We start from the raw sequence: 57,671 nt of genomic DNA on the forward strand, positions 1-57,671 counted from the left end.
CTGGAGCAGATCGAGCATGATCTTAAGGGCTTGCTTGATGATGAAAATCGCCATACGGCCAACCATGCCGTTTTCGTTTCAAAAAGCCGCTAACGGCACAGGCGCTTAAGAGTTGGTAATCGCCTGTGCCGTAATGAGGACGTTTAAGGGATGATAGTGCTCAATGTTATCTGACGATGCCCCGTGGATGATCGCGTTCCAGTCAGTAAACCGTCATCTCAACGCTGCGCGGGGCATGACGAATATTGATCACCTTTTGCGCCACCATCTGAGGCGTCATGCAGTATAACCGCCCCGGATACAGAGACAGGCTGATATCCGGGGCGTTATTAATTACCGTCAGGCGCTGTGCTAAGCATCGGTGTTCTCCCTACGGACTCATTTAGGGGAAAGCCGTTAGGCCGAAAAGCGACAAGGACGATCAAGCTCGTCCAGTTTCTTTTCCACCAGCCACTGAAACGCTTTGCCATCCGGGCGGGAATAAAGCGCTTTTCTCACCGGCACCAGCGCCACCCACTTCTGGGCAATCGTCATTTTTTTAACGTCGGACAGCGGCAGCCCATGACTTTCGCTAATCGCCCGATTAACGGCCTGTTCGGCAGTGATGCCCTTCCAGTTACGGTTACGCTTCAGCGCCTCGCCAAACCACAGCAGGCGAAAACTCTGGTGACGTTCGATAAGCCCTTTCATCGCACTGACGCGCTGCCAGAACGTTTTACTGAGGGTATCAATGACATCCTCAGGAAAGAAAGAATCCATGGTGGTTCTCCTTTGCAGATGAATGTTCAGGTCAGTATGTGCACCGCTCTCTGTTATATCGGCATATGACCGTCAGAGTGACAGTGACGCATAGCAGGAATGATAAGCGTGTCACAGGTAAAAAACGCGCCTGTTTACAGCCTTTTACGTCCTTTACACTACTCCACAACGCTGTATTGCTGGGGATAAGACAAAGAGGAAAAGCGATAAGGTGGAGTCCGAAAAAAAGCAGACTTTATCCGGAACACTAAGCCCGGTGGCGAGATCAAAGGCTGATGAAGGAAGAAATCTAAACGGATTTGCGCCGCGATCTTCGATCATCAATGCGCCCTGTCACGGTCAGGTGCTCAGGATCGTGGCTGTCGGTGTGCAGAAACGCCGAAAGCAGGACGTTAAAAGTAACCCTGCGCTGTCGTTGGGAAGATTACGACTGAACGCAACGTCTCAGAATCAGCCATATCAAGGCTATGTCACCGCATCCAGTTCGGTGAGTTGCTGCCGCGCAAACGTTAAAAATACCTCCAGCGCGGCACTACGCGGCCGGCCGGAAGGCACCTGCAACTGCAGATTGCGCTGGCTTAATTGATCGATGCCGACGGATCGCAAAACCAGTCCGTGCGCTTCGGCTTCCTGTATCACGCTGAACGCACTGCAAATGGTGACGGCTAATGGCGTATGCAGCAGGAACTGGAACAGGGTTGAGAAATTGTCGCAGGTCACGACCGGTTCAATCAGATTGCCGCTCATATGGCTTGCCAGCTCGAACAGCTGTCGTACCGTGGTGTTTTGCTGCGGCAGTGCCAGTGGATAGTGGCTGATATCGCTGAGCGTTACCTGCGGCGCGCTGGCCAGTGGATGACCCTGATGCATGACTAACAGCACCGGTGCAGGCCAGGAACCGAGGATCTCAACCCCGTGCTCAGCGTGCAGGCTGAACTGCAGCGCCAGGTCGCAGTCGCCATTACGTATCAGTTCTGATACGCCCTGTGGGCTGGCGACCTTGATCTCAAAAAGGATGCCGGGATTATTCTCCCGAAATGCGGCGATCATGCGGGGCAGCAACGTGAAGGCCAGGCCATCGGTACAGACCAGCCGAATCAGGGTGCGGCGTACTGCTTTCAGCCCTTTGATTTCCGCCAGCGCGTATTCCATATCCAGCATATTTTTGCGCACGTGATGGGCAAAAATTTCCCCGGCTTCATTCAGCACCATGCCGCGCGCGTGGCGATCAAACAGCGGCACGCCCACCTGCGCCTCCAGCCGCTGAATTTGACGACTGATCGCCGATACCGCAATAAACAGCTGCTCGCTTGCCGCACTGAGCGATCCGGCATTGGCGACGGCAAGAAAATAGCGGATTTCATTACTGATCATGCGAACGCCTTTTGCTGGTGCATGCCTCGAAAACGGGCAGGAAGCTTTGCTTTAAAAGCAAATCTTACTCGATAAATTGATAATTGTGGCAAAGCAGCGTTTCGGAAATGATGGGAAAACCATAATACGAATAAAAGACGAGCAAACATGACAGCCCAACAAGCGGTAGACCAGGCCACCGCCTGGTTCGACAGTGGGGAATTTCAGCGGGTTCTGGCGCGCCGCGTTTCGCAGCGAACCGAGAGCCAGCGCCAGGATCGCGACAGTGAATTACACCACTATTTACACGACGAAATCGGCCCACAGCTAAGTGTGTTGGGTTTCACCCTCCACTTCATCGAAAACGCCGAAGCGGCCCATCGTCCTTTTCTGGTGGCGGTGCGCATCGAAGATCCTGCGCTCCCTACGCTGCTGAGTTACGGCCATGGCGATGTGGTGTTCGGCGATGATGAAAACTGGCGTGAAGGATTAATGCCCTGGCAGCTTGTTGAAGAGGGCGATCGCTGGTACGCCCGTGGCAGCGCAGATAACAAAGGTCAGCACTGCGTAAATCTGGCCGCGCTGGAACAGGTGTTTCTCGCACGCGGCGGACGTCTGGGCTTCAACTGTAAGCTGCTGTTTGAGATGGGCGAAGAGATCAGCTCACCCGGCCTGGCGCAGCTGTGCCGGCAGCACGGCGATCTGCTGAAAGCCGATCTGTTTATCGCCTCGGATGGCCCGCGCCTGAATGCGGTGCAACCTACCCTGTTTCTGGGATCGCGCGGTGCCGTGAATTTCCGCCTGACGGTGACGGCCCGTGACAACGCCTATCACTCTGGCAACTGGGGCGGTTTGCTGAGCAATCCCGGCACGCAGCTGGCCAACGCCATTGCCGCGCTGGTTAACGCACAGGGTGTACTTCAGGTGGAAGCACTGAAGCCTGACTCACTGACGCCGCAGGTACGTGACATTCTCAGCCAGATCAACGTTGGCGGGATGCCGGGCGATCCCGAGATCGATCCGAACTGGGGCGAACCCGCATTAACGCCAACGGAACGCCTGTACGGCTGGAATACGCTTGAAGTGCTGGCCTTCCTGACCGGCAATCCTGCGCGCCCGATGAACGCCATTCCAGGTGAGGCAACGGCCGTCTGTCAGTTGCGCTTTGTGGTGGGCACCGACTGGGAAAAGCTGGCGCAGCACGTCAGCGAACATCTGACGCAGCACGGCTTTGGCTATGTGAAGGTCGAGTTCCTGCGCGGATCGCCGGCAACCCGCCTTGATCCCACCGATCCGCTGGTCGACTGGGTGCTGGCCAGCATCGCCGAAACCAGCGGTAAGAAACCGGCTCTGCTGCCCAACCTGGGCGGTTCGCTGCCCAACGAGGTGTTTTCCGACATCCTCGGCTTGCCCACATTGTGGGTGCCGCACTCCTATCCCGCCTGCGGCCAACACGGGGTGAACGAACATATGCTGAAGTCGATTGCGCGTGAAGGTCTGCAAATCATGACCCGACTGTTATGGGACTTAGGCGAGCAAGGCCGCGAACTGGTGGCGAAGCATCGTCAACATGCCGGAGGTGCCGCATGAGCACGCTCAACACCGCTGCACCGCTGCACGCGAATAAACCCAGCCTGCATAAAACCCTTTTCGCCACCTGCATCGGTAACGCGCTGGAGTGGTTTGATATTGCGGTTTACGGCTTTTTTGCCAGCTATATTGCCCATGCGTTTTTCCCGACCAGCGATCCGTCCGTTTCTATGCTGCTGACCTTCGGCAGTTTCGGTGTCTCCTTCCTGATCCGGCCATTGGGCGCGATTGTGTTGGGTAACTATGCCGATCGCCACGGGCGTAAAAAAGCGCTACTGCTCTCCATCAATCTGATGATGCTGGGCGGTGCCATCATTACGTTTATGCCGGGCTACGAACACATTGGTCTGGCTGCGCCCTTATTGATTCTGCTGGCGCGTCTGATACAAGGCTTCTCTGCCGGTGGCGAATTTGGTAGCTCGACGGCGTTTCTGGTCGAGCATTTTCCCGAGCGCAAAGCCTTTATCGCCAGCTGGCAGTTCGCCACGCAAGGGGCAAGTACCCTGATGGCATCGGCCTTTGGTCTGGGATTAACGAAAATCCTGACGGAAAGCGAGATCCAGGACTGGGGCTGGCGCATTCCTTTTGCCTTTGGTCTGCTGATCGGCCCGCTGGGGATCTATATTCGCCGCCACGTACATGAACCTGCCAGCTTCGCCACCCGGCAGCCTGAAGTCGCCCCGCTTAAGCGCCTGTTTGGTCGTCAGAAAGAGCTGATGCTGCTGGCGATTGGCCTGATGGTGATCTCTACGGCGGTTAACTACATGCTCAACTATGTGCCGACCTACGCCACCCACAATCTCCACCTGCCCGGCTCTGTGGCCTTTACCGCCACCTTGCTGGCGGGGGTGATCCTGACCGTGGTGACGCCGATTATGGGCCTGTGGGCAGAGCGCGTGGGCCGGGTTCCGCTGATGTGGGGATCGCTGATTTTACTGATTGTCACCATCTACCCTGCCTTTAAGCTGGTGGTGAATCACACCACGCCCACCACGCTGATCGTGCTGGTCTGCTGGATGGCGTTGCTCAAGTCGATTTACTTCTCCACGGTACCCTCGGTCATGGCCGATCTGTTTCCTATGGGCACGCGCGCCAGCGGCATGGCGATCAGCTATAACGTGGCGGTGACGGTATTTGGCGGATTTGCGCCGCTGATCTGCACGCTGTTGATCACCGCCACCGGCACCAGCCTGGCTCCCGGCTATTACCTGATGGCGATGTCGGTGCTGAGCGGCCTGGCGCTGCTGCGAAGCCAGAAGCGGGTGACCTGAGAGCACAGGTGCACAGGGTTGTGCACCTGACGGATTTTATCATCGTGATGAACAGACAGCATGTTTTTGGAAAGAGATTCCCATTTTTGTCATCCATGTCAGATTTCCGCTGTTCGTCATGGCAACCTTAATCATTTACACGTTATGGCGCATGGTTCATCTTTACGGTGTGGTCAGCAACTCGGTTCGATTTCAGCATGACCGGGCTTCACTCTTTTTGTTGCATCATGCCCAGTCATTGAAGTGTGTACCTCTCTCATAACAAGGATGATGGGATGACAATCTCTAAGGAAAAGACCAAAACAAATCAGTACCAAATCCGACTTTCTCACGAGTTTCGGACGCAGCTCGAAGAACAGGCGTGTGAGGATGGTGACGTCAACCTGGCGACGTGGATAAAGCGGGTACTGCGGAAAGAGCTTAAGGTAAGGGGCATTGAGCCGAAGGGGGGAATTTAGGTTGGAGTTATTTCGCTTTAACGGCATTATTATTGTTGTCTCAACAACCAGCCAATGTTTCAGCTGCCAGAGATAAATGCTTATGCGGTTGCCAGTTTTAGTTGACTACTACAGTGCTGACGAATAATGGATACGTAGAGTAAAATTACCCCAAAGTGATCTCGAAGCAGTAGTTAATAAAGAGGGTATGGTTAAAAGTAAAGATTACATAGCTAAATGGCTTTAGACAGGTGAGGATTTATAATGAGTGCAGTAAAAGTTGCAATTAATCCATAGGACTTCACTCTTTATAAATTTGATGACTCTACTTATATAATGAAAGTCATATTTAGTGAAGGCGAGTATAAAGTTGATGTGGAGAGGTTTTTTATTTTAACTGATTATTTTTCTGGGTTTGAATATAACATCTAAAAATTAAAAAAAATCTCTCAAGAGATAAGAAGTGACTATAATAAGCACAAGCATAGAGAAATTAATAAGATTCACTTTAATATTCTTTTAAAGTTTTTTTAACAAGTTTACCACTATGAATCGCCACGGATAATCCAGACACTTCTGAGCCGTTGATAATACTAGTTTTCATATTCTGTCGGTGACATCTGATCGCTCGAACCATGCCGACGCTTACTGTTATAGAACATTTCGATGTAATCAAAAAAATCGCTACGGGCTTCCTCCCTTGTAAGTACACCTTTTTAGTTCCACGCACTTTTTGAGATTTCCGGGTTTTCAGTTATCAGCCGGTATTCTTCCGGCGTCAGGTTATTCAGGGATTCATGAGGGCGCTCGCTTTTATATTCCATCAGCCAGCGCTCTAGAATTTCCTGTGCTTCATTCAGGGTTCTGAACAGATAAAAACCCAGTATTTCTGTCCAGTACGTCCCGCAGAATCGCTCGACAAAGGCATTATGCGTTAGCTTGCCAGGCCTGATAAACTCTGGCATCACACCATGCTCTTCTGCCCATTGTGCCAGCTCAGCGAGACCCGCTCCAGGCAATTAACCATATCCGCACCCTCAGCGGATATCCGCGGTTCGCCACTATCCTGTCCAGTCCCCTGATGACACGTTGGGCTGTGATATTCAGGTCAATTCGAACGCCAGTACTTCGCTGTTAAAATCACCCAACCCATTTTAGGTCCGGAAGCGTCTTCCGCATACCAGCGCATCGTGCATAAAATAGATGGACCCGCTCTGGTTCATTGCCTCTGGCGTAGGCAGCGAGCCTGGATTACTCACCGGCAAAGCGCTGTTTTCCCTTATGGCGAAAATTCAGGTTCAGCAGGCAATAAATCCGGTAAACGCGCTTATGGTTCCAGCTATTGCCCTGCATGCGCAGCACCTGAAAAAGCTTTTAAAGCCTTATCGCGGATAGCGTTCAGCCGTCACGGTCAGTGCCATAATGGCCGGCTCATCACGTCGCGTATCCGGCTGATATCGAAATACCGTCCTGCTCAGCGAAAATATCCTGCAGGCATGACGTCATCTCATAGCAAACTGCGCGGTCAGACAGCTGACTACCTGACGCTTTATCGCTGGTTTTAACATTTATTTTAAATAACGTCTTTCAATGCCGACACTCGAGACTCAGGTCCGCAAACATCGGTTTTAGCCGGCGGTTTACATTTTCGAGGTCTTTCATGTTTTTGATATCACAGGCCTCTGAAATTCCGACTTCGCGGCAGACATCTTTCACGGACTTCAGAACGGCAAAGATCTGGTGTTCGATGAATCGGGCTTTGCGCATGACAATCTCCTCCGGTAAAATAATTATTATGCCGAAAGATCTCTAAAGTTGAATGGTCCGCTTTGACGTGATGCTGACAGCTAAATATGATACTATCTATTATTAAATCTTAAATGAATTTTTAAAAAGTGCTTGCTGCAGAAGAATTGATGGTTAAGAGCTAAGTCTAACTTATTAATGGCAAGAAGCATTTAATTTTGATAACATCACAAACATTGTTCTTTTAAACTCTTTTTATACCAACTGCATTTGTGGGAGGCAAAATGAACAATTATTGGCATCAATTCGTAGACACATGATATTTATCAATGCGAAGTAACATTGAGGCAGATTACAACTCCCCTCTGAACATCGAAACTCCCATTAACTCAGAACATCTAAATATCTACAGACCTTCAAAAACATTGCCTACGAGTTAAATAAATATAATACCACGTATAGTCTCACCATAGCTAACCAATAATATAGATCATTTTTTGAAAAAATTAATTCCACACCAGGGAGGGCAACCATCTTTAAATTAATCAATTACTACCCCACTCTGTTTACTATAATAATTAATCATCATACTTATCAATTAATTCTAATTTTTTTGACAACCTCAAAATAATACAGTTAATTATTTTATTTCCCCAATAAACTTATAGTTTTCTATTTTAAAACTGCATATTACAAATACATGTAAATTTAAATATATTTTTCGAATAACTCCTTACTCTCATTTATGCCATGAATAATTCTTTCTGAGTATATTTCTAATTCAGTATTTTTGATCCTCTCTAATAGTTCACATTGATCTTCACCCCATATTGTGGCCCTTCCTGTGTTGGTTTTTCGAGATTTCATTTTTTGGACGAAACCAAATTCTTTTAAACCTGTTTCAAGTTTCAAATGAATTGGCATCTCAATAACTTCGTTTTCATGATTTAATTGTGAAGAAAATTTATTATAAATTTTACCTTCCAAATCCAATTGATATAAATTTTCATTACAAGCATATCCAGTAGCTCTGATTGTTCCATTATACCTCGCATTAATTTCTATAACTACCAAATCCTGATGTGTTTTTATAAACTCAACCTCTATCCATCCATTAAAGATATTGGTATTACTAATTTTACTTAATATGGCATTTATTTTTTCATTTAAGCTTTTATTTTTTAGCTTGCTAATATACCTGAATTTGTCCATTGCGTGCCCGCTATGAATATCAGTTTCGCCTTTAAACATTATCGGGGAGGCTATATAAAACCCATTTAGCATATAAGCGTTTACAGAAAACTCAAGTCCTTTCAGAAACTGTTCTACATACCAATCAGTTACCTCATGAGGGAGTTTATATATGTCATCAAATCTTTGGCAATAAAATTGATTTACACCACCTGCTCCATTGTTAGCTTTACAGACTATAGTTCCACCATTATATTCAAGGAAATCATGTATTTCTTTTTTTGTGTTACATTGAAGCCCTTTGGGAATACTAACACCCAAAAATGCCATTAACTCTTGCGTGATGCTTTTATAAGCAGCTGTAGAAAAAGCATTTTCATTCATGCCTAGATAGATGTTTCTTAATCCTGCCAACTCAACAGCTTTTAATTCAGCGAACGAGTTGATTTCAGAACCGGAAGTGCTCCATATAAAATCAATTTCATTCCCAAGCTCCATTAATCTTACAGAGTAAGAATCTATCTTATCGTAGTACTCATATTTTAAACCTAAGCTAAGTTCATTTATTTTTGGAGTATAGAAAATTAGTGATCTTTTTAATCCAAACTCATCGCATGCCATAGAGGATAAATCACTATTAAAATGCGACGTAATAATTAAACTTTTCATCATTTTACACCTTTAGTTATGCTACTTTAATTTCATCCATAGAAAAATGAACGTTTATAAAATACTAACTCAATAGCTAAAATGGTTATAAAGAGTAACTAAATGCCAGATTTAAATTTCTAACTCGCACTAAATAAGTATGTAGTTTCGATATCTTAAATATAATAATACATGCACTGTGAGCCTGACGGCAAGCCGTCAATACATGTCCTTTGGCTGGAATCGCCTTTACTAACAAGTGTCTAATATGTAAGCCAAACCTGAATTAATACTACATCAAGACGACCAGAATGACCACAAATCGGCATTAGTTTTATCAAAAAATACGATATCAATGCTAGCTGTTGTCATCATAACAACTGCCTATGTTCCAGTGAATTGAGAGAAACGCCTTGGGGTAACCACATCCAAATGTCATCATTACCTGAGAGATGACGCTATCGGGCGGTAACAAATCCGTTTAACCTTTAAAATAGAGCACCGGTCCTTTTCTACTTCACATCACACTCCCATACACCTGTTTTACTCATCTGGCATTTTGTGCCTGATTCTCACTTCAAAAAAATAATTTTCCTCTGGGAAGGTTCCCTTTTTATTAAGGAATCGTACCTATGCATTACATCAGGATGACTAATCCTCTTATGTTACTGAATTATGATTAGACGGCTTCTGCAAAAATTATAGTGCATTACGTAAAAACTCAGCTTAACCTTCGTCTTAATTACGGACACATAGTTGATGAAGATCCCCTGATTCCTGCTGACGGCCTTCCTGACTTCCTGACCTGGTTCCCGAATCTGATTTAAATTGGGATTCAGGTATAATGGGTTCAGGAAAAAGGAAGCAAAAATTCAGAATTTAAATGAAAGTGAAAATCAAATAAAAAATTAATATTTACACGGAAGGTATAATTTAAACACCTAAAAAAAACACACCTTACAACTCTATTTTAATGTAGAAACAAGAATATTAACACCTGGTGATTATATCTGATGAATATGATGCGGCCTGTTTTTTCTCAGAATATTTATGCCACGAAATAAAGACAGTATTACAGCATTTTAGGCATAGTGCCTTATGATACACGATGATAATTCCGGCAATAATAAACCAGCGCATCTTTCCCCACAAAAGCTTTAGAAGAAAGAACCTGACAAAAGAAGACAGAGTGGGTTCCTGATTCCACAATATTATCTACACGACAATCTAAACAGCAAACGGAATCAACTACAGCAGGAGACCCCGTGACCAGAACGTCTGCGTCGAATAATGCTAAGCGCTCCTCAACTGAAACCTGATGATTAGCACATTGCATTGCAATGTTGCTTTGCTCTCCTGAAAGAATGCTGACACACAAAGAGCCATTATTTCTTATAACACTATTGTTATTGGAGGCACGATTTATACATACGAGTAAAGTGGGTGGGTCGTCGGTGACAGAACACACGGATGAAACTGTACATGCTGCAGCCCCGCAGGAGCCGCTTGATGTTACAATAGTGACTGCAGTAGGAAGATGCGACATTGCGTGGCGAAAAGCACTTTTATCTAGCATAATAGAGCTCCAATGAGTGTTGAGGTGTTATCGCATGATGTTAAATGAGCAATGACATGTAACTTTAAAATATTTTAAACTGGTTCTTATATACAACCTTCAACCCGGTAACCATGTCGCCTTTTCAAAATGAGAGGTTATTTCTAGTTTATGTTTTATTATTCTTTCTTTGAAAAAAGATCATGTTCCTGAATAGCCATGGTAAGACTGTATGGGATGTTATTTTTAATAAGCTGTTCTGCTATATCGCTTGATGGTTTATAAGGGTAAATATACTCTTGAACGGCAGGCATGACCAGATTAGTGGGTAACGCAAACTCAACTTCAGATTGATTTGGTAATGCCATTTTCCATTTTTCAATCACCTGATGCCAGTAGTTATCCATTTTTTCGCCTCCCACAAATGCTGCAGGCTGAAAAAAATTTAACAGCGCAATGTTTGTAAAATTATCAAAGATAAATGCATCGCGCCATTCACTGGTAAAACTCAATTCTTCGCCATTCAGTCTTCTGCATTGTGCCTGGCTTAAAAAAGCTTCTAAAAAATTAAAAGATATAACATCGTTTTTTGCCTGATGAATAATAAAAGCTACAAATGCGTCAAGTGGGAGATAAAGGGTACGGCCTTTATGTGCAAAACCGCTATTGACCTCTTGAACGGCTGTCATATAGATGAAGCTAAGAGAAATACGTTTAAACTTCATACTTGTATCAAAGTCATGACGCAGACGTCGATCTACAGAGGCAGAGTGCATTTCATTTGGTTTTAGCGAGTAAACGATATTATGTTTCTTTTTTTTATTTCGTGTGAAAAAGGTAAGTTTATCTATTTTCCCGCCGTTATTAAACCACCATGCATAAGGGCGCCAGTTCAGATCGCTAAAGTTGGTATGGGTCAAGAAAAACCTTAAATGGAACGCGTTTTTGTTACTATTTTGTAGATCGTAGACATAACGTGAGACCCCCGCTCTTGGAAAAAAAACATTCATACTTGCATGAGGTAAGGTAATATAAATATCTTCTGATGTTATAAACTCATTGATTGCGCTGGGTGTGACGCCAAGCGTTTCAAGCACATGTTCTCTTTCCTGCGTATTTAAATGAGTAAACTGTTTAAGATAAAAACCAGTAATAAATTCAGAAAAATCACTTTTGAAATTTAACATCACCTAAATCCTCATAGTTAAAACTGCGACTCTGATAAACCCATAATACATTGAAAAAAATAAGCAGTATCGCAAGTATTAGATAAGTTGTAGTTATGCTGTAAAAAGTCAAAAAAGCACCAGACGAAATAGAAAAGACAATTTTCACACCAGAAGCGACTGAGTTTCTCATCATTGTGAATTTACCAATATTTTCTATATCAGGCATTTGATTCGTGAGTACCTTAATAGAAATCATATGCCATGAAACAAAAAAAGAAGTGAGAAATAAAAAAAAGTATACGGCATAATAATTTCTCGTTGATAAACACATCAAAATCAGACAGATGCCAGAAATACACAGAGAAAACCGTAATGAAGACTTTAGAGAAAGCATATTGAGTGCTGCTGCTATCCCCGAGATAATGACAGCACATTGTAGAGTCATATTCAGCACTGGATAAATTTTCTCGCTATTACCATATAGAGAAGATAATGAAGGAAGGGATGTGTTTAAAAATTGTAAAGCTCCACTTGATGGAACAGTAAAAATCAAGGGTAACAAAAAGTCCTTACTGCGAAAAAGATATGTAAAGGATTCATTTTTCTTAGTGACAGAGTGAATCTGCACAATAACCTCAGCGTCTTTATTATCAGGATTCCCTTTCTCAAAAAGTGTCGAAATATAAATATTCAAAAGGTAGATGCAGCAGGTCAGCATGAGCGCTTGCATGTAGTAACCCGTACTGATAGCCCATCCTCCTATGGCCGCGCCAAAAACCTGAGCGGCCTGCATGCCAGAGGAGGCAAGCTGAAGTGCTTTTATTGCATCACTATTACTGAATGCTGTTCTGATAATGCGATTTTGGGATGTCTTATTAAACATTTTGACAACAGATAATACGGCCTGTGCCAAATAAAAGATACTGAGCGTGATTAGTTCAAAACCCTCATTTCTCATTAAAATAAAATAGACAATTAGCGATATGGCACTAAGAGAAACATTACTGATAAATAACTGTTTTCCAGGACTGCTCGCATCAGCTTTTTTGAGGAAAAAGAATCCTAATACGGCTGATGGAAGATATGAAGAAACTATAGTCAGACTGACAAGCATCGGACTATGAGTTTCATGATATATAAGCCACAAAAATATAACCGTCTGAATCCCTTCAGCCGAGCATGAAAGAAAATTGTATATCTGGAAGAAAGCGTTTTTTTTGGTTTCATATTTTAACATATCGAATCTTACTCTTGTCTGTCAGAAATATCATGCAAAAAATTCCTTATTTCTTCTAAGGATGATGAAGAAACATAAATCATATGATTAAAAGACGTTGAACTGGGAACTGCGGGTTTAGCAGCATTCTCACGCAAATTTACATATTTATCCACGGATACTTTTGACGTACTTCTGATATCATCGACCGGGAAAGAAGAACATATCCCAATAGCAGCACAATATTTATCGGACTTATGATTTAGGGGTAAAATAAATTCTTTATCAATCTGAGAATAAATAAATGCCTCCCAGAAATCGACGCCTCTATACATATAATACATATCGGTCACACCCGCTCCGGGAGGGCGGATACCAAACTCACCGAGTATAAATCCATCCTGAGTATGATACATTTCAATATGAAAAACGCCATTAGTCATTTCAAAATGACTTTGCAAATTCGTGGCAAGTATTAAGGCATCTTCATGAAGCCGTGTGCCATCGGGTAAGTTGATACTGGCTCTGTTTTTACTTTTTGCCTCGAGTATAGGCCTGTCGTAAATTGACAGTGTTGAAAAGAGGATATTACCGTCTTTGATTATACAATCAAGATGATATTCATCTCTCATTAAAACCTTTTCTTCAATTAACATCAATTTGTTATTTTCATTAAGATATTGGTTTAAGTCTTCCTGTGTGACTGTTTCGACATGTTTTGCAGAACTACCTGTAAGAGGTTTTACGATGTAATCTTTCTGGGATGACAGTAAAAGATTCTCTGAATTGATGATCTCACCTGATAGCCAGAACTTTGGACAGGATAAAAAACCTGAGCAAAAATTACGCATCAGGAATTTATTGGTTGCAATTGTACTTTTATAATATTTTTCACCATAAAGTGAATAACGATTACGCAATAACCCAGCCAAAGCGATAAAATCCTCAGAACTGGCTATAACATAACTGAATGATTTTTTATGCATTAAATCATCTGAAAGATTAATGATATAATCTATACTTTCGTTATCCAGTGTTCCTCTGTCAATAATAATAAATTCTATCTCATTGAGCCCTTTGATGACTCTTTCCATATTACTTTTCAACCCAATAACCAATGCTTTTTTATTCATGGCTTTTCACCGTTTAATTTTAAAATAAATACACTATGCATATTTGTCTGGTATTTATGATAAAAGTAAAATCCTTTACTTTCAAAATAGCGTCGGTTATAGCTTAGCGAATCTCGCAAAACGATCTTCATAAAATCCTTTCTTTTTTCATACGCTATTTTCTTCAGTTTATGAAATAATTCATTCCCTACTCCCATTTTTCTGAATGGTGGTGTGACGCAGAGAAAATGGAAGTCCAGATAAATATCATAAAGTTCATATCTCACTGCCCCCACAATGTCTGACTTGTATTTCGCGACTAGCCACTTCGAGGATTCCTGAGCAATGATATTTTCAGTAAACTGCAAAGCGGTAGGTGAGAAATTCAGTGTATAAGGTTCGTAAACTTTTTCTAAAGCCTTTCTTAACAGCTTCGCATCTTCATACGAAGCTTGTTCAATGCTGATGTCCTGAATCGTCATGCTATGAATCATCACGCTTCTTAGCTATAAATAACTCACTTATATAATCTATGCTAATTTTTCCACCAACTGAGTGTTCGTCAATCAAGATTTCAATCTCCTTCCAGAATCCATTACGATCGTTCTCAATAGCTCTTTGTACCTGGGTTGAGGAAGAAATGAATCCAAAAAAATCTTCTGAAATCATTTCCATAGTCCACCCTGTGACGACTTTCTTAAAGTTAGCAATAGGCAATTTAAAAACATTGGTGATTTCATTTTCATAGTCATAGTCGCGATAATGTCTGCTGTAACCTGGACTAAATTTCTCTAGCAAACCTTCATATTTGTTAAGCATTTCATTATTTCTGTAATCTCGATTGTTTTGCAAAACTGCAAAAACCCCGCCCTTATTTAAAGATTTTATCGAAACTTCTAATGTTTTAGCTCTATCCATCCATTGGAAGGACTGTGCCGCCATAATGACGTCAATACGGCTTTTATCAGAAAGAATATCTTCCGCTTTTCCTTTAACCCAAGTCGTACCAGGCAGTTTTTCCCTTCCTTTTTTTATCATATCTTCAGAAATATCTATCGCCGTGAAATCATAGTGTTTTCCAGTGACACGTGTCATACCTTCAATAGCAATACCTGTGCCTGCGCCAATATCGTATATATTTTTGGCAGACGGCTGCATCCAGTCATGGATTTCCTTGAAAAGGATTGCAGGATAACGGGGACGATATTTATCATAGTTATCAGCCAAACCATCAAACTTTTCACTTTTCATTGCTATAACCTCTTAAAATATCACCTTTTTTTTCCATAATTTTATTTATGGTGTAGGGTATTATGCCACCTGCACTGACAATTGCCGTCATCTGCGAGCTGGGAGGGAAAAAATTTATTTGATTATTTTCTGTATAAATTACCCCTCCAGTCAGTTCTATTTTAATTTCACTTAAATCTGCAAGTTCACTCGTATCGACCTCAATCGCATGTAAACCCAAATTCCAAGAGTTCCTAAAAAAAATCCTCCCGAAAGAAGGGGAAAATACATATTTAACACCACATGCCAACAGAGTTGTTACTGCCTGCTCCCGCGAACTCCCTATACCGAATATTTGATCACATACAAGCACATCATTGATACTGAGCGTTTCCCTAAATCCGGGAAAACGGCTCTCAAAAAGATGCGGTGCCAGCTGGGCCGGCTCGGTATACATATGTTTATAGCGCGCAGGTATAATATCGTCGGTCGAGATGTTCCCTTCCACGCGTCTGACGCGATAATTTTCAGCAGTTTTACTCATATGCGGACTCTCCCTCAAAATGTGGAACAGTGCCGTTCAATGCAACCATCGCTGCAGTTCGTGGAGAACATAAAAAGATGTCTGCCTCAGCATTCCCCATTCTTCCCTTAAAATTGCGGTTCATCGTACTTAATACTTTCTCCCCATCCGCAGGAATGGTTCCTTGGGTACCCACACAAGCTCCACAACCCGGTGGGGTGACAATAATGCCCGAGCGGATAAGCGTATCGATATATCCCGCCTGGAGAGCTTTTAGATAAACACTTTTCGATCCTGGCGTCAGAAGGCAGTGAATATCGGGATGTATTGTTTTACCAGCAACAATTTCGGCCACCTCTTTGATATCTTCAAGTCTGCTGTTAGTACAGCTTCCAATGAAAATATAATCAAATTTCAGACCCTCAAAGTCATTTGCAGGTTTAGCATACAAAGGACTGTGAGGTGGTGCGATATGGGGCATTAATTCTGATACAGAAAAATTGATGACACTGTCTGCCACTGAGGCATCCGCCTTCAATAGCCCCTCAGGCCTGCCTTGCCCATCTGGCATAAATATGCATTTGGCTCCTAACTCAACAGCCATACTTGCAAAACTTGCAGCTTCGTCAAGCGTTAGCTCTTCTGCCCATTCCCCTGAAACTTCGATCGATTTATAAAGAAATGGTGTTTGTCCGTACTTATTTAAAAGTGCCAACATGACATCTTTTGCCCGCACATCTTTTCCCGTTTTACCCTTAATACACAAATGGACTGTTTGAGGGACTTTCAACCACGTTTGTCCTGTTAACATAGCAACCAGAATATCCGAAGCCCCCATTCCCAGCGCTAAAGACTGTACGGCCCCCCCTGTACAAGTATGGGAATCTGCGCCCAGCACTATATTGCCGGGTTTAAATATTTTACTCTCCAGGGCAATGACGTGACTAATTCCCTCCCCTCGTGAATAGATGTTTATTCCAAGTTTTTTTGCAAATTCCATGGCCTCGTTGACACGTTTAGCCATGGTTTTATCAGGTACCAGAACTGAATGGTCGAAGAAGAACCCGATTTTATCGGGTTTTAGCACCTCAGACAGATGATAATCCTGAAACAGTTTTGCCACGGTCGGTGAATTTCCATCCTGAACATAGACGTAGTCAACATCTACCGTGATCAGTTCACCTGCTGAAACCTGACCTCTGCCACTGTGTGACGCAATGATCTGGTTAACAATCGGCTGATTACTTTTCATACCTGTTTACCCCGCGGTATACAGATCAACTAATACATGTGGAGGGATCCCACCGGGGTGGCGCACGGCATGACTTCTCACGCGTTCTAAACAGCGATCAAGAGCCTTATCGTCGGCAGCTTTCACGCCTGATTCTTCGAGAAAATGTTTGATAATGGCGCGACCGGAATGTTTACCCACGACCAGACGTCGTTCTCCTCCCACCGTAGCTGGGTCGAAGGGTTCAAAAGTACTGCTGTCTTTGAGCATACCATTTGCGTGAATGCCCGATTCATGTGCAAAAACGTTATCGCCTACGATCGGCTGCCATGGACTGATTTTTTGATGGCTGTACCTGGCGACCGTTTCACTCAACGCGATTAATTTTGTTAAATCGAGCCCTAAATCAACCCCGTGGAAAAAGTGCAATGCCATAGCAACTTGTGCCAGGTCTGGCATTCCAGCCCTTTCACCAATGCCATTGACGCAGACATGAAAGTAGCGTGCTCCTGCTTCAATGCCTGCCAGCGTGTTAGCAACTGCAAAACCAAAATCATTGTGGCAATGGCACTGCAAATCGATGTTGACGTTCTTATTTAACAAAGAGACTTTTTCTTTGTATTGTGCAGGAGAAAGAATACCAATCGTGTCAGAGAGGCGAAGACGATCGGCTCCAGCCTCAGCAACTACCTGTGCATACTCCTGTAAGAATCCAATATCTGTTCGGCCTATATCTTCTGCGCTGATAGAAACAAACATCCCTTTGTCTTTGGCAAACTTAACTAAATCTGAAGCCGTCTTTACAAGCCAGGACTTATCTTTCTTAACGCTTTTCTCTAAATGGATAGCTGAAGTCGGTAGCCCGATATGCACCGCTTTGAATCCAAGTGAGATACTGTACTCAATGTCTTCAAGCACGCCTCGGTTCCACGCGATGATGTTAATTTCATTTTTTCTCTCTAACATTTCCGACAGAGCCTTTACTTCATCACCCTTCATCGCAGGTATTCCGGCTTCGATCCATTTAACGCCCATATTTGCAAGTAGATAAAAAATTTCTACTTTTTGCTCTGGTGTAAATGCAACACCTGGCGCCTGCTCACCATCACGTAAAGTGGTATCTTCAAGAATCAGATTTTTATTAAGCATTTTATATTTCCTCGCAATACATTATTGATTAAACAATTTATTAGTAGGTCTTTTAAGCCCCAGTTTTTCTCTTAATGTTCCAGTAGAATATGATTTTTTATACCATCCTCTTGCCTGAATAAGTGGAATGACATGATCGAAAAGATTAATAAGAGATTCAGGCATGAGAGGAGGCATAATGTTGAAACCATCACATGCTTCATTTTCAACCCACTTAATCATCTCATCTGCTAAATCTTGATAGGAACCTGTAAATGTATAATGTCCTCTTGAAATGATTATTTTTTCATAAAGTTGCTTGATAGATAGTTTTTCTTTTCGAGCTAAATCGATAATAATTTTTTGTCTACTCTGATTACCATTAGATTTCGGTAAATCTGGTAATGGTCCTTCAGGATCATTGTTTTTTAAATCAACCCCACCCAGTAAATCTGATAACATACTTAAGCCAAATGATTGAGGGATCAGTGCGTTGAGATCATTAAGCTTTTTACGGGCTTTAGATTCGTCACTTGCAATATAAAAGCTTAATCCGGGAAGAATAAGAAGTTCACTCTTTGACCTTCCGTATTTTTCCATTCGCCCTTTAAGATCATCATAGAATTTTTTTGCATCTTCAATATTGTTTTGTGCAGTAAAAACAATATCTGCTGTTTTTGCAGCTAACTCTTTTCCTTCCTCAGAGGAACCCGCCTGGACGATGACGGGATAGCCCTGAGGAGGGCGAGCTATGTTTAATGGGCCTTTTACATTAAAATATTCACCCTCAAAATTTATTTCCCGGTATTTATCCTTAACGAAGAATTGTCCACTGGTTTTATTCCTTACTAAAGCATTGTCTTCCCAGCTGTCCCACAAACCACTGATAACCTGCCATGCTTCCCAGGCCATATCATAACGCTTTGAATGTTCTGGATGAGCGGCAAGGCCAAAGTTTTTAGCCGCATCCGACTTTGAGGATGTCACCAGATTCCACCCTGCCCTTCCTTTGCTAATGTAATCCAGCGAAGCAAATTCCCTCGCAATGTTGTAAGGGTGTTTGTACGTCGTTGAAGCCGTCGCAACCAGCCCAATATTTTGTGTTTGAGATGCTAAATACGATAATAATGATAATGGCTCCAGTACAGATACCCTGCTGCCATAACCGTCCATATTGTCCTGAAATACAGAAGGCGTATCTGCAAGAAAAAGTAAATCAGCTAATCCTTTCTCACATACTCTTGCAAGATTGGCATACGTATCAATATCAAGCGCTGCCGCTGCATTTACGCCACTTTCGCGCCATGAAGCAGGATGATGTCCTGTTCCATACGATATATAGGCACCTATTATCATCTCTTTTTTTTTCATGGTCATTCTCTTTAAGGAATCAGTGAAATAATTTCCTTTACACTCATGCAAGATTTTTCTATCTCTGCCGTCCTGCCATATCTCAATATTTCTTTTGAAACATTTTCCATTGCTTTATAAGCAGCCCTGAGCATATGGTTTGCATAAATGATCACGTTAAAACCCGCTTCACTGAGTTCTCTGTTGCTGGTTGCAGAATAAGTAGTAGGAACACAAATTAATGGTACTGATGGATATTTTTTCCGAAATTTCGTACTGAATAAGAAAACCTCATCCGGAGTCTTCTTACAACTATGAATCATAATTCCGTCTGCCCCGGCTTCGACGTATGCGTCGGCACGTTCGAGTGCATGTTCTACGTCGAACCCTGCAATAAGACTTTCAAGTCTGGCTATGATCATAAAATCATCAATATAAACTGCAGATTTTCCTCTTTTAATCTTCTCTGAAAAATCATTAATATCTGCGAGAGTCTGTTCTACTTCAGTGCCGAACAAAGAATTTTTCTTTAATCCTGTTTTATCTTCGATGATGACGCCATTTACACCGTTGTTAATCATTCTTTTTACGTAATAACTAAAATGTTCTGGTTTTCCCCCCGTATCAGCATCCATGATGATGGGCATGTCTGTCACATTTCGGATATCAGCAATATTTTCTAACCTGCTGCTTAATGCCAGTGTTTCGTTATCGGGAATACCGCGAGATGCTGAGTCCGTTAACGAGCTTGACCATATACCGTCAAATTTGACAATACGGCCTTCTGAATTAGTTTGTTCTGCTTTAGACGCAATTAATGCGGAGAGCGGATTATGGGCCTCAATAAAAATCAGAGTACCCTTTTCTGCAATAAGTTTTTTGATCATATAAACACCTTTGATGCGTAAAGATGAGAAATTAAGACGCTCTTATAGAGTGCCTGCCTAAACGCTTTACATTTCCGTGGTGATAAAATGATCAATAAAAAATTTTTGAAAAAAGTCGTTCGTTTATTCAATACGCCTTTAAATTCTGGCTATCTGGTTTGGAGTATTTCGACACTGAAAATGCTTCAACATTAGTAATGTTAAACACTAACCGTGATTTATCACTGCCGTCACGCTTATGTCTGTGAACTATCTTATAGCTATCGCCCGACAATCTTATCAACTTAATTTATATTTCAATTTGTTAATCAAAGTGTAATCTTTTGTCAATTTTGCAAAAAAACCCTTAAAACCAACACTTTACATTGTTAAACTTTAATTAAAATTAAATTTAATGGCGGCAATTCGATATTAAACATTAGAAAAAAGCAATCTTTTACACTTAGGATAGTCACCACAAAAAACATGTAACAGATGAAACTTATTCATGTTTTTAACTCTATGTATTTTTTGATGTAACTTTTAGTACGAAACAATTTGTTTCTTTTGTTAATAAACTTTGTTTTAATTTGTTTATACTCAAGCGTTCTCCGTGTGCCGCCACTTCCAAGTAAATGAGATTTATCTTATATCCGAGGTTAATTATCTTATCTCAAGCTCCACGATAATGACTTTTGGAAAATTGCTTAAGGCGGGGGATAAATTGATCTTACACGCCTCACTTTGACTGTTACTGAATCCCCTGTTTTCATCTTGGGTGATAAGATCCGCATTTTGGGACAGATAACGTTGGTGGCATTATTCGTTCATGGCATAACCGTTGAAAGCAGCCGAGTGAGTACGATCCTTCCATTCAGTACCGTGATATGTTTCCGGGTTTTTTCTTCGCTCAGCATAAATTCCCTTTCTGACGTTCTTCTTTATAGGTGTTGGGGCCGATATATAATAAATGGCCTGCCAGTTAGGTTTATCTCCCCAAGACTTAATCACCAGTATGTCTCTCTGAATATAAAGTTCATACAGCGGTCACTCAGCCTGGACCAGATTGCGCTCCGCACGCTTTACAGAACGCTCTCGACGTTCTACGGTTTGTATGTCCGTATCTCTCTCTGAATCCAGTAAGTTGATTTTACTATGCAAATTCTTCATAAACACTCCAGAGGCTTACCGGGCATAGTAAATTAGGTCGCGTTAATAAAGGGCTCAACGTAATGAATGTGTGCATGCTCTTCGCAGCACACATTCATAGTCAGCATTCTCCTTCATGGTTCTGAAGCACCGTACAATCCGGTGCCAGCTGACAGCTCTACTCCTCTTCAATGCGTGTCCCCGTATGAATCTGACTGAAAAGACGCTTCGTCCAGGCATCAGTGACTAGCTTAAGATCGGATGTGATATACATCGATTTAATAAAGCTCCTTTCCTTGTGGCGGAGCTACCAGCTATATCAGACGTGCGGCTAACCTCAATCGTCAGCCTGTTATTTCCCGCCCAGTTTCTGGACATGCAGTAATAGTTGCCGGGCTCTGCTGACCAGATGGTGCCCTCTAAAACGGCCGAGGCTGAGCAGTCTGTATTCTTTTGGCCGCTGTTATGCGCGGCCGCTACACCCGCGTCATAGACGAAGCCAAACTTTTCCTTCAGATGCACCACCGTATTGATCGGTACGAAAAGTGGGCCGTAAGCATCGTCGACCTGAAGATGCCACGCGGGTTCCCCCATGGCATCGTTAAATGCTTCAGTCCATAACGCGATATTTCGATCGTTCAAATCGAATACATGTCTGTAATCAGTGTGGACATCCCTTTTATGAATTAACATTCGAAATTATTTTTTCGGTTAAGAAGTTATTTTCAACAGCATTTCCGGCCATCTGGTGCGTAACATGCAATGCCACTGCCGGGAGAAAATTTCCAATTGCATCAGGGCAGGGCGCGGGCAGAATCTCTCAAAGGGACGCCTTTTAGCAGGTTGCGATTAAGTCAGCCCCACACCTTCAGGTAGCCCCTGAGTCTGACCCCAGGTAAGATGCAACCACAACTCGATTTCCCTCCGCTAACGAAACTCGAACACCTTCGACCAGTACTCTCTCACGCGCTGATGTATGAGCTCGACGGTAGGCTGCCAGAGGGGACAGATGAAAGGTGATGCATTTTCTGCGGCTCAGCATACAGAGCTTCTTGAGCAGCGGAGGAGTCCGTCAGTCAAATGATCTGAGCAGAAACAGCGTGGAGGCGGTAAACCGCCAATTAAGCGTGAATGAAGGTAATATGATGGACATTTCGTAAGACTTTGACGAGTCAGTTTCAGCCCTGGCACAATTAAAATTATTTTTGTGCTTTATCTTGTTTCCTACGTAACAAGAGGCTTAGCTTCACTAATCGGTTTTTTCATCAATATAAGAAACAGGAAAAACAGATATAGAACGCACGCACCTCAATAAGCTAACCAAATCTTTCTGGATTAATATTATTATCAGTTTTTTATTGCTTTTAATTTTTCATCGGGTTCATTATTTTAGCTATATGATTAGCCCGTCCTTTGCACAAATAGATAACCCCCTTACCAAATCAAACCACTCCTCAAAATTAACATATAAGCTATAAAAAACAGTGTAGTGATACTCAGATAGCTTAAATAAATATGTATTTTACATGGACTAACAATTAAAAATTGAAATATATTTCAATAAATTAGTCAGCTTAGCAATAGCCTGCTCATTAACTGTAAAACTTCCTTATGCTTTTTGAGCAATTTACACTATTTCTTAGCTTCGTATGCCCGTCTTTTCTCGATCATTCTTATATAGAAATCATGAAATTCTTTATATTGGCTTTCTCTGATTTCTTTAGGAAGCATTTCACGAGATTTTGACCAGGCATCCAATTCCGACTTGCATTTTATGTATGCGTCGTCAACGATTTTTTGGCTGGAATTTTTGTGTTTATGAAAGGAATCGTATTGTCATTGAGGCATTCCACTTCGGGTGTCATAAAACCGGGAGTATCTGAGAATGCCAACGCAGGATATAAGATGCCTAAAAATAATGTACGTTTCATCATACAGCTTCCTGTTGCTGTTTAGCCTGCTTGGTTATCCAGGGAATAATTCGCTTCTGCGGTATCTCATCAGCTCGCACACGGCGAAGCTGCGTGTTGTGCAAGGCAATGACGAAATGCGCCTCTGTGCCATCCCCGCCCATATGCTTTCAGCATCACATAGTGAAAATGCCGACCATCGAAACCGTAAACCAGAACATTACGATCGCGTAAATCAACCTTACCCCAACAACATCACAGCGTTAAAGCCCTCAAACGCAAAAACCCCCGCCGAAGCGAGGGTTTCAAATTTGTGGTGCCCGAACCCGGAATCGAACCAGGGACACGGGGATTTTCAATCCCCTGCTCTACCGACTGAGCTATTCGGGCAACGGGGCGCATTAAACCTTAAGCAGGCCCCAGCGTCAAACGCTTTTCACAAAAATGAAATCAACTGACGGGTTTTCCATCAACCAGAAGGGGAACGGGCGAAAATTTAGCAATCCGCCCAATTAACCGCCGGATTTTCGCGCTGCAGAACGCCCTCTGGCAGGCTATTTTTCGCTGCTATTTTGCTTTAACTGCGATTTATCGGCCCTCTTTTTACCAACCGTTTTTTTGCCATAAATCCGTCATCTGCGCTCATTACTCTAAGATTATTCCTGGACAATCAAGAGCCGCATCATGCAGTTACCCGCCTCTGTGAATACTGTGGTTTCCGCCTCAAGCCGCTATGACGCGCGGGTGTTATGCATTGAGGTCCCTTTTGTCAGTCCGGAGACAGATAACCGTGCCGTCATGGCACTCTTTGCCGAACACAAAGATCTGATCGGGTTGCCCGTGGTGGAAAACGGCAAGCCGTTCGGCATGATCAACCGCCACATCTTTTTGTCGCAGATGGCGCGCCCTTTCTTTCCCGAACTCTATGACCGCAAGAGCTGCATTGCCTTTATGGATAAGTTCCCGCTGGTGATTGACGTGGAAAATACGCTGGAAAGCGTTGCGCAGCAGGTCGTGGCCAACGGGGATAAGTCCGTCGCCGACGGGTTTATCCTGACGGAGAACGGGCACTATATCGGCATTGGCTTGGGGATCGATCTGATTCGCCGCGTCTCCGATTTACAGGCGCGCCAGCATCAGCAAATTTTACAAAGCATTGATTACGCGCGAGTCATTCAGGACGCGATGCTGGATCGTTCCAACCAGCTGATTGCCTCCCTGCTCGACGACTGGTGTTTGTACTGGCAGCCCCGAGACGGCGTGGGCGGCGATTACTACGCTTTTCACCGCCATGACAATGGCTGGCTGGCGGTCATCGCCGACTGCACGGGCCACGGAATTCCAGGCGCTTTTATGACGGTGATTTTGCAGTCTGCGCTGGAAAACGCGCTGCGCGAGGCCGATCTGCAGGCACCTGCCAGCATCCTGCATGCCCTTAATCACCATATTAAACAAACCCTGGGCCAGCTGAACGCCTCCCAGCAAACCTCACTCTCTAACGACGGCTGCGATGCCATCGTGATGTCAGTTGATACCGGGCTGCATCAGCTACGCTGGGCCAGCGCCCGAACCCAGGCATTTATGCTCAGCAACATCAGTAATGAAATTATCTCGCTCAGTCAGGATCGCGTCGGCGTCGGCTATACCGATACGCCGGAAGACTATCACTGGCCTGAACAGAGCCTGGCGTTTAATCCGGGCGACATGCTGTTTGTCCTCACGGATGGCGTCACCGATCAACCGGGTGGCGAACGGAATATCATGTTTGGCAATAAGCGTATTCAGTCTCTGCTGATGCGCTATCAGCATTTGCCTATGGCGGAGTTATCGCTGGCGTTTCAGCAAGACTATTTAAGCTGGCAAGGTAATCAGGCGCGACGCGATGACGTCACCTGGTTTGGCTTTCGCTATTGACTGCACCGGGAAGAAAATGAAAAACGAGTCACTACGGGGTCTGCCCTTTAATACCGAATCGCAGTCCGGCCTTATTGCATTGCAGTATACCGGCTTTTTTTCACCGCAGAACATCACGGCGATGGGCGAAGTGGTCAAGCTGTTTCTGGAGAATCACGAGCAGTCGCAAAAAGTCAGGCGGCGGCTGTTCTCCAGCTTTGTCGAGATTGCGCAAAACATTCTGCGTTACTCGCAGGACAGCCGGGCGCTGAGCCACAACGATCAGCTGTATCGCTTTGGTTCATTGAGCCTGCGTTACGATGACGGTCGCTACTATCTGGAAAGCGCAAACCTGGTCGGCAGCGACGCCACTCATCAACTGCGCGGGGATCTGGATTCGCTGCGGGTGATGAATGCGGATGAAATTAAACAAGCTTACCGAAACCGGTTACGCGCTGAGAGTCCGGTCTGGAGCAAAGGCGCCAATATCGGCTTGCTTACCCTGGCGCGCGACGTCAGTGAACCGCTGGAGTATTGTTTCCAGCCACTGGAGGCCAGCGAGCTCTCTGCCTTTTGGCTTAAGGCCACTATCTGCCATGACTGAAGAGGCCCCTATGCAAATCATTCAACTTACCGCCACTGAATGTACGCCCGCCGTAGAGTTTGACTTTGTGGCCCACCGATTCTCCCTGCGGGGAGAATCCTGGCCAGAGAATGCCGCCGCCTTTTACCGTCCGCTGCAAAGCGCGCTGGAAAGCTGGCAGCCTCAGGCCAGCCAAGCGGCAGAGGTGAATATCGACCTGAGCTATTTCAACAGCTCAAGCACCAAGATGCTGTTTGGGCTGTTTGATCAGTTCAACAGGCTCGCGCAGAGCGGCTGCACGATCGTACTGAACTGGTTTTACGATGCCGAAGATGACGTGTCAGAAGAGTTTGGCGAAGAGCTGTCTCTGGATTTCACCGCGTTAACCGTGAAGCTGCATGCGGAACAGCGCCAATGACGCACCTCAATGAGCTGTTTCTGGAAGAAACCCAGGCACTCAATCAGGCCAGCCATGTCGCGGCGCAGCATAGCCTGCAGGCTGAAGAGTATCGGCAGGCGCTGCTACAGCTCAACGGGCACTACCAGCGGCTGATGCGTGAAACCTATCGGTTAATCTCACGCAGCGATCGGGCAGAGCGTGAGCTGAACCGGGTAAATGAGCAACTGAACGAGCTGGCAACGGAACTGGAGTACAAAGCCACGCACGATCCCCTGACGGATGTCTGGAACCGCAGCGCCATTATTCAACGCATCAGCGATACGCTGGACCAGGCGCCGGCGGCCTTAATCATTCTTGATATCGACTTCTTTAAACGCATCAATGATGAATACGGTCATCCCGTCGGGGATAAGGTGATTTGCGAATTGGTACATCGTATTCAGCGTAATACGCCTGCCATCGCCAGCATCGGTCGAATCGGCGGTGAAGAGTTCACCATCATGCTGCCCAATACCTGGCTGGGCGATGCGGTTATCGTCGCCGGAGCCATTCTCGCCTCGCTGAACGCTTCGCCGTTAAATGCGCTGCCGGAGCGGCTGGTCACGGCCAGCCTCGGCGTCAGCTGGGGCGCAGCAGGCACCCGGTTCGAAACGCTTTACACCCAGGCAGATGCCGCGCTGTACGATGCCAAAAAGCACGGGCGTAACCGGGTATTCTTCCGCTAGCCTGCCTGATGCTGTGCCACCTCAACGGGCGGCGGGGTGGTCGGCGGCAGGAAGATATGGTCAAGCAGCTTGCGCATCACCGGCGCGGCAACCACGCCTTCACTTCCGCCGTTTTCCAGAATCAACGCCACCGCAACTTTGGGGGCGCTGAAGGGCGCGAAGGCGGTATAAAACGTATGATCGCGCAGCCGTACCGGAATCATTTTGGCGTTGTAGGTCTGGTTTTCTTTCAGGCTGAACACCTGAGATGTCCCACTTTTCGCTGCAATGCCGTAAGGCGCGGTATGGAAATATTTATAGCCCGTCCCGTTCGGTGCGTTGGCCATGCCAAACATAGCGTGGCGCACTAATGACCAGTAGGGAGAATTCGGATCGCCAATCTGCGCCTGTGGCAGCTTAGGCTGATAGAGCTGAACCCGGGTGCCGAGCTGGGATTTTTCCAGTAAGTGCGGCGTAATCACCCGGCCATTATTAATCAAGGTTACCAGCGCCTTCACCATCTGAATCGGGGTCGCAATCCAGTAGCCCTGACCGATCCCCACCGACACCGTGTCCCCCTGATACCAGGGCTTTTTATGGACTTTCATTTTCCAGTCGCGGCTGGGTAGCAGGCCGCTGTACTCTTCGTTCAGGTCGATGCCTGTGGAGCGGCCGTAACCAAATTTGCTGAGCATGGTGTGAATGCGATCGATGCCCATCATAAAGGCCACCTGATAGAAGAAGGTATCTGCAGACTCTTCGATCGCTTTGGTGACATCGAGCGTGCCGTGGCCGCTTTTTTTCCAGTCACGGTAGCGACGGTCGGTGCCCGGCAGCGTCCATGTTGGGCCGCCAAAAAAGGTGGTTTGCGGCGTAATCACATGGGTTAACAGGGCAGACATCGCCATATAGGGTTTGACGGTGGAGGCCGGGGGATACAGGCCCTGGGTGACACGGTTAATCAGCGGCAGGTTTTTATCCTGCAGCAGCGTCTTGTAGGCTTTATAGCTAATGCCCTTCACAAAAGGGTTGGGATCGTAGCTGGGGCTGGAAACCATCGCCAGCACGGATCCGTCATGGGGATCTTCCACCAGCAATGCGGCACGCTGTCCGGCCAGCAGGCTTTCCGCATACTGTTGCAGATGCAGGTCCAGCGTCAGGGTGATGTTCTTGCCTGCTACCGGCGGCACTTCTTTCAGCACCCGGACAATGCGGCCATGGTTATCCACTTCCACTTCCTGATAGCCCGGCTTACCGTGCAGCAGGGATTCGTAATAGCCTTCAATCCCCTGCTTACCGATGTTGTGGTCAGCCGCGTAGTTTTCAGCAATGCCTTCGGCATTCAGCCGCTTATAGTCGTTATCATTGATTTTAGAGACGTAGCCGACAACATGCGCCAGATCGGCCCCATAGGGATATTCCCTGTCCTGATAGGTATCAATGCTGACGCCGGTAAACCGGAACTGGTTGACTGAAAAGCGCGCCACCTCTTCGTCGGTAAGTTCCTCTTTGAGGATAACCGGTTTGTAGCGGCTGTTCTGCCGGAGATCGTGCTGAAAACGCGCAATGTCGTCCGGTGTCAAATCGATAAGCGGCGTGAGCTGGCGCAGCACGTCCTTCATATCGTCCACTTTATACGGAGTGATAGTGATGTCGTACCAGGTCACATTGCGCACCAGCGGAATCCCGTTACGGTCGAAAATCAGCCCGCGCGTGGGCGCGATAGGGATCATTTTGATATCGTTTTGGTTTGAGCGCGTCTGGTAATAGCTGTGATCGCGTACCTGCAGGCGATACAGGTTTAAACCCAGGATGGTGAAGCAGATGCAGACCAGCACAAATGCCATAGCGGCACGGCGTACAAACAACTTCTCTTCAGCGTCGAAATTTCGAAAATTCATCAGGCAGGTATTTTCAGTCTGGCATGTTGTTATTTATTGTTCGGCTTCATGATAGTGGCATAAGCGGTCCTTGCCAGTAGCAAGATGCACAAGCCTGATGAAAAGTGTGTCATTTGATGAGAATGTTGCGAAATGAGCGGGAAGCGTAAAGCTTCTGACGCGCTCACCCGGCAACGTCGCGCTGCCGGATGAGCAAGAGCATCAATAAGCGTGGAGATTAATCGCCCAGCAGCACAGATTCCAGCGCAATCTTAATCATGTCATTAAAGGTTGTCTGGCGCTCTGCGGCAGTCGTCTGCTCATGGGTACGGATATGATCGGACACGGTGCAGATCGTCAGCGCTTTCGCCCCAAATTCAGCAGCCACGCCGTAAATGCCGGCGGCTTCCATTTCCACACCGAGAATGCCGTACTTCTCCATTACGTCAAACATCTGCGGATCGGGCGTGTAGAACAGGTCGGCAGAGAAGATATTCCCTACGCGCGCGTCAACACCCAGATTTTTGGCCGCATCGACAGCGTTGCGCACCATATCGAAATCCGCAATCGCGGCAAAATCGTGATCCTTGAAACGCATACGATTCACTTTGGAATCGGTCGATGCGCCCATGCCGATCACGATATCACGCAGTTTCACGTCGGGACGCACGGCACCACAGGAACCCACGCGGATGATTTTCTTCACGCCGAACTCGGTGATCAGCTCTTTGGCGTAAATGGAGCAGGAGGGAATGCCCATGCCGTGGCCCATGACGGAGATTTTGCGGCCTTTATAAGTGCCGGTATAGCCCAGCATGCCGCGCACGTTGTTCACCTCAACGGCATCTTCCAGAAAGGTTTCTGCAATGTGCTTCGCACGCAGCGGATCGCCCGGCATCAGTACGACGTCTGCGAAATCACCCATTTCTGCATTAATGTGAGGAGTTGCCATAATTCTCTATCCTTTTTAAAAATTTCGCTGTTTTTACAGCATGTTCTTGCCGTAGTCCATGGGGGACAGGTCAAAATAGTGCGCGATCGTCTGGCCGATATCGGCAAAGGTGTCGCGATAGCCCAGCGATCCCGGCTCAACCTTCGGTCCGTAAATCAGGATCGGAATATGCTCGCGTGTGTGTTCCGTGCCTTCCCAGCTCGGGTCACAGCCGTGGTCGGCGGTGAGGATCAAAATATCATCCTCTTTGACCAGTTCCATGAGCTCTGGCAAACGGCGGTCAAACAGCTCCAGGCCGCCCGCATAACCCGCAACGTCGCGGCGATGGCCCCAGGTGGAATCGAAGTCGACAAAGTTGGTGAACACAATCGCCTGATCCGGCGCAGTTTTCATTTCCTGAATGGTCGCATCAAACAGCGCGTCCAGACCGGTGGCTTTCACTTTTTTGGTAATGCCCTGCTCGGCATAGATATCGGCAATTTTACCAACAGAAATCACATGACCGCCCTTCTCGTCCACCAGCTTCTTCAGCATGGTCGGCGATGGCGGCTCAACGGCCAGATCGTGACGGTTGCCGGTGCGCTCGAAGCTGCCTGCTTTGTCGCCCACAAACGGCCGGGCAATCACGCGACCAATGTTGTAGCCGCCTTCGGTCAGCTCTTCGCGCGCAATTTCACAGAGTTCATACAGCCGCTCCAGCCCGAAGGTTTCTTCGTGGCAGGCGATCTGGAATACGGAGTCCGCCGAGGTGTAGAAAATCGGCTTGCCAGAGCGCATGTGCTCTTCGCCCAACTGGTCGAGGATCACCGTACCGGATGAGTGGCAGTTGCCGAGATAGCCGGGTAAACCGGCGCGTTCCACCAGTTTGTCCAGCAGCGCCTGCGGGAAGCTGTTCTGCTTATCGCTGAAGTATCCCCAGTCAAACAGAACGGGCACGCCGGCGATTTCCCAGTGGCCAGACGGCGTATCTTTGCCCGATGAAAGCTCACTGGCGTAAGCATAGGCACCCGTGATCTTCGCCTCAGGATCCAGCCCGGCAGGAAAACGACCAGTAGACAGCTCAGCCGCTTTGCCCAGGCCCAGCGCGGTCAGATTGGGTAAGTGTAGCGGCCCTTTACGGCCCTTATCCGCCTGACCGTTAAAGCAGGCTTCTGCGATATGACCTAACGTATCTGAACCTGCATCACCGAATTTATCGGCATCTTTGCTGGCGCCGATTCCAAACGAATCCAGCACCATAATAAAAGCACGTTTCATGCCAGTCTCCTGCGCCAAAAGCGCGCGACAAGTCAAAAAAAAGCGATCAGATCAGTATACCTGAATCCGGGACGGTATAAAGGGGTTCCCTGCGTCAGCCTGCCTCAGTGACGCAGCGATACACGACAGGCGTGGCTGCCGGGGCGCGTTCACCCAGGGTAATCGCGGCTTTTACGGCGGCAGCGGCCTGTTGCCAGTGCGCTTCGCTGCTGGCATGGATGACCGCCAGCGGACGTGAAGCATCCACCTGCTCGCCCAGGGTGATCATGTCGCTCAGGCCCACGCTGTAATCGATGGCATCACTGGCGCGCTGGCGTCCACCGCCCATCGCCACCACCGCCATGCCCAGCGCGCGGGTATCCATATGGGTAACACAGCCTGCCCGGTCGGCATAAACCGCTTTGCTCATCGTTGGCGCAGGTAAATAGCTGTCGTAGCGCTCAACAAAATCGGTCGGGCCCTTCTGCGCCGCCACCATGCGGGCAAACACCTCTGCGGCCTTGCCGTTATCCAGCACCGTCATGAGTTTTTCGCGTGCCTCAGCCTCATTTTCCGCCAGTTTGCCGGAGATCAGCATTTCGCTGCACAGCGCCAAAGTGACTTCCAGCAGGCGCGGGTTACGCTGCGCACCGGTCAGGAAGCGCACTGCTTCGCGCACTTCCAGCGCGTTACCGGCCGTGGAGGCCAGCACCTGGTTCATATCCGTTAACAGCGCCGTGGTGCGACAGCCCGCGCCGTTGGCGACGCCAACAATGGCCTGCGCCAGATTTTCAGAGGCTTCATACGTGGGCATAAATGCCCCGGAGCCGACTTTGACATCCATCACCAGCGCATCCAGCCCTTCGGCCAGCTTTTTCGCCAGAATCGAGGCGGTGATCAGCGGAATCGAATCCACGGTGGCCGTGATGTCGCGCGTGGCGTAAAAGCGTTTGTCCGCCGGAGCCAGGGAGTTGGTTTGGCCAATAATTGCCACGCCAACCTGCTTTATGGTCTGGCGAAAGTGGTCATCACTGGGGAAAATGTCAAACTCGGGAATCGCTTCCAGCTTGTCCAGGGTGCCGCCGGTGTGCCCCAGCCCGCGACCTGAGATCATAGGGATATAGCCGCCACAGGCGGCCACCATTGGCCCCAGCATCAGCGAGGTGACATCGCCGACGCCGCCGGTGGAGTGCTTATCGACCACCGGCCCGTTAAGATTCAGGGATTTCCAGTTCAGCACGGTGCCTGAGTCACGCATCGCCATCGTCAGGGCAACCCGCTCCGGCAGCGACATATCGTGAAAATAAATGGTCATTGCCAGCGCGGCAATTTGTCCTTCCGAAACGCTGTTATCACGCACGCCGTTAATGAAGAAACGAATCTCGTCTTCACTCAGCGCGTGGCCGTCACGTTTTTTTCGAATGATTTCTTGTGCAAGGTACAAAGTCGCCCCCTTACGTCAGGGAAAGAGGAGAAAAGGCGGCAAGATGCCGCCCGGGGATATCAGTAGCCTGACTGACGGGGATCGCTGCTGTGTCCAAGGGTGTTCAGCAGGTTTGCCAGCAGGCTGGAAGCGCCAAAACGGAAGTGGCGTGCGTCAGCCCAGTCGGCACCCAGCGTATCTTCAGCCAGTTGCAGATAGATGGCGGCATCTTCAGCGGTACGCACGCCGCCAGCCGGTTTAAAGCCAACCTGCGCTTTCACACCTTTATCGCGGATCACGCTCATCATGATCTGCGCCACTTCGGGCGTTGCATTCACGGGCACTTTACCGGTTGAGGTTTTGATAAAGTCCGCTCCGGCATCAATGGCAATTTCAGAGGCCTGACGGATCAGCGCTTCCTGCTTCAGCTCACCGGTTTCAATAATCACTTTCAGCAGTACATCCGCTTCCGCACAGGCTGTTTTGCAGGCTTTAACCAGATCAAAGCCCACCTGAGTATTGCCAGCCATCAGCGCGCGATAAGGGAAAACCACGTCCACTTCGTCAGCACCGTAGGCGATAGCGGCACGGGTTTCAGCCAGTGCGATCTCGATGTCGTCATTGCCGTGGGGGAAGTTGGTGACGGTGGCAATACGCACGTCCGGCGTGCCCTGCTCACGCAGCGTTTTGCGAGCAATGGGAATAAAACGCGGATAAATGCAGATGGCGGCGGTATTGCCCACCGGGGATTTCGCCTGGTGACAGAGTGCGATCACTTTCTCATCGGTGTCATCTTCATTCAGGGTGGTTAAATCCATCAGTTTCAGCGCGCGTAGAGCCTGCTGTTTGATATCAGTCATAACAATCTCCAGGACAAGGGGTGAATTATTATCCACCCGTATGTGATAATAATAACAATTCGGAGCCGGTGAATATGTGCCATTCGTCACATCGAAATATGAAACAACTGCAATATTTCAGATAAAAGTTGATTCAGTCTCGAAATCAGGCGAAGCGAAGCCCGTATAAGCCCACGACGGGAATGTTATTATTATAACATTTTGTGAGAAGAAGGGTAAACGGGCGACATCAGGAAAGGCGAAAAAGTCTGTGGCTGTTGTGCCATAGCGCATCGGCAATGACCTCTGGTGCTTCTTCACGCAGCTCACACAGCACCTGCCACACCTGAAAAGCGCGCTCTGGTCGGTTGGGCTGCCCCTGAAAGCCGTTCAGCGGCATATCGGGGGCATCCGTTTCCAGCAACAAGGATGAAAGCGGTAACTGTGCGATGGTCTGTCGGGTTTTACTGGCGCGCGGATAGGTAATGGTGCCGCCTACGCCAATCGCATAGCCAAGTTTGATAAAAGCCTGGGCCTGCTGCAGGCTACCGGCAAAACCATGAACCACGCCACGGCGCGAGAGATCGTGACGGCGCAGATGCAGCGCCAGCTGATCGTGCGTTCGACGCGAGTGCAGGATCACCGGCAGATCGTAACGTTTAGCCAGCTTCAGCTGCGCATCCAGAAAATGTTTCTGCTTGTCGAACTGCGGATCGTCCCGATAAAGATCCAGGCCGATCTCACCTAACGCTACCAGCTTAGCGGGCGACTTTATCAACCGGGCTTCCAGCTCGCTAAGATGCGATTCCTGATGATGTTCAATAACAATCGGGTGCAGCCCCAGCGCAGCATAAAGGGCGGGATGGGCGTGAGCCAGCTGGCAGACCGTTGCAAAGCGTCCCGCGTCTACCGAGGGCACGATAATTTTTTCAACGCCGGACTGGGCGGCCCGGGCAAGACTTTCCGCCGCCTGCCCGACGAAGGGCGGAAAATCAAAGTGGCAATGGGTATCCACAAACCTCATGCCAGCGAGCCTTCATTCCAGGCGTCGTCATTGCCCGCCAGCGGCGTAACGATCGCCCCACTGTTGGGTTCATTCGCCACCGGCGCGGCAGGCGTAACGATATCCAGCCCCGTTTGCGGCTCGGCATCGCTCAGCCACTGGCCCAGCGTCGCCATAAAATAGCGGCCACAGCGGCGTCCCAGGTGGTAATCCTGGTTAAGCGAGGCGATCCGGCTGCCTAACGCGTTACTGGCCAGCACGCGCGGTGGGAAAATTTCAATGATGCGTAAATCCCCTGGCGGTGACTCGATAAACTGCTGCGTTTCCCGATAGGTCTGCTCATGATGATGCAGGATAGTGAGCATCGGCTGCAGCGCACCGCCGCTGAACCAGCGTTCCATACGCGTTATCCAGCGTGGCGTATCGAACATCTGAGAGGGCACGGTACGGATCACCACGATCGTATCTGCGCCACGTTTGGCCGCCTCACGCACGGGTATAGCATCACTGACGCCACCGTCCAGATAGCTGATGCCTTCCAGATCCACCCCCAGGCGATAAAAGCCCGGAATGGCGCTGGATGCCTTAATGATTTCCAGCCAGTTATCACTGGTGGGCGCAAAATAACTGGGCGCATAGTCATCACTGCGACAGGCACACATATAGAATTCGCGCCCGCTGGAAAACAGGGTTTCGGCACTGCTCATCGCCAGGGGGAATTCGCTTCGGGTGATGTCGATTAACCAGTCGAGATCGATAAGATTGCCGCCGCGTAAGAAACGCAGCGGATCGAAAAACTGCTTGCTGGTCGTATAGCGGGTGATCACCCGGCGTGCGTAGCCCGGCTGCGCGCAGACAAAGGCGGACAGGTTCTGTGCCCCGGCAGACGTGCCAAGCAATAGCTGGAAAGGGTTGAATTTAGCCCGCTGAAACTCATCTAATACGCCGGCGGTGAAGATGCCGCGTTGACCGCCACCCTCGCACACTAAGGCGATTTTCCTGGCTTTAAAAGGTGTGAGAGCAAGGGGTTCAATCGCCCCGAGCGTCACGGGAATACGTATACCCAATGTACCGACCTCAGATTGGGTTCCCGATAGGCAAATGTAGGGAATGCAGGGATTAGAATTGTGAAAGGATACTAGCACGGAGAACCAGCTACGTTGTCCATAAATTGTGCTATTGGCGTTGCGCCGTTTAACACATCGTTGCGAATATGAAGCATCCTTTGCCTCACAATAACATTCGCACAAATAACTGGTCTCCGTTTGATGCTGACTACGCCAGCATCAAACAGTCTGGGTCATCGCTATAGCTTTTTACGGCCAGTGAACAAGCTGATGAGGAACAGAATAATACCCACCACGAATACGACTTTAGCTGCCCAGGCTGCGGTACCGGCAAGGCCACCAAAACCTAATGCAGCAGCGATCAGTGCGATCACCAGAAAAATAATGCCCCAACGAAACATAAGCCTCTCCTTAACCATTTTAATATTGAACTGCTTGTTTCATCCCACGATGGGTATTTTTATCAGTGCGGCTTCCGGAAGAAGCCGCACCGGGTCGTGTTAAGACTTGACCTTCAGGTCATTTTTAACACTTTTTACGCCTTCGATAGCTTTAGCGATGCTTTCGGCACGGTCAGACTGTGCCTGATTCGCCACTTCACCTGAAAGCTGAACCACACCGTCGGTGGTTTCCACTTTCACGTTACGTGAAGGAACCATGTCATCTGCTAATAGCTTAGCTTTAATTTCGCTGGTTGTGGCAGCGTCACCGGCATAACCTTTCATTGACTGTTTTTTCGCGTCTTTCACGTGCAGCTTGTCGCTGACTGATTTAACGCCTTCAACTTTTTTCACCACGGCCACGGCTTTCTCAGCCTGATCTTGTGAGGTCACAAAGCCGCTCAGGGTAACAACGCCCTGATGGGTTTTGACAGAAATGTCGGTGCTTTTGATGGAGTCGTCATCAACCAGGGCCGCTTTTGCTTTAGCCGTCACGGCGCTGTCATCCATAAAGCCGCCCACTTTCTTCATTGAGCTGTCAATTTTTGCACCGGCGCTGTCAGCCGTTTGTGAGGCTTTCTGAGACGCGGATTCCTCTGCAAATGCGCTTCCGCTCAGCAGAGCAGTACCGATCATCGCAGCCATCAATGTTTTAGTAATCTTAGTTGTGTGCATCGATATCATCCTTCTATCTGTTAACTCGCCCAAAACTGTGGGCGCAAGAGCAGCAAACAGTGCTGCTGCGGCACTGGACGCGGGGAGAATAAGTCTCTTAAACCGTCCGATGAAGTAATCATAGTCGGGATTTAGAGTTTTGCTCGGGTAACTGGTTGATCGTGCGTCAAAAGAGAGGAAAAGGCGCGTTTTAGGAGGGTTCTGTATCCGTTGAAACAGGGCCATTCCGTGCTGGAATGGCCCTGAAAGCACGAATTAGTGCTCGCGGGTTTTACGGAATGTCACATCAGGATAGCGTTCCTGAGTAATATTCAGATTCACCATGGTGGGAGCGATATAGGTCAGGTTATCACCGCCATCCAGCGCGAGGTTCACCTCATTTTTACGCTGGAAATCTTCGAACTTTTTGGCATCGCTGCACTCGACCCAACGTGCCGTAGAAACGTTAATCGCCTCATAGATGGCTTCAACGTTGTATTCGCTTTTCAGACGCGCGACGACCACGTCAAACTGCAGGACACCAACAGCTCCTACAATCAGGTCGTTATTGTGAACCGGACGGAACACCTGAACCGCGCCCTCTTCCGACAGCTGGACCAGCCCTTTCAGCAGTTGCTTTTGCTTCAGCGGATCGCGCAGGCGAATACGGCGGAACAGTTCTGGCGCGAAGTTCGGAATACCGGTGAACTTCATGTTCTCACCCTGGGTAAAGGTGTCGCCGATCTGAATCGTGCCGTGGTTATGCAAGCCGATGATATCGCCCGGATAGGCTTCTTCTACGTGCGAACGGTCGCCCGCCATAAAGGTTAACGCATCAGAAATCACGACGTCTTTGCCAGTGCGCACCTGGCGTAGCTTCATGCCTTTTTCATAACGGCCTGATACCACGCGCATAAACGCCACGCGGTCACGGTGCTTGGGATCCATGTTAGCCTGAATCTTGAACACGAAACCGGTAAATTTCTCTTCTTTTGCCTCAACCTGGCGGGTATCGGTCTGGCGCGGCATGGGGCGCGGCGCCCACTCCACCAGGCCATCCAGCATATGATCAACGCCAAAGTTACCCAGCGCAGTACCAAAGAACACCGGAGAGAGCTGACCGCTAAGGAAAGCCTCTTTTTCGAATTCGTGCGAGGCGCCCTGCACCAGCTCCAGCTCTTCACGCAGCTGTGCGGCCAGCTCTTCGCCGACGGCCGCGTCGAGGTCTGGGTTGTTCAGGCCTTTAACGATGCGCACTTCCTGGATGGTGTGCCCTTTACCGGTCTGATAGAGATAAGTTTCATCGTTATAAAGGTGATAAACCCCTTTAAACAACTTACCGCAGCCTATTGGCCAAGTGATGGGCGCACAGGCGATCTTTAACTCGCTTTCCACTTCATCCAGCAGTTCCATCGGATCGCGGATGTCACGGTCGAGTTTGTTCATAAAGGTCAGGATCGGCGTATCGCGCAGGCGCGTCACTTCCATCAGCTTACGGGTACGATCTTCAACGCCTTTCGCTGCGTCGATCACCATCAGGCAGCAGTCAACGGCGGTCAGCGTACGATAGGTATCTTCAGAGAAGTCTTCGTGCCCCGGCGTATCCAGCAGGTTTACCAGGCTGTCACGATAGGGAAACTGCATAACTGACGTCGTGATTGAAATACCACGCTGCTTTTCCATCTCCATCCAGTCAGACTTCGCATGCTGGTTGGAGCCGCGGCCTTTTACCGTACCGGCGGTCTGGATCGCCTGCCCGAACAGCAGGACTTTTTCGGTAATTGTGGTTTTACCGGCATCCGGGTGCGAGATAATCGCGAAGGTGCGGCGGCGTGCCACCTCTTCTAAAAAGGGATTAGACATGAGTGAATTCTTCTCAACGTAGCCACGCGCTAACAGGCGCGGCAGATAAATCACGGTGGCCGGCAGAACCTTACCGGCGGATAAACGGTGCCAAATGCGACTTTATGTCGTCGCGGGGTGAGCGCAAAGTTACATTGGCGTGCTTCCGGTTACCTGGTCAACTTTAAGGCGGCATAGCATACAATATTTTGTGCTATTGGCCTACAGCGTACGGAAGAGAAAGTGGCGTCAGTCAGAAACGGCAGGCCGCCGCGCCGGTAGCGCGTCAGGGTGGCCAGGCGTTACCACGAACGAAACCTGCCCCATAAAGCGTATCCGTGGGGGCGGTTACTCCTCAGGCCTCGACTAATCGACGAGTTCGATGCCCAGACTTTCCAGCAAACAAACCGCTTCCAGGCGAGAAAATTTGGCTTTATCGACCGTGTTATGGAAGATATTGATGGCGTAATTCCAGGATTCTGTGAGATCTGCGCCACGTAGTACGGTGTGATTGAATAAACTGCCCGTCAGGTCCGATTCGGTGAGCGTTGCGCCGGTTAAATCGCACTCCCTGAAATCCACCTCTGTCAGTTTGCATGCCTCCATTTTTAAACCCTGCAACCGCAGCCCAAAAAAAGAGCCGCTGGCCAGAATACATTTCTGAAAATGCAGTTCGTGATCCAGATAAAAATCGGGCCAGTAGGCTGTCGTCCAGTCAATGCCGGTCAGCTTGCACTCATTGAAGTGAACGCCAAAGAAGCGGCTATTGGATGGGTTCAGCAGGCTCATATTGCAGTGATTAAACACACAGTTGATGAACTTGCAGGCCGAAAACACCGCAGAGGTAAAGTTGGCGTTATTGAATTCGCAGTCTTCAAAATGCGTTTCAGCGATCGTCAGACCGGTGAAATCTTCTTTTGAAAACTGGACGTCGTAAAATTCAGCATGGCTTTTGACAGATTGCATATTCACCCTGAGGGTTAACGGTGGCATTTCACGAAAAGTTTATGCGATTTCTTCGCGATGAACCCGCATAAGATTCACCTTCACGCCTTGCCTCACAAATCTCTGGTCAGGCATTTCTTGCGCATGCGCTGCAGCCAGTTCATCGCCGGGTCACCCTTGCCTTCCTGCCAGGCCGCATCCAGCCTGACCTGCCGGTAAAGGAAGCCGCACGGAAGCCAGGCGCACCGGCTTAGGGAGTGACAACTGGCGACCCGAAAATCTGACCACAATGATAATCGCTCGCATTCAACAGTTGAAATAATTCTTTTTAAATCAAACAGATAAATTGCAAATTTTTCAATAAAAGGCTTCCCATTCGTTACCAGCCTGTTGCATAATTCACCACTAATTTATTAACACTCAAAGGACGCGGCCATGCTGACTGCTGAAATGACTGGACGTTTAAACGACCAGCTGAACCTCGAATTTTTCTCCGCCAATCTCTATTTACAAATGAGTGCGTGGTGCAGCGATAAAGGCTATGAGGGCGCAGCGTCCTTCCTGAAAATGCATTCGCGTGAAGAGATGGAACACATGCAGCGCCTGTTCGACTATCTGAGCGATACCGGTGCTATGCCGGTGCTGGGCAGCATTGCTGCACCGCCCGTTGCCTACAATTCACTGAACGAAGTGCTGATTCAGGCGCTGGATCACGAGAAGCTGATTACCAGTAAAATCAATGAACTGGCGCACTCAGCGATGACAACGCAGGACTATTCAACCTTCAACTTCCTGCAGTGGTATGTTGCAGAACAGCATGAAGAAGAGAAGCTGTTTAAAACCGTGCTGGATAAACTGGCGATGGTTGGCGATAGCGGTAACGGTCTGTTCCTGGTCGATAAAGACCTTGGACGCATGAGCACCGAAACCCACTCCGCCTAAAATAAACCGGCCCACGCAGGTGGGCCGGTAGTGTGATTTGCGCTCTGGGTTACGCCAGTCGGTAACAGGTTGTCATTTCCCCGTTGACCCACAACGGACGCTTCTCGCCCGGCGGTAAGCTAATCGCCATATCACGCCACGCTGGCTGATAATCTCCCCGCTTTTCAATGATCAGCTCCAACCGTGACGCGCTGCTGGTTAACGTCCAGCTCAGCCAAAGCGCATTGCCCTTCTGCCAGCCATGCGTTTCTCCGTCGTCGTCAAACAGTTCGCCGGAGGTGGTCGCATTGCCCGGCGCAGGCCACAGCTGCAGTTCCCGTACGTTATCACGCTGCGCATCGGTGGTACTTTCACACTCTCCCAGTGGAATTGCGGCACCGGCACGGACCAGTAACGGCAGACGATCCAGCGGCGCATCCAGCATTACCGACTGGCCCCCCGCCAGCCAGCTACCGCTGTGCCAGTCATACCAGCCGTGGGCGTTATCTGGCAGATAGACCTGGCGCTGACGGGCGCCCTGCTCAACCACGCTTGCCACCAGCAAATCGCGCCCCAGCATGAAATCATCGCACTCGTCATAGGTGCGCGGATCGTGCTCGTGATCGAGGAAGGTTGGCCGCAGCATTGGCTCATCCTGCTCGCTGGCCTGCCAGGCCAGCGTATACAGATACGGCATCAGGCGATAACGCAGGCGAATAGCCTCACGAATCATTGATGTGGCTTCCGGATACATCCAGGGCTCGTTGACGGTGTGATCGTCATTCCATGAATGAATAGTAAAACGGGGATGCATCACGCCATTCTGTACCCAGCGCACAAACAGCTCCGCATCCGGTTTATCGCCGGCAAACCCGCCCACATCGTGCCCGACGTTAAACAGGCCCGACAGACTCATTCCCAACCCCATACGGATGTTATAGCGCAGGGTTTGCCAGTTTGTCCGGTTATCCCCGCTCCACGTCTGCACATAGCGCTGCATGCCTGCGCAGCCTGAACGGGAAATCAGGTACGGCCTTTTTTCCGGGGCAAAGCGCTGCTGAGCCTCCATCGAGGCGCGCATCATCAGCAGCGGCATCACCGGTCGGATGTGCTTAATCGCAATGGGCTGGCCAAAGCCATAGCAGCGTGCTTCGCCGTCCCAGACTTCATATTCGTTATTATCGTTCCAGGTCGAATCGATCCCTTTTTTCAGCAACTGCTCAGTGACGTTTTGTTGCCACCACGCCACCGTTTGGGGATGGGTGAAATCCAGATGCGAGCCTTCATCATCCCAGAATACGGAACGCTCAGGCCGATCCTGTTCCGAATCGCGGATAAACAGCCCCTGATCCGCCACTTCTTTATAACGTGGATGATCCTGTAACAGGCAGGGCTTGATGTTGGCCGCCAGCTTCATCCCGGCCTGATGGAAAGCAGCGCACATGGCATTGGGATTCGGCACCTTGTCATAGTTCCAGTTGAACACGTAGCGCTTGTTATTGATGGAGGTGTAGCCCGACGACAGTTGAAACGAATCGCAGGGAATCTCATGCTCGCGGCACAGTTGAATAAAGGACAGGAGCTGTTGCTGCGCATCAGGCGCATCCGTGTAGTGCATGGTGGAGCCGCTGTAGCCCAGGCTCCACTTCGGTTGAAAGAGCGTCCGGCCGGTAAGGCGAACAAATGCCTTGGTCACCTCCAGCAGCGTCGGGCCCAGCATCATGTAGTAATCCAGATCGCCCGCCTCTGCGCGGTAACGGCGATAAGGCAGATGATAATTATCTAACTCATTCCCCAGGTCCAGCCAGCTGCTGGTGAGGTTATCGTAAAACAGCCCGAAGCTGACGCCGTCACGCTGGGTCAGCGTGAAAGGAATATGTTTGTAGAGCGGATCGGTACTGGCAGCGTTATAGCCCATCGCATCCAGATTGCGCATTTCGAAACGGCGATTGACCCGGTTGAGATCGCCGCTCTTTTCACCCAGGCCGTAAACCCGGTCCTGCGGCTGACGACGCTGATAATGTTCCACGCCATCGCCATGCATGTTCAGCAGGTAAGCCCCGGTATGGCGATCGACCGCCAGCGGCTGCCAGTCGGTGCCGTCAAAATGTTCCCAACTGAGGCAAAGGGGATAATGCACGGTAACCCGCAGTCGATCCGTGGCCAGACGGATTTGTTGCGCCTCCTGTTGCAGGGTAAAGGCGGGCAGCGTAAAACCTTCCAGCGATTCGCGGTCGCGCCCCTCCCAGGGCACATCCTCCTGCGGGGCAATGCTCCAGGTGCGGTTCAGCGCCAGTTCCCCGTCGCGTTTCAGCAGCACGCGCATCAGGCCGTTTTCTAATACGTAAATCCGTAAAAAGTGACGCTGCTCGACTTTCAGTTCGACAAAATGCGGCGTTTGTTGATGTAGCGTCCATGTCTTAAGTGTTTTCATGAGATTACCCTCACTGTTTAGCAGTACGTTGGCGGCGTTCGGCAATAAACATCACCAGAAAAACCGCGCCAATCAGATCAAAAAAGCCCATGGCAATAAACAAGGGATTGAAGCCAATGGTGTCGGCGGTAACGCCGATAATCAGTGAAAAAATAAAGCTGGCTATCCAGGCGCAGGACCCGCGCATGCCGTTGACCGTCGCCATCTGGCGGCGATCAAAACGCTCAACCACCAGCGCGCTCAACATGCAGGAAATCACCTGGTGGCCGAAACCGCCGATGGAGATCAGGGCAATGGCAAGATAGGGATCTTTAACCAGCGTCATCAGTGCCAGCGAGATCATCAGCGCGGCCCCGGTGACGGAACTGGCGACGATGGAGTTCACGCGGGAGCAGCCAAACCAGCGCACGTAGAGTTTTGTCAGGTAACCGCTGGCGACGCTGCCGAAGTCAGCGGCCAGGAACGGCAGCCAGGCGAACATCACGATCTGCTTCAGATCCATGCCGCGTTCATTGGCCAGGTAGAGCGGCACCCAGAAGCTCAGGACCGCCCAGGCGGGCTCGGCTAAAAAAGCCGGAATAGCGATTCCGTAAAACTTCTTCTCTTTCCCAATCACTTTCATCGCAGTGAAAAACGGCAGCTTTTCGCCGATGACTTCGTTGTCCTGGGTAATAAACGCCCGCTCCTCATCCGAGAGGCGCGGATGGCGTTCAGGCGAGTGATAGCCCCACCACCAGAGCGCCACCCAGATCAAACCCAGCCCGCCGGTGAGCAGGAATGCGCCCTGCCAGCCAAACGAGATATGCGCGATATAAATAATGGGCGGAGCCAGCATCGCGCCGACGGAAAAGCCAACGCCCGCCCAGCCTGCCGCTACCGGCCGCTCCTTTTTCGGAAACCACTCCCCGATGGCCTTGGCATTCGCGGGCGTGGCTGCCGCCTCTGATGCGCCCATCACAAAACGTAACAGCGCCAGATGCAGCCAGCTTCCTGCCCCGGCGTGCAGCAGACAGGTGACAGACCAGATAACGGCGCAGATCAAAAAGCCCACTTTCAGACCGATAACATCAATTAACCAGCCGCACACAGGCTGAAACAGCGTATAGGCCAGTTGGAAAGCCGCCACGACCCAGGAATACTGCTCCGTGGTCATATTCAGGGTGCTTTTCAGTTCCGGTGCCAGAATCCCCAGGGAGTTACGGGTGATGTAATTCACCGTGACGCCCAGCAGGAACATGCCCAGCATCCACCAGCGCAAATTTTTAATCATCCGCAGCGGGCGCGACGACGCGTGAGTGCGGGTGGTCGAGTCGAGACTCATGATGAAACTCCTGTAGCCAGTGATTGACGCGTTGCCGCGCAGCGAGCCTGTTTATCTGATCCGACCTTAAAAAAGCCGAAAACGTGGGTACAGCCCATTTTTTGCAACCCTTTTCATGGCACTATCGGGAAATAACAAAAATGCCCTTGCAGACCAGCAGGGACACGATTCAGCACCTTATGAAAATTTTTTCATTTGCAGATTTGAGGGCGATCACAGAATGAAGCAAAGCTTAAAAGTGAGCGAAATTGCTGCCCTGAGCGGCGTGTCGATCAGCACGGTTTCGCGCGTCCTTGCCGGGAAAGCCAATATTCGCGCCGCCACGCGTGACAAAGTGTTACGCATCGCCCAACAGCAAGGCGTACTGGATAATCTTCAGCATGGTCGGCTGTTGCTTAATGACCTGATGGTATTTGCGCCACCGCGGGCATTCGATATCCGCACGGATATCTTTTATTACAAGGTGATCCAGGGGATCAGCGAAGCCGTTAAACCGCACGATGTGCGGTTGCGCTACTGCCCGCTGGAAGAAGTGGAAAGTGATGCCGCGCTGTTTATCGACAAGATGCAGCAGACGGAAGCCGCGCTGTTGATCGGTATCGACGATGAACACATTCATCAGTTGGCGGCCGAAATGAACAAACCCTGCGTGCTGATCAACGCCCGCGACCGCCGAATGCGCCTGCCCTCGGTGTCGCCGGATCATCAGCTTATTGGCGAGTTTTCCGCGCGCTATCTGTTTGAACAGGGCCATCGGCAAATTCTGTCGCTGCACTGCCTTCGGCGTTACACCATGGAGCAGCGGCTTCAGGGTGTACGCGATGCCTGGCATGCCATGAATCTGCGCTTCGACAGCCGCCAGCACCTGATTACGCTCAACAGTTTTAGCAGCAGCGAAGCCAGCGCCTGTCTGGGCGACTATTTGCGTCGCTGCCCGCAGGCGCAGCGCCCTACGGCGATTCTGGCGAGTGGCGATTATATTGCCGCCGGAACGGTGCAGGCGTTACAGCAAGCGGGCCTGCGGGTGCCGGAAGATGTGTCCGTGATGAGCATGGATGGTTTCAACCTGGCCACCGTGCAGGAGATCCCGTTAACCTCGGTTCAGGTTCCGCGAGACGAGCTGGGCGAGGCCGCCGTCAAAATGCTTCAGGCGCTGCGTTTAGATCCAAACCTGCCGCCCGGTAATCTGCTGCTGAACGGCAAGCTGGTGGTACGCGACTCGGTACGCCGCATCCGGGATAATCCGGGTCATGCGCCGGTGCAGCAGCACGGGCTTTACAGCTAATGCGATCAGGCAAAGCTTTCCCAGCGGGATGACAGCGTAAAGTGACGCTGCCAGCTGAGCGTGGCAGACGCTCGGGCGATTAACTGCTGGCACAATGCCGGCTCGACAAAAGCGGGAATGACCTGTTCCGCTCCGCTGTGTTTGATCAACGCCAGTTGATCGTCCAGCGGGGGATGGACATTCCAGGGCAACCACTGCGCTGAGCCGTTTTGTAGCATCGCGAAGGCCCGCGTGCCGCGAGCGACATGACTGCTAAAAATCAGGTTGAACTCGGGTCGCTGGCTCAGCAAGGCGGCCAGGCCGCTGTCCGCCACCGCATCGGCCGCGACGATAACGCTGTCAGGTCGCCATTGCGCAGGCGTCGGCTCACGCAGCAACGGCAGCAACGCCAGCGCCGTGGCGGCCGGCAGCGCATTTTGCGCCAGCAGCTGTGACACGTCTTCCCGCACCTGCGGGCACAGCACCACCGGTAATCCTTTTGCTCGTAGCCGCAGTGCCATCTCCGGGCCTCTGCCGTGCAACGGCGCCGTGACCACCGCCCCGTGGCGGGCAGCCTGTACCAGCGCGTCAACCTGCTGATTAAGTCGCTGATGACGGTCGCCGTAAGAGGCATCGGTAATCAACCAGCGCGCCCGTGGTGGTCGGTCAAAAGGCAGCAGCAGTGATTCGCGACTCCAGTCGCCCATATAGGTGATGCCGCCCGCGACCGCCAGGTGAAACCAGACGGATCCCGGTGAGTGGCCGCTCCGGCCGGTAAACAGATTAAGCGGGCCAACCGCGCACTGCCCGCGTAAGGGCAATGCGTGCCGCGATCGCCCAGGTACTGGGCACTCTCCCAACTGCTGCCAGGTCAGCTCCGTGGCGTAAACCGGCGGCGATCCCAACGCCTGCCAGCTGTCGAGTGCACCTGTATGGTCTCCATGAGAATGGGTCAGACAGATGGCATCGACGTGCCCCGTGACCGTTAAATCCGGCCTTACGCCGGGCTCCGGCCCCGCGCCCAGATCCCACAACAGGCGGTATCCCTGAATCTCAAGCAGGAAAGCGGCGGGCAACTTTCCCCCCACGCCGCTCACCACGGTCAGGCTTGCCATGGCAATACTCCCTGCGGCAAAGCGCGCGTCAGGCGCGTCGCCAGCAACATCAAGGTCAGAACAACCAGAATCATCAGGCATCCTACGGCGGCAGCCAGCGGTGCAGAGCCGCCCTCATCAAGAAAGATAATGGTTGGCCCAAGGGTTTGCGTATCGGAGGTCACCAGCAGCACCGAGACCTGAATTTCGTTCAGCGCGGTCAGAAAGACCAACAGGCTTCCCGCCAGCGCAGACGGCGCCGCCAGCGGCAGTAAAATATCGCCCATGCGGCGCAGAAACCCCGCTCCACACAGACGCGCGGCCTCATCCAGCGAGGGGTCAATTTGTGCGAAGCCCGCCAGCGTGGGGCGCAAGACTAAGGCCAGGAAGTTGGACAGATAGGCGGCGAGAATGATCCAGACCGTGCCGTAAATCGAGACCGCCAGCAGAGGAAGCGGCGGCAGAAAAAACAGGATTGCCGCCACACCTGTCACGATACCGGGCAGCGCATAAGTCAGCTCGCTGGCAAACCACAGGCCGCGCACCAGTCGCGTGCGTCGCCAGCTCAGGAAGAAAGCCAGAAACAGCGCCATGACCGTGAGCATCAGCGTCGCCAGCGAGGTGAGCCACAGGCTGGTCGCGAAAGCATGGCGTATTGCGGGATAGCCCCACAGCGCCTGATAAAAGTTTTCCAGCGTCAGGGTCTGCCACGTCAAGGCCTGACCAAAGCCGCGCGTCAGCGCACTGGTCAGCAGCGCGCTGACCGGCATGATGAGCGTAGCCGCCATCCACAGCCAGGCCATCACCTCCGTGGGCAGCCGCGCGCCGTTAAGCGGTTGCTGAAACGGGCGCGGCGAGCCACTCACGCGAACATCACGCCGTCCACCCAGCCAGCCGCTCAGCATCATGCCGGTTAAGGTGATCAGCGCAATCAGCAAAGAATAGACGGCCGTATCCGGCAGCGCACCGGGGCCAATGGCGTTAAGTTGCTGATAGACCAGCGTAATTAAGGTCGGCAGGCGTGCCGGAATGCCCAGCATCGCCTGAATACCAAAATTACCCACGCTTGCCACAAATGCCAGCGCTGCGCCCGCGAAGATGGCGGGACGCGCCAGCGGTAAAATAATGGTGCGCAGGATTTGCCCGTGCGAAGCCCCGCTAATCTGCGCGGCTTCCACCAGTTCTGCCGGCAAACGGCGAAGCCCGGCACGCACCGTCAGGAACACCAGTGGCGCATTGTGCAGGCCCAGCAGCAGCACGATGCCGCCCCATGAATAGAGCGGTTGTTCACCCGGCGCGAACCAGGGTAAACCCAGCAGCTGAAACAGCGATGCCAGCAGGCTGCCTGGCGCCAGCGCCTGCAGCCAGGCAAGTGCCGTCACCTGTGGCGGAATCATCAGGGGTAAGATAAAGGCGAAGACCCAGGCTGCTTTAGCGCGCATATCGCTCAGCGCCACCAGCCAGGCGGCGAGCGTGCCAAGCAACAGCGACAACAGGGTGGCGCTCAGCCCGATGCTTAAGGTCGTTAACGTGGCGCTGAGTACCCGGCGGCTGATCAACAGCTGCGTCAGCCGTGTCAAATCCGGTACGCCCTGCGGGGCTATCGCTGTCCAGATCAGCCGGGTAAAAGGCGCCACGGACAGCAGCCCGATCGTCAGCACCAGCAGCCCTAGCACCCAGGGTTCAGCGCGAAAACGCCAGCGCGTGCGATGCACCCGGCGAGGCTGACAGTCGTTACTCAGCACGCTCATTCTCAGCCACCGAACAGCGCGGTAAACTGTTCCCGCACCTGCGCATCATCGGCCACCGCCTTCTCCACGTCCGGGGTCAGCAGTTTGATCTGGTCTACCGGAACAAAGCCTTCAGGCGCGGCAATGCGGTCATCGACCGGCCGGTTACCCTGCTGAACCACCAGTTTCTGTCCCGGCTCTGACAGCAGAAAATCCACAAAGGCTTTCGCGGCAGGCAGGTTATGCACCGATTTCATAATGGCGACGGGTTCCGTGACGTAAGACACGCCCTCTTCGGGATAGACCAGGTCGATGGGCGATCCCTGCTTTTTAGCCCGGATAATGTCGGCATCGGTAATCACACCATATTTATCCAGTCCACTCGCTACGGCTTTTAACGCAGGTCCGTTACCGCCCTGCGGCGCGATGCCCAGCGCCGCCAGCTGTTTATAGAAGTTCCAGCCGATGTCAGGCGTCGTGATATCCGTGTGCAGCTTATACAAGGCAGCCCCGGAGTAAAGCGGACTGGGCATGGCAATTTGCCCTTTGTTGTCCGCGTTTAGCAGGGCTTTCCAGCTGTTAACGGGTTTAGCGCGCTGCGTGTTGTAGGCAATCACGGTGGCGATAATTTTGGTGCCAAAAAAGGTTTTATCCCGGTCATAAAAGGCGGGTTTCAGGTGATCGACGGGCGCATCCTGATACGCATAGAGCTGCTTCTCTTTCTTCAGTGCGCCAAGGTTGATGGCGTCGGCAACCAACAGCACGTCGGGCTTCACCTTGCCGCTCATCATTTCCGTGTGCAGCACGTTCATTAACTGCGTGGTGCCGTTGCGCGTCCATTCCACCTGAATACCGGGATAGGCCGCTTTGAACGCGTCCATGGTTTGCTGCGCAATTTCCGGTGCCTGCGAGGTGTAGACCACCAGCGTGCCGGCAGGCTTGTCTGCCGCCAGCGCCAGCGTGGGGCCTGCCAGCGCAGCCGTGAAGAGCAGAGATGTAACCGAGGTAAGCATGAGTTTTTTCATACTGTCTGAAGTCCTTTATGCGGGAAGAATCCAGCCGTCAGTCACGGCAATATTTACGGTGTCGTTAACCCTGAGAGCAGAGACATCGTCAAGGGCCAGCGTGATGGAAACCTCAGGCTCTGCCTGTGGAGACAGATGGATGTCGTAATGGCCGCCGCGGTAAATCAGGCGTTCAACCCTGGCGGTGAAATGGCCGGTTTCGTCAGCCGCCAGGCGGAAACTGGCCCGATGAAAGCTGGCTTTACCCTGCGGCAAGGCTGTCTGATGCGCGGCACAGCGCAACCGCATCCGTGTACCAAACAGCATCACCGATGCCTGCCCCTGGCCTGTCGGTTCAATCTCTTTTACCGGCAGCACGCGCCCCTCATCAATAAAGGTGGCGACCATCTCATTAGCGGGCTCACGCCACAGGGTTTGTGGTGAAGCAAACTGCATGACCTGCCCCGCATTCAGCACCACAACGCGATCGGCGAGCGCCATCGCTTCGCGCTGATCGTGGGTGATATAAATTAAGGTGGCCCCGCTGTGACGGTGAAAACGGCGAAACTCCTCTTCCATGGCGGCACGCAAATGCACGTCAAGGTTAGCCAGAGGTTCGTCAAGCAGGACCAGCCGGGGCTTTGCCACCAGGCAGCGGGCCAGGGCTACGCGTTGACGCTGACCGCCGGACAGATCGGCCGGGCGGCGATCGGCAAAGGCCAGCAGGTCGACCAGCGCCAGGGCCTGCCGGATACGTTCTTCCCGATCGGCACGGTTTACGCCGCTGACTTTCAGGCTATAGCCTACGTTTTCAGCCACCGTCATATGCGGCCACAGCGCGTAGTTTTGAAACACCACGCCAAGATCGCGGTTTTCGGGAGGCAGATGAAAATCCGGGGAGGCAAACAACGTGTCGTCCACCCAGATCTCGCCGCGATCCAGCGTTTCAAATCCGGCGATTAACCTGAGTAAGGTCGTTTTGCCGCAGCCGGAGGGGCCCAGCACGGCGATAAACTCACCCTGCTGGATCTCCAGCGAAACCGCCTCAAGGACCGGCTGCGCCGCGAAGGCTTTATTCAGCCCGGAGAGTGAAATTGCGGCCATGTTGATGTCGCCTTTGCCGTGTACGTTTTGTGCAAGACGTTACGACAGTTTGATGACAGGACCGTGACACCGGGCTACTTCGGCAGATGGACCGCCACGTAGCGCTCGTAGCGCGATGGCTTGATTTTGGTTAAATCCGCCAGAACCAGCCCATCAATACAGTTGTTAAAGTCCGGGTCGCTGCCGAAATCAATAAACTGCACCCCGCCTGGCTCATAGACTTCGCAATACTGTTTGTAGAGCGTGGGGATGGCGACGCCGAGGTTACTGAGCAGCTGCTTCAGCCGCTGAAGATCCTCTTTGTAATCATTGCCGCTAAACTGGGCCAGTACGGCAGGCAGAGAGGCCGGATAAGGACAGCGCGAGGTCGCCAGCGGAAAGTCCGTTGGGAAATAGATCCGATAGAACGCGACCAGCAAATCGCGCGCCGCCAGCGGCATAGTGCCAGAGATGGAAACCGGTCCGAACAGATAGCGCACCTCGGGATATCTGGCCACGTAAGCCCCGATGCCAAGCCAGAGATAGTCCAGCCCGCGTTTACCCCAGTAGGCGGGCTGAATAAAGCTGCGGCCCAGTTCAATGCCCTGACGAAGAATAGGGATCATGCGTTCGTCGTAATGGAACAGGCTGTGACTATAGAGGCCTTCCATGCCGCGTCGTTCCAGCTGTTCGCCACCGGGGATAAACCGGTAAGCCCCGACGATTTCCAGCTCTGCGTCGTCCCACAGAATCAGGTGATAGTAGTCATCATCGTAGCTGTCGAGATCCCGTCGGCGACCGCTGCCCTCACCGACGGCACGAAAGGCAATCTCACGCAGTCGTCCCAGTTCACGCAGTATCGGCACCCAGGTCGCCCCGTTACGCCGCCACAGATAGATCTTCTTGCCGTCAGGCGTATTGCCCAGCAACTCGCTTTGCAGCAGAGCCTTTTTCAGTTCGGCACGATCTTCCGCCAGGGCGATGGCGGATTCTGTCTGGAAGAGCCCTTTTTTGCCCTGCCCCAGGCGGTAAACATGTTTTCGCACGCGCTTTGCCAGCTCTTTGCCGGGCGTATGGCCATCGTGCCAGTGCGCGAAGGGGATCTGCGCGCCGATACGCAGTTTGATGCGCATCCCGCGTTGTTTAAACATTTCACGCACCAGCATCAGCATCGCCACGGACGGTGCGACTTTCGCGGTGGCATAGAACAGTGAGCTGTTTCGACCTTCGACATGCACCGGTACCAGCGGTGCGCGCGCTTTCGCGGCCAGGCGCAGAAAGCTGTGATGCCATTCGCGATCGCGCACGCCGGCGCTGGTCAGGCGGGACACTTCGCCCGCCGGGAAGATAATCAGGACGCCCTGATTGCTCAGGTGCTGTTGCATGTGCTGCAGCTGCTGGCGGTTGGTGCGGTTACCGATATTGTCGACGGGTAACATCAGGCTGTTGAGCGGTTCCAGCAGCATAATTAGCCGGTTCGCCACGATTTTCACGTCGCGGCGAACCTGAGATATCGCATGCAGTAACGCCATGCCGTCGATGGTACCCAGTGGATGGTTCGCCACGATCACCACCGGTCCGTGCGATGGGATCTGCTCCAGATCGCGCTCGCTAAGTTCGCAACGAACGTCAAGATGTTCCAGTACCTGCTCGACCATATCCAGCCCTTTCAGGTGGGGATAGCGCGCGGCAAAGCGCTGGAATTCATCTTCACGTAGAATCCACTTCAATATCCGTTTCTGCCAGTTGGCAGGACGCTGGTTCGGCCAGAAACGTTCAATGACCTGATCGACTGAAAACATAGTTAACTTTCGTGCCTGTCCCGGAGATACAGCGAAAGTAAGTCGCATTGTTTGCACTTTTATGAATTACGGCAGGTCGGCAGGCAAATTTGTTGGCGCGGTCAGCGGCACATGAGCGCCTAAACAGGTTTTCATCAGGAAAAACAGCAGGATAAGACAGGATATTTCGCCGGCTCGGCGCGGCGCCGGGATATGAAAAATCTTAATACTGGTTGCTATAAAGGCGCTAACGTCTCCTGGCCGCCTCTCAGCAGGAGGCAGCGGGGCCGGTTGCCGCTGCCAAACCTCTGCAGCCACGTCTTCATCCCTTTTGGGCAGCCGGTCCCTGTGCGCGCTACGGGTTGTGCATCATGGCGGCAACCGGGGTCCAGATCTCGGTCATCGCGCCCGCTTTACCCGTAAAGGGATCCCGTTTTGGCAACGGGACTTTTTTCACTTTTTCCTGGGACAGTTTGAGCTGGCCGATTTCATCGCGCAGAATTTCAGGCTTCAGCCCTTCAGGATAGGCACCTACCGCCAGGAAATCTTCGCTGGCGGAAACCTGTCGATGCCCGACACCCGCAGGGATCAGCACGGCATCCCCTGCCCGCAGGGTAATCATGCGGCCACTGTCGCCCCCAAACAGCACTTCCGCCCAGCCTTCAGCGACGCCAAGAAGCTCATGCGTATTAGGATGGTAGTGCATATAGGGAAACAACTGATCGCGCCAGTCAGGCGGCCAGCCATTTTTTTCAAAGGTTTCCTCGAACCAGGTGGCGATATTCTCTTCGTCCTCCGGCACCACGCGTGGCCAGATAATGAGCGGCAGCGGATTGTTTGGTACACCGGCAGACGGGCTGGCGAACATTAAATGTTGTGGGTTATTTGATGCCCCAGCTGAAAATGTGCCTGCTGCGAAAGACATCAGCAACATCAGACTGGAAGTTTGGGCAGTCATACAATGTCTCCTTTTTTTCTTTAGTGTGACAAAGGTCGCAGGGTTGGAATGTGCGCTATACATCACAATTTACATAATCACTCTAACTCGCTAACCAAAGCCAAATTAGTTGTTAACAATATCTCCTTAACCCGCTAAGTCTTTTTTATCTGGTAGGATTAATCTGTAAACGGTGCGGCGGCCACCGTTGCCCGCTGAACCGCCCGCTTTTTTGCCGCCGTCAGCGCGAAGATGAAGACCAATACCGCCAGAAAATGACGGGCCGATGACACAGCCCCGATCTGCTGCGCGGGCTGTTGCAAGGAAATAAAAAAACCCGCCAGAGCTGACGGGTCGGTGCACGTTCATGGGCCTTAACGGAAGCGCCTGGCTGGCTCGTTTTACTCAGTAAATAATCCCGGGTGGATTAACCATCGAATGGGTAATCGCCTCATCCTGCTCGCCCCAGCGTTGTAACACCTGGCGATACTGCCCGCCGGCAATAGTGCCATCCAGCGCGGTTTGCAGCGCCGCGGCCAGGCCATTGCCTTTTTTCGTGGTCACCGCTACCCAGGCGCGGTAGGGCCCCTCGCCGACTAATTTCGTCTGGCCGCGTGACGCCACCTTCCAGGCCGCCACGGCGTGCGGACCAAACATCGCATCTGCCCGCCCTGAAAGCAGATACAGCGTGGCCGAGGCATCGTCGGTCAGGTAAATCGGCGTGACCGGTGGCAATCCTTTCGCCCGGTTCTGTGCGTCCCAACTGAGTAAAATACGTTCCTGATTGGTGCCGGAGGCCACGATGATGCGTTTGCCCGCCACGTCTGGCGGAGAAGTTATCGCGCTGATCGGACTGTCCGCCTTGACGGCAAAGGCGTGGTTATCGGCCCGATAGGTCGCAAAATCAAACTTCTTTTTCCGCTCTTCGGTCACCGCGATATTAAACATGGCCACGTCATAGCGCCCGGCACTGATCCCCAGCGGCCAGTCCTCCCAGGAAGCCGGTACCAGTTTAAGTTTCAGCCCGAGGCTGTCCGCCAGCAGGCGGGCAATATCCGGATCGCTGCCAATGCGGGTCACGTTATCCGCCGCCAGCAGCGCCAGCGGCGGTGAGTGAGTGGCTGAAGTCGCTACCGTTAACGTGCCGGGCTCAACAAAATGAAAATCCGCCGGAATTTTTTTAACCGCCTCAGGGTTCACCGGCGCGTGAATCGGCTGTTCATTTCGGGCGACATCCGGTTTTTCCTCGGCAAAAACCGCGCCGCTCACCAGCAGCGCGCACAGCGTCACACAGGCATATCTCATTCTGGCCCCTTAGAGTACGCGCGCCAGAAAGCGGCGCGTTCTCTCATGTCGTGGGTGGTTTAACACCTGGCTACTGCTGCCCTGCTCGACAATTTTTCCGTCCACCATAAACACCACGTTGTCAGCTACCTCGCGGGCAAATCCCACTTCGTGTGTCACGATGACCAGCGTGGTGCCCGATCGGGCCAGCTTTTTAATCACGTCCAGCACTTCGCCGACCAGTTCCGGATCCAGCGCCGAGGTTGGCTCATCAAACAGCATCACCCGGGGTTGCAGCATCAAAGCCCGGGCAATGGCAATGCGCTGCTGCTGCCCGCCAGAGAGATGCCGGGGCCACGCATCGGCCTTATGACGCAGGCCGACGATATCCAGTAGCTCACCGGCACGGATTATCGCTTCACGCTTCGAGAGCTGACGGTGCGCGATGGGCGCTTCGATTAAATTTTGCAGTACCGTAAGATGGGGAAACAGATTGAAGTTCTGAAAGACATAGCCCACGTTAATGCGCTGACGCAGAATCGCCCGCTCCTTCAGCTCATATAGCCTGTCACCCCGACGCTGATAACCAATGTAATCGCCGTCAATCTGGATAAACCCTTCATCCACGCGTTCCAGGTGGTTAATGGTGCGCAGCAGCGTCGATTTTCCCGATCCTGATGGCCCCAGAATCACCGTAACGGAACCGGGTGCCAGATCCAGCGAGACGTTGTCCAGCGCCTTGAGCCTGCCGAAACGTTTGCTGACGCCGGTAATGCTGATGGCTCCGGTGGTAGGGGATAAATGGTAATCAATGGCTTCGGACATGGCCGATCTCCTCAACAGGATTAAGCGGTGCGACGCGAGTGCGCCATTGTCGCCAGCGCGACGGTTGGGGTTCACGGCTGACGCTGCGAGCCAGCCAGCGCTCAACGCTGTGCTGAATCACTGACAGGACGGTGGTGATAATCAGATACCAGGCCGCGCCGACCATCAGTAACGGGATCACTTCCTGGTTGCGGTTGTAGATCATCTGGATGGTGTAAAACAGTTCCGGCATCGCCAGCACATAGACCATCGCCGTGCCCTTCGCGAGGCTGATAATCTCGTTAAATGCCGTCGGAATAATGGCGCGTAACGCCTGAGGCAGAATGATGCGAAAGGTGCGACGCGACGCGGACAGCCCGAGGGCGGAAGCCGCTTCCACCTGACCGTGATCGACACCCAGAAAGCCGCCGCGAATGATCTCTGCACTGTAGGCTGCCTGTACCAGCGTCAGACCAATCACCGCCGCGGGAAACTGGCCCAGCACATTGATGGTCTGAAAATGGCCCCATGACAGCGAGGTAAAAGGCACGCCAAGAGAGAGCGTGTCGTAGAGATAGGAGAAGTTGTAGAGAATGATCAGCACCACGATCAGCGGCAGCGATCGAAACAGCCAGATGTATCCCCATGCCAGGCTGCTTAACAGCCAGGACGACGAGAGCCGCGCCAGCGCCAGTACGCCACCGAACAGCAGGCTGAACACCGTGCCCAGCAGGGTCAACAGCAGCGTTTGCCCCAGGCCATGTAAAATTACCGGATCAAAGAACCAGCGGGCAAACACGCCCCATTCCCAGCGTGGATTAAACGCTACCGACTGCACCACGCCCGCCAGGATAAACAGCGCTACCACGGCGCCCAGGATGCGGGCGGGATAGCGGGCAGGCACCACATGAAGTTGTTGTTGATGACGCATGCTCGCTCCTTAACTTGCCTGCGCAACGCTGTGCACGTCGATGACTTTGATGAAGCGTAAGCGTCCATCGTGCGGTGGCTGTCCGAAACGCTCCAGATCGCCACTCAGATCGAACTGCGGCTCATAGCCGTGGCCGGTATATAAGCGCACCGCCTCGGGCTGGCGGAAACCGGTGGTCAGAAACAGGCGCTGATAACCGGCGCGCAGCGCCCGTCGCTCCAGCTCTTTTAGCACCACCAGCGCCAGCCCCTGACGGCGCAGGTCGCCACGCGTCCAGATGCGCTTCAGCTCTGCCGTGTGCGCGTCGTAAGGTTTATACGCGCCCATGGCGATAATCTCGCCGTCGCGCTCCAGCACAATAAATAAGCCGTGCGGCGGCAGATACCATTCGGCCTGCTCCTGTTCCTGATGGCGGCTGAAATAATCGCCATAGCGGGCCGCATATTCACCGAATAAACCGGTCAGGATGGGCACCAGCTCCGGCGCATCCGGTGACAGCTCGCGGAATTGCAGTTCACTCATCATGCGCTCCTTAGTCACCCAGACCCGGTGGATTAATCTCGGAATGGTCGATGCGTTCAACGCCCTCGCCCCAGCGATCCAGCACCTTCTGATAGTCACCATTTTGAATGACGCCGTTCAGGGCGGTGCTGATCGGTTCAGCTAACCCACTGCCTTTTTTTACCGTGACGGCAATGTGCGCGGCTTTCGGCCAGCCCCCATCAACGCTGCCGACCAGGCGGGTTTTGCCGTTGAGCGCGGCTTTCCAGGCACCGATCACGTTAGGGCCAAAGTACGCATCCGCTCGTCCGGCCTGCAGCGCCAGCGTCTGGGCGGCGTCATCTTTGGTGTAAATCGGCGTGAAAGGCTTAAGGCCCCTGGCCTGATTTTCTTTATCCCAGGCGAGTAAAATCGCCTCCTGATTGGTTCCAGAACCCACAATGATGCGCAGTCCGGCAATATCCTCGGCTTTAGTCAGCGACTGGATTGGGCTGCTGGTTTTGACGTAAAACCCCAGCGAGTCTTTACGGTAGGTCGCAAAATCAAACTTCTCTTTGCGCGCCTTCGTCACGGTGATGTTGGTAATGGCGGCATCATATTTTCCCGAGGCCACGCCGAGCGGCCAGTCTTCCCAGGAGGCCGGCACCACGTTGAGCCTCAGCCCCAGGCTGTCGGCCACCAGCCTGGCGATATCGACTTCGCTACCCAGCAGCGTTTTATTGTCATCCGAAAAAACAGTGAGCGGCGGGGAATTCAACGCCGCTACCGCCACGGTCAACGCGCCCGGTACGGCAAAATGATAGTTGGCGGGCAGCTGCGCCACCGCGCTGGCATTTTTCGGCGTGTGGATCGGGGCTTTGTTGGCCTCAAGACTGACGCGCTGGCCATTTACGGCGACACTGGTGCTTTCCGCCAGGCTGCCACCGCTGACGCTAAGCATCAGCAAGGCGATAAAACTCGTTTTATGCATAGCAAAGGCTCTTATTGTGAGGTGAATTGATTAACCGGCTGTGGCAAGGCAAAGCTGTCACGCAGCGTTCGGCCCGGGTAGTCACGTCGCGCTAACCCGCGCGCCTGCAAGACGGGCACCACCTGGTCAACAAAACGCTCAAAGGTATCAGGCGTACCGCCGTTGATGATGAAACCGTCTGCCGCCTGGCTTTCAAACCACAGTTGCAGGCCGTCGGCGACCAGCTCCGGTGTGCCATGAAACAGCGGACGTGGCGTGGCCGCTTCCAGCGCCGCCTGACGCAGCGTGTGCCCCTGCTCGCGGGCTTTGCGTTTAAT

At 50.8% G+C, this 57,671-nt stretch carries 49 protein-coding genes, 1 tRNA gene and 3 pseudogenes (2 of these 53 running past the window's edge); 10 read left to right on the plus strand and 43 right to left on the minus strand.

The features are described 5' to 3' along the window. Positions 1 to 93, plus strand: a pseudogene (locus tag EL29_RS14575) (MFS transporter) (its annotated part extends 570 nt beyond the left edge of the window); the annotation flags it as partial. 303 nt (positions 94 to 396) lie between these two features. Here EL29_RS14575 and EL29_RS14580 read toward each other — a convergent pair. Both EL29_RS14580 and EL29_RS14585 read right to left on the minus strand, forming a co-directional pair. Beyond that, positions 397 to 759: a hypothetical protein gene (locus EL29_RS14580; RefSeq protein WP_013027140.1), complete on the minus strand. Its 363-nt coding sequence runs from the start codon at positions 757 to 759 to the stop codon at positions 397 to 399. A 465-nt stretch (positions 760 to 1,224) separates the two neighbouring features. Next, entirely contained in the window at positions 1,225 to 2,133 is a 909-nt protein-coding gene (locus EL29_RS14585) for a LysR family transcriptional regulator (protein ID WP_028715784.1), read from the minus strand. A 147-nt stretch (positions 2,134 to 2,280) separates the two neighbouring features. On the opposite strand from EL29_RS14585, the gene EL29_RS14590 reads away from it, so the two are divergent. From EL29_RS14590 to EL29_RS14600, 3 genes are all read left to right on the plus strand, one after another. Further along, entirely contained in the window at positions 2,281 to 3,702 is a 1,422-nt protein-coding gene (locus tag EL29_RS14590) for a M20 family metallopeptidase (protein ID WP_028715785.1), read from the plus strand. Next, entirely contained in the window at positions 3,699 to 4,973 is a 1,275-nt protein-coding gene (locus tag EL29_RS14595) for an MFS transporter (protein WP_028715786.1), read from the plus strand. The genes EL29_RS14590 and EL29_RS14595 overlap by 4 nt, the downstream gene beginning before the upstream one ends. Before the next feature lie 275 nt (positions 4,974 to 5,248). Continuing rightward, positions 5,249 to 5,431 (plus strand): hypothetical protein, encoded by a 183-nt coding sequence (locus tag EL29_RS14600; protein WP_028715787.1) that lies wholly within the window; start codon positions 5,249 to 5,251, stop codon positions 5,429 to 5,431. A gap of 572 nt (positions 5,432 to 6,003) precedes the next feature. Here the strand turns inward: EL29_RS14600 and EL29_RS14605 are convergent. The 16 genes and pseudogenes from EL29_RS14605 to EL29_RS14680 all read right to left on the minus strand — a co-directional run. After that, positions 6,004 to 6,114 (minus strand): annotated as a pseudogene (locus EL29_RS14605) (IS3 family transposase); the annotation flags it as partial. A 12-nt stretch (positions 6,115 to 6,126) separates the two neighbouring features. After that, positions 6,127 to 7,177 (minus strand): annotated as a pseudogene (locus tag EL29_RS14610) (IS3 family transposase). A gap of 687 nt (positions 7,178 to 7,864) precedes the next feature. Beyond that, the gene (locus tag EL29_RS14615; RefSeq protein WP_028715788.1) at positions 7,865 to 9,019 is read right to left on the minus strand and encodes an ATP-grasp domain-containing protein; all 1,155 of its coding nucleotides are present in this window, start codon (positions 9,017 to 9,019) and stop codon (positions 7,865 to 7,867) included. A gap of 1,072 nt (positions 9,020 to 10,091) precedes the next feature. Continuing rightward, entirely contained in the window at positions 10,092 to 10,571 is a 480-nt protein-coding gene (locus EL29_RS14620) for a flavin reductase (protein WP_013027151.1), read from the minus strand. Positions 10,572 to 10,729: 158 nt separating this feature from the next. Beyond that, entirely contained in the window at positions 10,730 to 11,737 is a 1,008-nt protein-coding gene (locus EL29_RS14625) for a hypothetical protein (protein ID WP_014605079.1), read from the minus strand. After that, positions 11,718 to 12,956, minus strand: a complete 1,239-nt coding sequence (locus EL29_RS14630; protein WP_028715789.1) for an MFS transporter — start codon at positions 12,954 to 12,956, stop codon at positions 11,718 to 11,720. The genes EL29_RS14625 and EL29_RS14630 overlap by 20 nt, the downstream gene beginning before the upstream one ends. A gap of 8 nt (positions 12,957 to 12,964) precedes the next feature. Next, a complete protein-coding gene (locus tag EL29_RS14635; RefSeq protein ID WP_013027154.1) occupies positions 12,965 to 14,068 on the minus strand; it encodes an ATP-grasp domain-containing protein in 1,104 nt (367 codons plus the stop codon). Further along, the gene (locus EL29_RS14640) at positions 14,065 to 14,529 is read right to left on the minus strand and encodes a GNAT family N-acetyltransferase (RefSeq protein ID WP_158279691.1); all 465 of its coding nucleotides are present in this window, start codon (positions 14,527 to 14,529) and stop codon (positions 14,065 to 14,067) included. The genes EL29_RS14635 and EL29_RS14640 overlap by 4 nt, the downstream gene beginning before the upstream one ends. 1 nt (position 14,530) lies before the next feature. Continuing rightward, positions 14,531 to 15,298, minus strand: coding sequence for a class I SAM-dependent methyltransferase (locus EL29_RS14645; RefSeq protein WP_013027156.1), 768 nt, complete (start codon positions 15,296 to 15,298; stop codon positions 14,531 to 14,533). Beyond that, entirely contained in the window at positions 15,288 to 15,821 is a 534-nt protein-coding gene (locus EL29_RS14650) for a LeuD/DmdB family oxidoreductase small subunit (protein WP_014605076.1), read from the minus strand. Before EL29_RS14650 ends, EL29_RS14645 begins: the two co-directional genes overlap by 11 nt. After that, positions 15,814 to 17,052 (minus strand): 3-isopropylmalate dehydratase large subunit, encoded by a 1,239-nt coding sequence (locus tag EL29_RS14655; protein WP_014605075.1) that lies wholly within the window; start codon positions 17,050 to 17,052, stop codon positions 15,814 to 15,816. Before EL29_RS14655 ends, EL29_RS14650 begins: the two co-directional genes overlap by 8 nt. 6 nt (positions 17,053 to 17,058) lie before the next feature. After that, positions 17,059 to 18,180 (minus strand): hydroxymethylglutaryl-CoA lyase-like TIM-barrel protein, encoded by a 1,122-nt coding sequence (locus EL29_RS14660; RefSeq protein WP_013027159.1) that lies wholly within the window; start codon positions 18,178 to 18,180, stop codon positions 17,059 to 17,061. A gap of 21 nt (positions 18,181 to 18,201) precedes the next feature. Next, the gene (locus tag EL29_RS14665; protein ID WP_014605074.1) at positions 18,202 to 19,530 is read right to left on the minus strand and encodes an LLM class flavin-dependent oxidoreductase; all 1,329 of its coding nucleotides are present in this window, start codon (positions 19,528 to 19,530) and stop codon (positions 18,202 to 18,204) included. Positions 19,531 to 19,541: 11 nt separating this feature from the next. Next, complete coding sequence (aepX, locus tag EL29_RS14670; RefSeq protein WP_013027161.1) at positions 19,542 to 20,396, minus strand: phosphoenolpyruvate mutase; 855 nt, start codon at positions 20,394 to 20,396, stop codon at positions 19,542 to 19,544. A 2,900-nt stretch (positions 20,397 to 23,296) separates the two neighbouring features. Further along, positions 23,297 to 23,458: a hypothetical protein gene (locus EL29_RS23125; protein ID WP_227022900.1), complete on the minus strand. Its 162-nt coding sequence runs from the start codon at positions 23,456 to 23,458 to the stop codon at positions 23,297 to 23,299. A gap of 290 nt (positions 23,459 to 23,748) precedes the next feature. Next, positions 23,749 to 23,824 (minus strand) — tRNA-Phe (locus tag EL29_RS14680). A gap of 294 nt (positions 23,825 to 24,118) precedes the next feature. On the opposite strand from EL29_RS14680, the gene EL29_RS14685 reads away from it, so the two are divergent. Genes EL29_RS14685 through EL29_RS14700 form a run of 4 tightly spaced genes read left to right on the plus strand, consistent with a single transcriptional unit; the run spans position 24,119 to position 27,035 of the window. Next, entirely contained in the window at positions 24,119 to 25,348 is a 1,230-nt protein-coding gene (locus EL29_RS14685; RefSeq protein ID WP_013027163.1) for a SpoIIE family protein phosphatase, read from the plus strand. 16 nt (positions 25,349 to 25,364) lie between these two features. Further along, on the plus strand, positions 25,365 to 25,931 hold the full coding sequence (locus EL29_RS14690) for a SiaB family protein kinase (RefSeq protein WP_019106825.1): 567 nt from the start codon (positions 25,365 to 25,367) through the stop codon (positions 25,929 to 25,931). Between the two features lie 10 nt (positions 25,932 to 25,941). Continuing rightward, the gene (locus tag EL29_RS14695) at positions 25,942 to 26,328 is read left to right on the plus strand and encodes a DUF1987 domain-containing protein (protein WP_202631168.1); all 387 of its coding nucleotides are present in this window, start codon (positions 25,942 to 25,944) and stop codon (positions 26,326 to 26,328) included. Further along, positions 26,325 to 27,035: a GGDEF domain-containing protein gene (locus tag EL29_RS14700; RefSeq protein ID WP_028715790.1), complete on the plus strand. Its 711-nt coding sequence runs from the start codon at positions 26,325 to 26,327 to the stop codon at positions 27,033 to 27,035. Before EL29_RS14695 ends, EL29_RS14700 begins: the two co-directional genes overlap by 4 nt. On the opposite strand, the gene mrdA2 is transcribed toward EL29_RS14700, so the two are convergent. The 11 genes from mrdA2 to EL29_RS14755 form a co-directional block, all read right to left on the minus strand. Further along, entirely contained in the window at positions 27,032 to 28,915 is a 1,884-nt protein-coding gene (mrdA2, locus tag EL29_RS14705) for a peptidoglycan DD-transpeptidase MrdA2 (protein WP_014605069.1), read from the minus strand. The genes EL29_RS14700 and mrdA2 overlap by 4 nt on opposite strands. A gap of 217 nt (positions 28,916 to 29,132) precedes the next feature. Continuing rightward, positions 29,133 to 29,846, minus strand: a complete 714-nt coding sequence (gene deoD, locus EL29_RS14710) for a purine-nucleoside phosphorylase (RefSeq protein WP_014594584.1) — start codon at positions 29,844 to 29,846, stop codon at positions 29,133 to 29,135. Between the two features lie 33 nt (positions 29,847 to 29,879). Further along, complete coding sequence (gene deoB / locus EL29_RS14715) at positions 29,880 to 31,103, minus strand: phosphopentomutase (RefSeq protein ID WP_019104810.1); 1,224 nt, start codon at positions 31,101 to 31,103, stop codon at positions 29,880 to 29,882. Between the two features lie 94 nt (positions 31,104 to 31,197). Beyond that, positions 31,198 to 32,526, minus strand: a complete 1,329-nt coding sequence (gene deoA / locus EL29_RS14720) for a thymidine phosphorylase (protein WP_028715791.1) — start codon at positions 32,524 to 32,526, stop codon at positions 31,198 to 31,200. A gap of 59 nt (positions 32,527 to 32,585) precedes the next feature. Then, on the minus strand, positions 32,586 to 33,365 hold the full coding sequence (deoC, locus tag EL29_RS14725; RefSeq protein ID WP_029571467.1) for a deoxyribose-phosphate aldolase: 780 nt from the start codon (positions 33,363 to 33,365) through the stop codon (positions 32,586 to 32,588). 229 nt (positions 33,366 to 33,594) lie between these two features. Then, positions 33,595 to 34,368 carry a TatD family hydrolase gene (locus EL29_RS14730; RefSeq protein ID WP_028715793.1) on the minus strand — a complete coding sequence of 258 codons (774 nt, stop codon included), beginning with the start codon at positions 34,366 to 34,368 and terminating at the stop codon, positions 33,595 to 33,597. Further along, the gene (locus EL29_RS14735) at positions 34,365 to 35,414 is read right to left on the minus strand and encodes a patatin-like phospholipase family protein (RefSeq protein WP_014605064.1); all 1,050 of its coding nucleotides are present in this window, start codon (positions 35,412 to 35,414) and stop codon (positions 34,365 to 34,367) included. The genes EL29_RS14730 and EL29_RS14735 overlap by 4 nt, the downstream gene beginning before the upstream one ends. Positions 35,415 to 35,653: 239 nt before the next feature. Further along, on the minus strand, positions 35,654 to 35,815 hold the full coding sequence (locus tag EL29_RS14740) for a DUF1328 domain-containing protein (protein ID WP_003848537.1): 162 nt from the start codon (positions 35,813 to 35,815) through the stop codon (positions 35,654 to 35,656). A gap of 99 nt (positions 35,816 to 35,914) precedes the next feature. Continuing rightward, positions 35,915 to 36,529, minus strand: coding sequence for a molecular chaperone OsmY (gene osmY, locus EL29_RS14745; RefSeq protein ID WP_014605063.1), 615 nt, complete (start codon positions 36,527 to 36,529; stop codon positions 35,915 to 35,917). 255 nt (positions 36,530 to 36,784) lie between these two features. Then, complete coding sequence (prfC, locus tag EL29_RS14750) at positions 36,785 to 38,371, minus strand: peptide chain release factor 3 (RefSeq protein ID WP_014594591.1); 1,587 nt, start codon at positions 38,369 to 38,371, stop codon at positions 36,785 to 36,787. Between the two features lie 345 nt (positions 38,372 to 38,716). Continuing rightward, positions 38,717 to 39,316 carry a pentapeptide repeat-containing protein gene (locus EL29_RS14755; protein ID WP_014605062.1) on the minus strand — a complete coding sequence of 200 codons (600 nt, stop codon included), beginning with the start codon at positions 39,314 to 39,316 and terminating at the stop codon, positions 38,717 to 38,719. 414 nt (positions 39,317 to 39,730) lie between these two features. Here EL29_RS14755 and ftnA point away from each other — a divergent pair, with 414 nt between their 5' ends. Next, the gene (gene ftnA, locus EL29_RS14760; RefSeq protein WP_013027178.1) at positions 39,731 to 40,237 is read left to right on the plus strand and encodes a non-heme ferritin; all 507 of its coding nucleotides are present in this window, start codon (positions 39,731 to 39,733) and stop codon (positions 40,235 to 40,237) included. A 49-nt stretch (positions 40,238 to 40,286) separates the two neighbouring features. Here the strand turns inward: ftnA and EL29_RS14765 are convergent, their stop codons facing one another. Both EL29_RS14765 and EL29_RS14770 read right to left on the minus strand, forming a co-directional pair. Next, positions 40,287 to 42,650, minus strand: coding sequence for a glycoside hydrolase family 31 protein (locus EL29_RS14765; protein WP_028715794.1), 2,364 nt, complete (start codon positions 42,648 to 42,650; stop codon positions 40,287 to 40,289). 10 nt (positions 42,651 to 42,660) lie between these two features. Beyond that, entirely contained in the window at positions 42,661 to 43,971 is a 1,311-nt protein-coding gene (locus tag EL29_RS14770) for an MFS transporter (RefSeq protein ID WP_013027180.1), read from the minus strand. Between the two features lie 220 nt (positions 43,972 to 44,191). On the opposite strand from EL29_RS14770, the gene EL29_RS14775 reads away from it, so the two are divergent. Next, a complete protein-coding gene (locus tag EL29_RS14775) occupies positions 44,192 to 45,256 on the plus strand; it encodes a LacI family DNA-binding transcriptional regulator (RefSeq protein ID WP_015699526.1) in 1,065 nt (354 codons plus the stop codon). Between the two features lie 5 nt (positions 45,257 to 45,261). On the opposite strand, the gene EL29_RS14780 is transcribed toward EL29_RS14775, so the two are convergent. From EL29_RS14780 to EL29_RS14835, 12 genes are all read right to left on the minus strand, one after another. Beyond that, positions 45,262 to 46,350, minus strand: coding sequence for an MBL fold metallo-hydrolase (locus tag EL29_RS14780; RefSeq protein WP_028715795.1), 1,089 nt, complete (start codon positions 46,348 to 46,350; stop codon positions 45,262 to 45,264). After that, entirely contained in the window at positions 46,338 to 48,080 is a 1,743-nt protein-coding gene (locus EL29_RS14785; RefSeq protein WP_014594595.1) for an ABC transporter permease, read from the minus strand. The genes EL29_RS14780 and EL29_RS14785 overlap by 13 nt, the downstream gene beginning before the upstream one ends. Before the next feature lie 2 nt (positions 48,081 to 48,082). Further along, positions 48,083 to 49,084 carry an ABC transporter substrate-binding protein gene (locus tag EL29_RS14790; protein WP_013027184.1) on the minus strand — a complete coding sequence of 334 codons (1,002 nt, stop codon included), beginning with the start codon at positions 49,082 to 49,084 and terminating at the stop codon, positions 48,083 to 48,085. Between the two features lie 15 nt (positions 49,085 to 49,099). Next, complete coding sequence (locus tag EL29_RS14795; protein WP_014594597.1) at positions 49,100 to 50,167, minus strand: ABC transporter ATP-binding protein; 1,068 nt, start codon at positions 50,165 to 50,167, stop codon at positions 49,100 to 49,102. 74 nt (positions 50,168 to 50,241) lie between these two features. Beyond that, on the minus strand, positions 50,242 to 51,948 hold the full coding sequence (gene olsF / locus EL29_RS14800; protein WP_013027186.1) for a bifunctional ornithine lipid synthase OlsF: 1,707 nt from the start codon (positions 51,946 to 51,948) through the stop codon (positions 50,242 to 50,244). 334 nt (positions 51,949 to 52,282) lie between these two features. After that, positions 52,283 to 52,885 carry a cupin domain-containing protein gene (locus EL29_RS14805; protein ID WP_013027187.1) on the minus strand — a complete coding sequence of 201 codons (603 nt, stop codon included), beginning with the start codon at positions 52,883 to 52,885 and terminating at the stop codon, positions 52,283 to 52,285. 384 nt (positions 52,886 to 53,269) lie between these two features. Beyond that, positions 53,270 to 54,169, minus strand: a complete 900-nt coding sequence (locus EL29_RS14810) for an ABC transporter substrate-binding protein (RefSeq protein ID WP_014594600.1) — start codon at positions 54,167 to 54,169, stop codon at positions 53,270 to 53,272. Between the two features lie 9 nt (positions 54,170 to 54,178). Further along, positions 54,179 to 54,973 (minus strand): amino acid ABC transporter ATP-binding protein, encoded by a 795-nt coding sequence (locus EL29_RS14815; protein WP_014605057.1) that lies wholly within the window; start codon positions 54,971 to 54,973, stop codon positions 54,179 to 54,181. Then, entirely contained in the window at positions 54,957 to 55,883 is a 927-nt protein-coding gene (locus EL29_RS14820; RefSeq protein WP_028715798.1) for an amino acid ABC transporter permease, read from the minus strand. Before EL29_RS14820 ends, EL29_RS14815 begins: the two co-directional genes overlap by 17 nt. 9 nt (positions 55,884 to 55,892) lie before the next feature. Next, positions 55,893 to 56,405, minus strand: a complete 513-nt coding sequence (locus EL29_RS14825; RefSeq protein WP_014605056.1) for a GNAT family N-acetyltransferase — start codon at positions 56,403 to 56,405, stop codon at positions 55,893 to 55,895. Positions 56,406 to 56,415: 10 nt separating this feature from the next. Continuing rightward, the gene (locus EL29_RS14830; RefSeq protein WP_014594604.1) at positions 56,416 to 57,354 is read right to left on the minus strand and encodes an ABC transporter substrate-binding protein; all 939 of its coding nucleotides are present in this window, start codon (positions 57,352 to 57,354) and stop codon (positions 56,416 to 56,418) included. A gap of 11 nt (positions 57,355 to 57,365) precedes the next feature. Then, positions 57,366 to 57,671, minus strand: the final stretch of a protein-coding gene (locus EL29_RS14835; RefSeq protein WP_033766210.1) for an LLM class flavin-dependent oxidoreductase. Its footprint extends 1,008 nt past the window's final position; only the last 306 of its 1,314 coding nucleotides appear in the window; its start codon lies off the right edge, out of view — the gene reads right to left on this strand; the stop codon is at positions 57,366 to 57,368.

This window comes from Pantoea ananatis LMG 2665 (genome assembly GCF_000710035.2).
Taxonomy (GTDB): domain Bacteria; phylum Pseudomonadota; class Gammaproteobacteria; order Enterobacterales; family Enterobacteriaceae; genus Pantoea; species Pantoea ananatis.

What these genes read in the sequence shown, in the direction of transcription:
- ftnA (WP_013027178.1), top strand. Translation starts at nt 39,731, where the DNA reads ATGCTGACTGCTGAAATGACTGGACGTTTAAACGACCAGCTGAACCTC.
- EL29_RS14630 (WP_028715789.1), bottom strand. Translation starts at nt 12,956, where the DNA reads ATGTTAAAATATGAAACCAAAAAAAACGCTTTCTTCCAGATATACAAT.
- EL29_RS14580 (WP_013027140.1), bottom strand. Translation starts at nt 759, where the DNA reads ATGGATTCTTTCTTTCCTGAGGATGTCATTGATACCCTCAGTAAAACG.
- EL29_RS14600 (WP_028715787.1), top strand. Translation starts at nt 5,249, where the DNA reads ATGACAATCTCTAAGGAAAAGACCAAAACAAATCAGTACCAAATCCGA.
- EL29_RS14830 (WP_014594604.1), bottom strand. Translation starts at nt 57,354, where the DNA reads ATGCATAAAACGAGTTTTATCGCCTTGCTGATGCTTAGCGTCAGCGGT.
- EL29_RS14785 (WP_014594595.1), bottom strand. Translation starts at nt 48,080, where the DNA reads ATGAGCGTGCTGAGTAACGACTGTCAGCCTCGCCGGGTGCATCGCACG.
- EL29_RS14775 (WP_015699526.1), top strand. Translation starts at nt 44,192, where the DNA reads ATGAAGCAAAGCTTAAAAGTGAGCGAAATTGCTGCCCTGAGCGGCGTG.
- EL29_RS14795 (WP_014594597.1), bottom strand. Translation starts at nt 50,167, where the DNA reads ATGGCCGCAATTTCACTCTCCGGGCTGAATAAAGCCTTCGCGGCGCAG.
- EL29_RS14790 (WP_013027184.1), bottom strand. Translation starts at nt 49,084, where the DNA reads ATGAAAAAACTCATGCTTACCTCGGTTACATCTCTGCTCTTCACGGCT.
- EL29_RS14815 (WP_014605057.1), bottom strand. Translation starts at nt 54,973, where the DNA reads ATGTCCGAAGCCATTGATTACCATTTATCCCCTACCACCGGAGCCATC.
- EL29_RS14595 (WP_028715786.1), top strand. Translation starts at nt 3,699, where the DNA reads ATGAGCACGCTCAACACCGCTGCACCGCTGCACGCGAATAAACCCAGC.
- EL29_RS14765 (WP_028715794.1), bottom strand. Translation starts at nt 42,650, where the DNA reads ATGAAAACACTTAAGACATGGACGCTACATCAACAAACGCCGCATTTT.
- EL29_RS14770 (WP_013027180.1), bottom strand. Translation starts at nt 43,971, where the DNA reads ATGAGTCTCGACTCGACCACCCGCACTCACGCGTCGTCGCGCCCGCTG.
- EL29_RS14645 (WP_013027156.1), bottom strand. Translation starts at nt 15,298, where the DNA reads ATGAAAAGTGAAAAGTTTGATGGTTTGGCTGATAACTATGATAAATAT.
- EL29_RS14650 (WP_014605076.1), bottom strand. Translation starts at nt 15,821, where the DNA reads ATGAGTAAAACTGCTGAAAATTATCGCGTCAGACGCGTGGAAGGGAAC.
- olsF (WP_013027186.1), bottom strand. Translation starts at nt 51,948, where the DNA reads ATGTTTTCAGTCGATCAGGTCATTGAACGTTTCTGGCCGAACCAGCGT.
- EL29_RS14625 (WP_014605079.1), bottom strand. Translation starts at nt 11,737, where the DNA reads ATGTTAAATTTCAAAAGTGATTTTTCTGAATTTATTACTGGTTTTTAT.
- EL29_RS14665 (WP_014605074.1), bottom strand. Translation starts at nt 19,530, where the DNA reads ATGAAAAAAAAAGAGATGATAATAGGTGCCTATATATCGTATGGAACA.
- EL29_RS14655 (WP_014605075.1), bottom strand. Translation starts at nt 17,052, where the DNA reads ATGAAAAGTAATCAGCCGATTGTTAACCAGATCATTGCGTCACACAGT.
- EL29_RS14825 (WP_014605056.1), bottom strand. Translation starts at nt 56,405, where the DNA reads ATGAGTGAACTGCAATTCCGCGAGCTGTCACCGGATGCGCCGGAGCTG.
- deoD (WP_014594584.1), bottom strand. Translation starts at nt 29,846, where the DNA reads ATGGCAACTCCTCACATTAATGCAGAAATGGGTGATTTCGCAGACGTC.
- EL29_RS14780 (WP_028715795.1), bottom strand. Translation starts at nt 46,350, where the DNA reads ATGGCAAGCCTGACCGTGGTGAGCGGCGTGGGGGGAAAGTTGCCCGCC.
- aepX (WP_013027161.1), bottom strand. Translation starts at nt 20,396, where the DNA reads ATGATCAAAAAACTTATTGCAGAAAAGGGTACTCTGATTTTTATTGAG.
- EL29_RS14640 (WP_158279691.1), bottom strand. Translation starts at nt 14,529, where the DNA reads ATGACGATTCAGGACATCAGCATTGAACAAGCTTCGTATGAAGATGCG.
- EL29_RS14620 (WP_013027151.1), bottom strand. Translation starts at nt 10,571, where the DNA reads ATGCTAGATAAAAGTGCTTTTCGCCACGCAATGTCGCATCTTCCTACT.
- EL29_RS14690 (WP_019106825.1), top strand. Translation starts at nt 25,365, where the DNA reads ATGAAAAACGAGTCACTACGGGGTCTGCCCTTTAATACCGAATCGCAG.
- EL29_RS14730 (WP_028715793.1), bottom strand. Translation starts at nt 34,368, where the DNA reads ATGAGGTTTGTGGATACCCATTGCCACTTTGATTTTCCGCCCTTCGTC.
- EL29_RS14635 (WP_013027154.1), bottom strand. Translation starts at nt 14,068, where the DNA reads ATGAATAAAAAAGCATTGGTTATTGGGTTGAAAAGTAATATGGAAAGA.
- mrdA2 (WP_014605069.1), bottom strand. Translation starts at nt 28,915, where the DNA reads ATGAATTTTCGAAATTTCGACGCTGAAGAGAAGTTGTTTGTACGCCGT.
- EL29_RS14660 (WP_013027159.1), bottom strand. Translation starts at nt 18,180, where the DNA reads ATGCTTAATAAAAATCTGATTCTTGAAGATACCACTTTACGTGATGGT.
- EL29_RS14695 (WP_202631168.1), top strand. Translation starts at nt 25,942, where the DNA reads ATGCAAATCATTCAACTTACCGCCACTGAATGTACGCCCGCCGTAGAG.
- prfC (WP_014594591.1), bottom strand. Translation starts at nt 38,371, where the DNA reads ATGTCTAATCCCTTTTTAGAAGAGGTGGCACGCCGCCGCACCTTCGCG.
- EL29_RS14685 (WP_013027163.1), top strand. Translation starts at nt 24,119, where the DNA reads ATGCAGTTACCCGCCTCTGTGAATACTGTGGTTTCCGCCTCAAGCCGC.
- EL29_RS14820 (WP_028715798.1), bottom strand. Translation starts at nt 55,883, where the DNA reads ATGCGTCATCAACAACAACTTCATGTGGTGCCTGCCCGCTATCCCGCC.
- EL29_RS14590 (WP_028715785.1), top strand. Translation starts at nt 2,281, where the DNA reads ATGACAGCCCAACAAGCGGTAGACCAGGCCACCGCCTGGTTCGACAGT.
- EL29_RS14755 (WP_014605062.1), bottom strand. Translation starts at nt 39,316, where the DNA reads ATGCAATCTGTCAAAAGCCATGCTGAATTTTACGACGTCCAGTTTTCA.
- EL29_RS14810 (WP_014594600.1), bottom strand. Translation starts at nt 54,169, where the DNA reads ATGAGATATGCCTGTGTGACGCTGTGCGCGCTGCTGGTGAGCGGCGCG.
- EL29_RS14740 (WP_003848537.1), bottom strand. Translation starts at nt 35,815, where the DNA reads ATGTTTCGTTGGGGCATTATTTTTCTGGTGATCGCACTGATCGCTGCT.
- EL29_RS14805 (WP_013027187.1), bottom strand. Translation starts at nt 52,885, where the DNA reads ATGACTGCCCAAACTTCCAGTCTGATGTTGCTGATGTCTTTCGCAGCA.
- deoB (WP_019104810.1), bottom strand. Translation starts at nt 31,103, where the DNA reads ATGAAACGTGCTTTTATTATGGTGCTGGATTCGTTTGGAATCGGCGCC.
- EL29_RS23125 (WP_227022900.1), bottom strand. Translation starts at nt 23,458, where the DNA reads ATGATGAAACGTACATTATTTTTAGGCATCTTATATCCTGCGTTGGCA.
- EL29_RS14615 (WP_028715788.1), bottom strand. Translation starts at nt 9,019, where the DNA reads ATGATGAAAAGTTTAATTATTACGTCGCATTTTAATAGTGATTTATCC.
- EL29_RS14585 (WP_028715784.1), bottom strand. Translation starts at nt 2,133, where the DNA reads ATGATCAGTAATGAAATCCGCTATTTTCTTGCCGTCGCCAATGCCGGA.
- deoC (WP_029571467.1), bottom strand. Translation starts at nt 33,365, where the DNA reads ATGACTGATATCAAACAGCAGGCTCTACGCGCGCTGAAACTGATGGAT.
- EL29_RS14700 (WP_028715790.1), top strand. Translation starts at nt 26,325, where the DNA reads ATGACGCACCTCAATGAGCTGTTTCTGGAAGAAACCCAGGCACTCAAT.
- osmY (WP_014605063.1), bottom strand. Translation starts at nt 36,529, where the DNA reads ATGCACACAACTAAGATTACTAAAACATTGATGGCTGCGATGATCGGT.